Here is a 57,671-nt window from a genome sequence, read left to right as displayed (position 1 = left end):
AATTCACCATGATTCCTAAGCGCATCAGTGCACAAATGACGGATTTATGGAAGTTCCAATTCCGCTTAACTCATGTTAAAGCTCGTAAAAATCGTGGCGGCGTGAATAAAATTTTGCATCATCCTCGTTTTAAAGCGGCCTTTGATTTTCTATTGCTGCGTAAAGATGCTTTTGAGTCATCGGACATTGTGGATCATGCCGACTTTTGGCAAAAAGCATGGGACAGTCATCAGCCAGAATGACCGCGTTGTAAAATATGCAATTGATGATGCGTTGGGGCAAAGGCATGAAGCAATGCCTCAATGGCATCATTGAGTTGAATGCGCCCACACATAAAAATATCAATGGCGCAATAACCGGCTTCTGGCCATGTGTGAATGCTCATGTGAGATTCTGCCAGCAATAGTACGCCAGTGATGCCCATGCCTTCACCAAATGTGTGCATGTGGCACTGTAAAACAGTGGCATTGAGGATTTGCGCCGCATTGAGGAAGGCAGCCTCAATCATCACGGCATCCATTAAATCATCAGCGATGACGCCATATAAATCTAAAATGGCATGCTGCCCATGGGGAGAATGAGTGCTCATTATTTGTGCCAGCTGCCGGTGGAATAGGTGCTAAATCCGCCAGAGGAGTAGCTGCGGCTACTGCTGACGGTGCCATAGTTAATCAAGGTGGCCACAATGATGATGATCACGCCATACCAAAAATATAAAGTTTTCATAATGAATTAATCCTCATCTCGGTCAATGGCATTGAGTAAAATCATCACAATGAAGATCGAGATGAAAAATTGAAAAGGGCTGCTGAAAAATATGGGGAGGTTGAGCACCCCAAAGATTGCCAATAACGTATTGCGAATATTCTCTCGATTGCTGTGAGTGCCGGTATTTTTCGGTAATTTTAGCTTTTGTACGCCGCCGGAGGCTTTAAACCAGCTCTCTAATGTGGCATTCGATAGTTTGCGTGCGCTGCTAAAACTCATTTCATCGGGCGTCATCTCTAGTGAAAGTTTATTGTGCTCTGTGCCATAATCGGCATAAAAAGTGGTGTCTTGTGGGCTCACTTGATAATAAAACGCACCCACCGCATATTGTACCGCGCCGCCATAAGTGTAGAGTTTATCTAGCGTGCGACCTGATGGTGTTAAGGGTTGCAGGCGTGTGTTGAGTTTTGGCCATGTATTTTCTGTTTTGGCCATCGCCCAATCATCATCCGAGCTTTGCACCAACCACATGAATTGATCCGGGAAGGAGAAGAGCAGGTATTCATGCCATTCATCATGTGTGAAGGGAATGAACTCCTTTTTCATTTTATTTTGCACATAGAGCTCTGTGGCATCGCCATCGAGTTCTGTTTGGTTCATCATACCGATCACGGTCCATGTTTGCCCATTGATGTTCGCGGTTTGTCCAATTTGCAGCGCCATCCGTTTGGCTTGTAGATTGCGGATGTTGTGGGCTTTGATGATTTTGGCGATGTTGTCATCAATCGTCAGCTCAGAGCCACAATAACGACAGTTGATGTGTTCAGCCACGCCATTGAGCCATTGTACAGTGCCACCACAATTTGGGCATTTACTCTCTTCGGTGGAACCTTTGATTTTGCCGCTGCTCTCTTGCATCTCTCGCTCAGTGCGAAGATTCTGCCAATTGAGTTTGGTGAAATCCACCGCATGCCCCATAAAAAGCTCAATGTGATCAGTTTTGTAATCAAGGGTTAAAAATTGATGTGTGGTGCGTGCATCAACCACGCGAATCACTTCATTTTGTTTAGGAATGAAGGGCAATTCGCCTTGCACAGCACTTTTGAGGATGTGAGCGGTGCGAATGTCACACGCATAAAAAATGTCAGAAGCTTGCGTGACGCGTATCGCGGCGCCCACAGAGACATCCTCAAAATCTGGCAAACGATGATTGCTCGGAATCTCAACAGATTCTAAGTAAACATAATGGCCATTGCTGTCCGAGAGCCAGCCGGTTCTGCCATCGCTTAATTGAACGTACCATTCATTCCATGTGCCGCCTTGATATTGCACTTGTAAGCGGCCAATGACGGTAAAGGATTGATTTTTTATGGTGCCGCGCGCGCCAATCTGAATGGCGCTGAAGTCTTCTAAAATCGCCGAATGCACGCCTGATAACGTTAAGCCTTGATCCCCTAGGATCAAGTTCGATTGGCAATAAGGGCAGGCTGCCATCACTGCGGTTTTTGAGTGAATGGAAACTTGCCCGCCACAACTTGGGCATGCAGCAGAGAAGACAATGGCCATGAATGATTATCCGATCAGTTGTTTTAACACTTCCGCTTTGGCTTTTTCATAATCTTCAGCGGTGATTAAGCCTTGCTGCAACAATTCATTGAGCTGGCTGAGCTTAGCGGTGTGAGGATTGCTAGGTGCGGCGTTTGTTTGTGGTGCACTTTTCGGTGCGCTCATGGCTTCTGCCATCATTTGTCCCATGGAAAGCCCAGCGCCCATGCTCATGCCAACGCCAGCGGCGCCGCCTTCATTTTGCGCGGCCAATGGAATGCTTGAAGCCATTTGATATTGCGTATATTTAGAAAGATCGCCAATGATGCCCATGGAAATGCGTTCATCCAATGTTTTTTGTAGGGCAGGTGGCAATGTGATGCTTTCAATCAAAAAGCCTTCCAATTGTAGGCCAAGGGCAGCAAAGTGTGCTTGTAGCGCTTCTTCAATGAGTTTTGAGAGGGCAGAGAGATTCGCCGCCATGTCAATGAAGGGGATATTTTTATTGCCAAGGATCGAAGAGAGCGTAGTGACACACACATTGCGCAATTGATCATCGAGTTGATGGGCATAAAAAGCATCGGTGATGCCTGCAATCTCTGTGAAGAATTTTTTCACATCCACAATGCGATAACTATAAGTGCCAAAGCTTCGGATGGAGACTAAACCAAATTCATTGTCACGAATGGTGATCGGTTGTGCTGTACCCCAACCGCGCGCCATTTGTTGCTTGGTATTGAAAAAGTAAACATCTGACTTAAAGGGCGATTCAAAAAAGCGACTCCAATTTTGTAGATTCGTCAAAATTGGCAAGTTATTGGTGGTGAGCTGATAAGAGCCCGCAGGAAATGCATCGGCCAATCTGCCTTCATTGACAAAGAGCGCCACTTGCGACTCACGCACAATGAGGGAAGCGCCATTTTGAATCTCTTGATCATCCACTGGAAATTGCCACATCAATAGGGCAGGATCCGGCTCTGGCCACTGAATGACATCGATGAATTGCTTTCTAATAAAACGTCCTAAGCCCATGTAAACTCCTTAAATGATCGGTGAATTAACTCAATGCCGCCGCATTGATTAAGCCAATTGAGATGGAAAATGCGCCAAATAAAATCCCCACAGCAATGTTATTGTTCGCCAATTTGATGCTGGCATTTTTCACGATGCGCGTGGCCACAAAATAGACCAATAACTGAATGATGGTGGCGAGCAATGACCAAATCAAAAAGCCCACTAAGGTTAAAGTGGTGCTCATGCTTGAGGTGATGGTTAAACAAAATCCAATGAGCGCACCGCCAAAGGAGATGGCACACGCAATGTTGCCCTCTTTGATGAGCTTGATCTCTTTTAAGGGCGTCAGTTTGAGATAAATGAAGCCAAAAACGACGGTCATGACGATGGCAATGCCAATGTATTGTAAATATAAAACGTATTGAGTAACCAGTTCATTCATAAAAGAACCCTTCATCAGATTTGGTATAGTAATGGCAGAATGTTACACCATTTCATGCTAAGATCACAGGCTCTTTCACGATCATCTTAAAAATCATAATGTTTAATCGTACCCTGATCATTTCTGTTTTTGTGGTGGCCAGTTGTGGGCTTGCCTATGAACTCATCATTGCCGCGCTCGCCAGTTATTTACTGGGCGATTCTATTTTGCAGTTTTCCACCATCATTGGCGGCTATCTCTTTGCGATGGGCATTGGCGCCCATTTAACCCGTTACATTAAGGATGAAGATGCGTTGCATCGCTTCATTGAGATTGAATTATTGGTGGGGCTCATTGGCGGTGTGTGTGCATTGCTGCTCTTTATTTTGTTTGGCTTATCCTCATCGCCCTTTAGAGTGATTGTCTATTCGTTTGTGTTGGTCATTGGCATCATTGTCGGGATGGAAATTCCTTTAGTGATGCGTGTGATGAATCAATACAAAACGGATTTTAAGGAGCTTGTCAGTAAAGTTTTAACCTTTGATTATCTTGGAGCGCTTGCGGTGTCGCTCCTATTTCCTTTAGTGCTAGCGCCAAAGCTTGGCATGGCAAGAAGTGCTTTGCTCTTTGGTATTCTAAATGTGCTTGTGGCCATTTTAACCAGCCGTGTGTTTAGGGCAGAATTGCCCAATTATAAAAGCCTCAAATGGCGTGGCCATGGTGTTTTGCTGATTTTATTGACGGCATTTTTCTTTGCCAATGATTGGACAGAAAAGGCTGAGCAACACTATTTTGGTGACCCAATTGTTTATCAGTACAACTCACCTTATCAGCGCCTTGTGCTCACAAAATATAAAGATGATGTGCGCCTTTTTATTAATGGCAATTTGCAGTTTTCTTCACTCGATGAAGCCCGTTATCATGAGGCGCTTGTATTGCCAGTGATGGAAAATGTGCCAGAGGCTAAAAACATTCTCATTTTAGGTGGCGGCGATGGGTTGGCCACGCGCGATGTTTTAAAATACCCAAAGGTTGAGCGCATTACGTTGGTGGATTTAGACCCAAAGATGACGGAGCTCTTTCGAACGTCTGCGGAATTAACCCGCTTAAATGACAACGCGCTCAATCATCCAAATGTGACGATCATCAATCAAGATGCGGCAAAGTGGCTCGAGCAATCCACAGAATTATTTGATGTGATCATCATTGATCTCCCAGATCCCTCTAATTTTTCTTTAGGCAAACTCTATTCCGTGCCCATGTATCGTTTAGTGGCGCAGCATTTGTCCCCAAAAGGCATGATGGTGGTGCAATCCACCTCGCCATATTTTGCACCGAATGCCTATGGCAGCATCAATGCCACGTTGAAAGCGGCGAATTTATACACATTGCCATATCATGCTTATGTGCCATCGTTTGGGGAATGGGGTTATATTTTAGCGAGCCGTGAGGATGCGTTTCATGTGCCCACGTCCTTTCAAATCCCTACGCGCTATTTAGATGAGATCACCACCGCGCAAATGTTCAATTTCCCAAAGGATATGCCGCTGCGCACGAATGTTGAGCCGAATCACCTCAATACACAAATCCTCGTGAAATATTTTGAGGAAGATTGGCGCAAGGCGATCAGCCAATGAAGTGGAGCCGCCGAGAATTTATGGTCAATGGCGTTGGTTTAGCCTCTGCCATTGGCATTGGGGGTTACACTTATTTGAACGTGATGCCAAAAGCGCCCACCGTCCATGTGCAATATGCTGGCCTAGCAGTAGGGCATGCGGTGCGTGATGCCATGGATAGTAATGCCATTGAATTGCCCATGATGTTAGACACATTGATTGTGGGCAGTGGTGTTGCGGCGATTTCTGCAGCATGGCAATTAAAAAAAGGGCAGCGCAATTTCGTGATCCTCAATGGCCCAGAAACCAGTGGCAACAGCGCAAGCGGGCAATATGAAGGGATGACATTTCCCACCGGCGCCCATTATTTAGCAGAGCCCACCACAGAATCCATCCATGTTAAAGCTTTATTGAAGGATTTAGGCTTACTCAAAGATGGGCAATATGATGAAATGGCAACGGTGCATGCACCGGCTGAGCGCTTATGGCGGGATCACAAATGGCAGCCTGAATTATTGCCAACGTTAGATGAAGAGGGTCGCCGCTTTTTTGAGTACATTCAAGTCCTTAAAAATAGTTATGGCAACGATGGCAAGCGTGCTTTTGTGATTCCTGTGGCGCTCGCTTCAAATGATGAAGCTTTTACGATGCTCGATCAAATCACGTTTGCCACGTGGCTTGAGATGCAAAATTACCGTTCAGAGAGTTTATTGTGGTATCTCAATTATTGCTGTTTAGATGATTATGGGCAGGGCATTGAGGATGTCTCTGCATGGGCAGGTTTACAATATTTTGCAGCGCGCACGCACAGTGAAGATCACAATCAATTGCTCACTTGGGATGGTGGATTGGGCACATTGGTGGATAAAATGCGAGCATGGATTGACATTGCGACGGTGCCTCAATTGCCTACAGAGCTTCCTGATGAATACTGCTATGCCATGGCAGGGAGCGCTGTTGCGATTGAAGAACAGGATGATTGTGTCACGGTGGATTATGTGCAAGATGGGCAGCGTTATCGCATCAAAGCTCGTCATGTGATTTGTGCCGCGCCTTTGTATATGGCCTCTCGCATTGTTAAAAATATGGCAGCGTATGGCTTTGATGCTGCAAAACATTTGCCCATTTATGCACCATGGATCATTGGCAATTTTGTATTAAATGGCTTTCCTAAAGAGCATACGTCTGAGCGCTTAGCGTGGGACAATGTGGTTTATCAAGGCCCAACACTCGGTTATGTGAACAGCACGCATCAGCACATTTATGTGGCGATGCCAGAAAAAACCGTGTTCACAAGTTATCGCATTTTATCGGAAGCAACGCCGGATGTGATGCGCAAATGGCTCATCAATGCGCCTGAAGATGAGTTGATTGCATTGGCAGCAGAGGATTTATCAGAATTGTATGGCAAAGAGTTCAGCCATCGCATTGAACACATTGATCTCACTGTGCGCGGGCATGCCATGGCAAGCCCACGACCGGGATTTTTGCACAATCAAGGCTTATTAAATTTACGTGCCCATGATTCGCGTTTGCTCTTTGCCCACAGTGATTTATCGGGTTACTCCATTTTTGAAGAAGCCTGTTGGTGGGGCGTTGTGGCGGCACAGAAAATTATGGCGCATCCTTCTTAAGAATCGGCAGAAGCACCTCGTACAAGGCTTGCATCAATAACGGTTGCGCTTTGGCATTCGGATGGATGCCATCATTTTGCATCAGCTCAGGATTGCCGCCAGCCTCTGCCACAATCGAAGGGAGCAGGGCAATATTTTCCGCCGCGGCAATGTCAGGATAAATGGCTAAAAAGCGCTTGAGATACGCTTGCCCATAATTGGGCGGCAACTGAATGCCCACAAGCACCACATCGCTGCCAGCATCTTTGGCCATGCGCACCATTTGTGTGAGATTCTCGGCAATTTGCTTAGGCGGTGTTGCGCGTAAACCATCATTGCCGCCAAGTTCAATCACGGTGATGTCTGGTTGATGAGTGCTCAGTAAATGGGGCAAGCGCGAGAGACCATTGCTGGTGGTATCCCCTGAAATCGAAGCATTGATCACGGTATAATCGTAACCTTCTTCGGTCAAACGATTGTGTAACTGCGCCACATAACCTTCTTCTGGCTGCATGCCAAAAGCGGCACTGATGCTGTCGCCAACAATCAATAGAGTGCGGGCCTGAACAGGAATGAACAATAAAAGAATGAAACAGAGTCTTAGGATAGATTGCATGATAATCTCCGTCTAAATGTTATGATGGGGCAATATAACATGATCATGGACACCATATGACACCCATCATTTTAGATGTAGTAGACGTGAGCAAAACCGTACAAGCCACAGAGCCCCTCACCATTTTACAAAACATTACGTTTCGTGTGCAGCAAGGCGAGAGCTTGGCGATCGTGGGGAGCTCAGGCTCTGGTAAATCCACATTGCTTGGATTATTGGCAGGTTTAGACACAGTCAGCACAGGATCAATTACGCTCGCCGGTTTTGAGCTGCAAACCCTCAATGAAGATGAGCGCGCCGCCCTTCGTGCGCAGCATGTGGGCTTTGTGTTTCAATCTTTTCAGTTATTAGATTCGCTGACAGCGCTTGAAAATGTGATGCTGCCTTTAGAATTAAAAGGGCAAAAAGATGCACGGACAAAGGCAACACAGTTATTAGAGCGTGTGGGGCTTAAAGCGCGGCTCAACCATTATCCTAAGCAGCTTTCCGGCGGTGAACAGCAGCGCGTGGCGATTGCCAGAGCCTTTGCCGCTGAGCCCGCCATATTATTTGCCGATGAACCCACCGGCAATTTAGACACCAAAACAGGGGCATCCATCATTGAGTTGCTGTTTGCCCTGAATGATTCCCTTGGCACCACCTTGATTTTAGTGACTCATGAAGCGCGCTTAGCTGAGCGATGCGAACATCGGATACAGATCGAAGCTGGGCGCTTAGTCCACGAGGAATTTGATCATGCATAAAATGGGTTTGAGCGAATTGTGTCGCTTAGCTTGGCGTCAATTGTGGCGTGAATTTAAGGCAGGTGAACTGCGCATTTTATGGATCGCATTGATGCTGACTGTCACCATCAGTACGGCGATTGGTTACTTTGGGATGCGCTTACAAGGCTCAATGAATGCGCGTGCTGGGGAATTTTTAGCCGCCGACCTTGTGGTGCGTGGCTCAATGCCCTTAAATGCTGCACAAGTTGCCATGAATACAGAAGGTTTAACCCATGCGCACACGGTGAATTTTTCAACGGTGGTGTTCAATGATGATGACATGCAGCTCGTGAGCATTAAGGCTGCGGATTCACATTATCCACTTCGCGGCACATTGATGATTGAGTTGCCGGAGTCTTCAACGCCTGTTGCCATTGATCAAGGACCTGCCCGCGGGGAAATTTGGGTGGAAAATCGTTTACTCTATGCGCTCAATTTGACGCTTGGGCAAATGATCGAGATTGGTCAGTTGCCCCTACGGATCAGCAACATTTTAGTGGATACACCTGATCGTGCTGGTGGCTTTTACAGTTTGAATCCATTTGGTTTGATGAATATTGAGGATTTGGCCGCAACAGGTGCGGTACAGCCCGGTAGCCGCGTGACGCATCGTGATCTGTGGGCAGGTGATTCTGCGGCCATCGAGCGCCTTCAGCAGGCATTATTGCCAACCCTTGAGCCGCATCAAACCATCTTGACACCTAAAGATGGTAATGAGCAGATCAACGGTGCATTGTCGCGGGCACAAACGTACCTGAATTTGGCAAGTTTGGTGGGCATTTTGTTGTCGAGCGTTGCCATTGCTTTGGCAGCGAATCAGTTTGCGGCGCGCCGTTATGATGACAGCGCCTTATTGCGCGCACTTGGCATGCCAAAAAATGCCGTCATTGGCCTCTATGGTGTGATGCTCATTTATTTGGGTGTCATTGGCGCCATTGTGGGCGCTGCGCTTGGTTATGGCGTGCAATTGGGCTTATTGGCGTTACTGTCGAATGTGATTAAAGGTGATTTACCCGCAGGTGGTCTTTTACCTGCCTTTGCGGGCATGAGCACAGGTTTTATTGTGCTCCTTGGCTTTGCGTTGCCACCGATTGCAGCACTTGGGCGAACGCCGCCCTTACGCGTTTTGCGTGAAGATGCAGCGCCCGTGCCCTTTAAAAATTTTGTGGTGTATGGTGTAGCGATTGCTGCGCTCTTTCTCATCATGTGGCAATTGAGCTTGAATCTAACCTTGACGCTCTCTTTATTAGGCGGCGCTTTATTGATGGTGTTGGTGCTCGGTTTTATGTTGTACGGCGTGGTGCGTTTACTGAGAAAAAGCTTACAGTCGGCATCATTTATCTGGCGGATGGCGCTTGGCGAAACATTGCGTCATCCGATGCGCTCAATGGGGCAAATGGTGGCGTTTGGCATCATTTTGATGACGATGGCATTGGTGTTGATGCTCAGAAGTGAGTTGCTGCAAGATTGGCGAGAACAATTGCCAAAAGATGCCGCGAACCATTTTGCATTGAACATCTCCCCGATGCAAAAAGAGGATTTTGTCAACGCGTTACATAAAGAGGCCAGTAATGTTTCACCATTTTATCCTGTGGTGATGGGGCGCTTGACGGCTGTCAATGGGCAGAGTGTGAAGGCGCTTGAGTTGGTCAGTGATCGGGCAAAAAATGCGATTGATCGCGATCTAAACCTCACATGGAGCGAGCATTTGCCCAAAGGCAATGAAGTGGTGGCAGGGCAATGGTGGCAAGCCGCTTCTGAAGATCATGGCGTGTCGTTAGATGCAGATTTGGCTAAAGGTTTAGGCGTTGCGCTCAATGATACGTTGACTTTTGTGATTGCAGGGCAAGCGAAGGATTATACCGTGACGAGTTTGCGCTCGATTGATTGGCAAACCATTGAACCCAACTTTTTTGTGATCTTTGCGCCTGATTCTATGAAGGATGCACCGGTGACCTATTTAACCAGCTTTTATTGGCCAGAAGCACAGACACGCGCATTGATCGAGTTGATGAAAGATTTTCCTACGGTGACGCTGCTCGATTTACAAGCTTTGATCACGCAACTTAATGACATTTTGCAGCAAGTGACATTGGCGATCGAATACATTTTAGTTTTGGTGCTTGCAGCCGGCATTGTGGTGCTCCTTGCAGGGTTACAAACCACGTTGGCAGAGCGTCTAAAACAAGGGGCAATATTGCGAGTGCTTGGGGCGAATCGGCGCGTATTATTGAAAAGTCAAGGCATCGAGTTTGCATTGATGGGCGGATTGTCGGGTTTATTGGCAGTATTAGGGAGCGAGCTCATCAGTTATTTGCTCTATCACTATTTGCTCGATTTATCCTGGCAACCGCACATTCGATTGTGGCTATTGCCGTTAATGGGTGCTATGCTGATCACTGCAATGGGAATGTTGAGTGCCCGGTCAGTCACACAAGCCTCACCTTTAACCATTTTACGGGGTTAAATGCTAAAAACTTGACGAATATACATAATATTTGATTGCGTCAATTTTTTGGCCATGGCGAATGACAAAATAAGTGATCCTAAGCGATGGATTGTGATCTTTTGTCATTCGTTGATATTTTTATAAAAGTTTGCCCAAGATCATTTTATGTGCACATTTAGCATGCAAAAACATACCGTAGAGGTATGAAGTCGCCTGTGGCTCGGTTTTCTTTGCCATATAGACTTGATATCCTTAACCACTTGAGTTTTATACAGTGGTAGTGAGGAGGGCATATGAGACAGATTAAGAAGTTCGGGGCTTTGTCTCTTTTAGGGCTATTGCCTTTCATCGGTCATGCGGATGAAGGTGAAGCGGTTTATACAAAAGGCGGTGAAAAACCTCAAGCCTTGGCATGTACAACGTGTCATGGTGCGCAAGGTTTAGGCTTGCCAGCAGCAGGTTATCCTAATGTCACAGGGATGTCCGCTGAATATTTAGCAAAACAGTTGCGTGATTTTCAGGATGGCACACGCAGCCATCCCATCATGGATCCGATTGCACGCGCTTTGAGCGATGATGAAATCGATTCGGTGACAGAATACATGGAATCTTTCGATGTGAAAGAAGTGCCGATGATTACACGTGCAGCCACGCCAACTGATGAAGGCAGCTGGTTGGCACTTCGTGGAGATTGGAGCCGCAATGTTCCTGAATGTGTGGCTTGTCATGGTCCAAGCGGCGTGGGCGTTGGTGAATCTTTCCCACGTTTAGCAGATCAAAGCTCTGTGTACATCGTGAACCAATTAAAAGCTTGGCAAAATGGCACGCGCCACAATGACCAAGATGATTTAATGGGTCACATTGCACGCGCATTGACAGAAGATGAAATGAAGGCAGTGGCAGAGTATTTTGCCACCATTAACGATCAACAAGTGGAGAAATAATTATGAAAAAGCTATTAGTAGCATCTTTAGCGGCAGCATTCATCTCTCCTGTGGCACTTGCGGATAATCCCATTAAAATGGAAGATCAATCCCAGTTAAAACAAGCGCCAGCGATTGCGCATGGTGAAGAATATCACAAGCCGCCTTCAGAAAAAGATCTCCCAGACAACGCATTTGGCGATATGGTGAGAAAAGGGCATGCAATTTTCGTGGATACGAAAAATCAATTGCCTGAATATGTGGGCAATGGCATGAACTGTGTGAACTGTCACATGGATCAAGGTCGTTTAGCGAATGCAGCGCCAATGTGGGGGGCATATCCCATGTATCCTGCATACCGCAGCAAAAATAACAAAGTGAATACATTTGCAGAACGCATTCAAGGTTGTTTCCAATTCAGTATGGATGGTCAACCACCTGCGGCAGACAGCGATGCAATGACAGCGCTCATCACTTATTCTTACTGGTTAGCCACAGGTGCACCGACAGGTAAATCATTACCTGGTCGCGCGTATCCTGATGTGCCAAAACCAGAAGGTGGCTACAGCATCGAAAATGGTGCAAAAGTGTATGCAGAAAACTGTTCATTCTGTCACGGTGCCGATGGTATGGGTCAAAAAGTTGGGGATAACTACGTGTTCCCACCACTTTGGGGCAAAGATTCCTTTAACTGGGGCGCAGGGATGCACCGCATCAACACTGCAGCTACTTTCATTAAAGCGAACATGCCATTGGGTAAAGGCAACACATTGACCGATCAAGAAGCTTGGGATGTTGCAGCTTTCATGAATAGCCATGAGCGCCCACAAGATCCGCGTTTAGTGGAGGGTTCTGTTGAGAAAACCAAAGAGAAATATCATGCCAATGATGGTGTGAATCTTTATGGTGTTGAAGTGAATGGTAAAATCTTAGGTCAAGGGACTGAATAAGTCGCTGATCGATGGATATCATGCCCTGATGATGCAAATCATCGGGGTATTTTTTTACCTTTGAGATGAGCACTGTATAATCATTGCTCACGATGGGTGTTAGAAAAGGTTGATGAGTGATTAGAAAGATTTTTCAAAGTGCATGGATGATCGTATGTTTGCTCGCTGTGGCGTATGGCGATCACATTGAGAATTATCATGTCACTGTGCATTTGACGAATAAAGGCAACATTGATGTCAAAGAGACCATTACGATTGAAACGGATCATGAAGAGGTGCGCCGCGGCATCGTACGGGACATCCCTACAGGCTTTCAGCTGTTGCAAAAACCCGTTGAAACGCCTGTCAAAGTGCGCCATGTATTGCGTGATGGTCGCTCTGAACCTTATACCCTTGAACATTATGATGGTGGGCTCAGAATTTTAACAGGTGCAGCCATCGATGACCCTAGCCATTATTTGCCAAAGGGCAAGCACACCTTTGTGATTGAGTGGCGCAGTGATCATCATGTGCGTAGCCTCAAAGATTATGATGAACTGTATTTAAATGTCATCGGTCAGCAATGGACGCTGCCCATCACGCATGCGAGTGCCACTTTGTATTTGCCGCGGTCAGTGTCTGAAATTCAATCGGCAGCGTATTATGGCGGACTTGGTAGCCAAAATGCCGCGGATGTTGAGGTGATCTCGCCGCATGAAATCAATTTTTCTGTGCCCGTGCCTTTAAAACCGCATGAAGGATTGACGATTGCCACAGGCTTTACCGCAGGCATCATTCATGGTGTGGAGCCCGATTGGACAGATTTAATCATGGCGCGTGCCCTCCATTATCTGCCGAATTTTATGCAGCCTGTGAATGTGGTGTTTTTGATTTTATTGGTGCTCATGAGTGCTTGGTTTGTGGGTGGTCGTTTACTGTTAAAAATGTGGCATGGACAGCAAGATGACAACATGCGTTATGCACCGCCCGATGGCCTGACGTTAGAAGAGATGTTTTATTTAGGCAATGATCCCATTGATCCGCCCTTAGATCGTGCCGCGTTGGCATTGCTTGTGGATTTGCATCAAAAAGGTGCGTTAACCATGGATGGCTATGGCAACATTGAGCGTTTACCTGAGTCGAACATTCATGGGCGTTTAGAATCAGCAGAGCAGCAGTTGCTCCATGATTGGCACGATCAAGATGCCAAAGGTTTGCGTGGTGCCATTCAGAGTTTACGCGGTCATTTGATTCATGGGTTTGACTATTTTTATACGCCAAAAATGAAGTTTTATGTGGGCTTTGGGCTTGCCATCATTGCAGGCGTGATGGCATTGGCAACCTTATATTTGCAATTAGAAATCTTCATGAGTTTGATCTTCATGGCGATTGCGGCGGTTAAATTGATTCGTCCTGTGATCATGGATTTTTTAATGCGTGATCAAAAGGATGACGATGAACAAGCCTCATGGATTTTATGTGGCTTTGGGGCGATTTTTGGCGGTTTGCCGCTCTATGCAACGCAAGAAGATTGGCTGCCTAAGCCTTTAACGGATGCTGAGTTTATTTTGATGTATCTGTGTGTGTTGATTCCGGTTGTGCTCATCATGATGATGCTGTTATCCATTTATGAGCGCCGTTATGTATTGCGCCCACAATATGCGGAGGCCGCCCGCGCAGTGAAAGGATTTCAACGCTTTTTAGCAGAGCGCAATCCCACAGGTTTTAATTTAACGCCCGATCTGTTTGAGCACTATTTGCCGCATGCCATTTTATTGGGTGTGGACAATGATTGGTTGAACCTGTATCAAACAGCTTATCCACAAAATTATGCAGATAGTGATGTGGTGGGCAGTGGTGCTTTTTTTGCCGCAGCGAATCAAGCCAATTTATATCATGCACCTGCTCGCAATGTTGATAATGACAAGGGTTTTGGCGGTTCAAATAATAGTGGTGGTGGGGCTTCTGGCTCGGGCGGCGGTGGATCAGCCGGTGGTGGTTCAGGCGGCGGTGGCGGCAGCGGTCGTTAATGGTGAATACAATGAGAAAAGATAAGGGTTCTATGAAAAAGAAGGCGGATCAAAAACATCAAGGGGCGATTGAGAATCGCCTCAATATTTTACGCGCAGGCGTGCTCGGTGCGAATGATGGCATCATCTCAACGGCGGGGCTCGTGATTGGCGTGGCGAGTGCAACGAATAACATTATGACCATTTTGGTGGCAGGCATTGCAGGATTATTGGCAGGGTCTTTATCCATGGCGGGTGGTGAATATGCATCTGTGAGCACACAAAAAGACGTGGAGCAAGCGGAGGAGGCTAAAGAGCGCCTTCGTTTAGCGAATGATTTTAAAGGGGAATCGGCGGAACTTGTGCAATATTATGAGGATAAAGGTTTAAGTCATGCATTGGCAACACAAGTCGCCGCGGAATTGATGAAGGTGAATCCTTTGGGGGTTAAGTTAAAAACGGCATCTAACATCACGCTTGGGGATTATGTGAGCCCGTGGAATGCAGCAATTTCCTCGATGTTTTCTTTCACTTTAGGTGCGGTGATTCCGCTCATTTTTATTTTTCTGTTGCCTGTGCACATTAAGATTGTGGGAACCTTTGCCGTGGTCTCTGTCGCGCTTGCCTTAACAGGTTATGTGAGTGCTGCGTTAGGCGGCGCACCACGTTTAAAAGCATTGATTCGCAATGTGGTGGTGGGCATGCTGACGATGTTGGTCACTTATGGCTTAGGGCAGTTTGCGCACATTTAATCAAGTATTGGATGATGCAAAAAAATCCCTCAATGTGAGGGATTTTTCATGTGTGACTTAGTTGACGCCATGTTCACGGGTCGCCGTGAATTTAATGTCCGGATGGCGCTCTTGAGCAAGCGTTAAGTTCACACGCGTTGGCGCGATGTAAACATATTCCCCAGAATGGTCAATGGCTAAGTTGTCATAGCATTTATTGATGAAGTTCTCAAAGGTTTTGCCATCTTTACAAGAGACCCAGCGAGCGGTGGAAACATTCACCGCTTCAAAGATGCAGTCAACATTGTAGTCGGTTTTTAGGCGATGCATGACGACGTCAAATTGCAAAATACCCACCGCGCCAATGATCAAATCATTGCTGTTGAGCGGTTTAAAGAGCTGGGTTGCCCCTTCTTCACAGAGCTCTTCTAAGCCTTTTTGGAGCTGCTTCATTTTAAGCGGATCACGTAGGCGCGCACGGCGGAACAATTCAGGGGCAAAGTCCGGAATCCCTGTGAACACTAGATCCTCGCCTTCTGTAAAGGTGTCGCCAATGCGGATGGTGCCATGGTTATGAATACCAATGATGTCGCCAGCATAAGCTTCTGTTAAGTGTTCACGTTCTGAGGCCATGAAGGTTAAAGCATCTGGAATTTTGATGTTTTTGTTGATGCGTGCGTGGCGAGCGGACATGCCCGGTGAATATTTACCGGAGCAAATGCGCATAAATGCAATGCGGTCACGGTGTTTCGGGTCCATGTTCGCTTGGATTTTAAACACAAAGCCTGTGAATTTCTCTTCTGAAGGTTCCACAATGCGGGTTGTGGTGGCATGACCTTTTGGCGGCGGGGCGATTTTCACAAAGCCATCGAGCATCTCTTGCACACCAAAGTTGGTGACGGCAGAGCCAAAGTAGACAGGTGTTAATTGACCGGCTAAGTAATCCTCTAAATTAAATTCGTTACTTGCCCCGCGCACCAACTCTAATTCTTCACGGAACTCATTGGCTTTCTCGCCCAATACTTCGTCGAGCTCAGGATTGTCTAAACCTTGAATGATGCGGCTGTCATGTTTTTTACCATCTTTATGCACTTCATAGAGCGCCACATAATCATCAATTAAGTGGTACACGCCTTTGAGCTCTTTGCCCATGCCAATTGGCCACGTGATGGGCGCGCATTGGATTTTTAACACATCTTCCACTTCATCTAATAGATCAATCGGGTCTTTACCTTCGCGATCTAATTTGTTGATGAAAGTCATGATGGGCGTATCGCGCAGGCGGCAAACTTCCATGAGTTTAATGGTTCGCTCTTCAACACCTTTTGCACAGTCGATCACCATTAAGGCAGAATCCACCGCTGTGAGTGTGCGATACGTATCTTCAGAGAAGTCTTCATGCCCCGGTGTATCGAGCAAGTTGATCATTTTGTCTTTATACGGAAACTGCATCACAGATGAAGTGATGGAAATCCCGCGTTGTTTTTCGAGTTCCATCCAGTCTGACGTTGCGTGACGCGCCGCTTTACGACCTTTGACCGTACCGGCTAAGCTGATCGCACCCCCAAAGAGAAGGAGCTTTTCGGTCATTGTGGTTTTACCTGCGTCAGGGTGAGCAATAATCGCAAACGTGCGTCTGCGTTGCATCTCTTGAATCATTCCTGCCATAAATGTCTGTTGCCTAATTAAAAATTCGATAAACCAACCATTTTACATGATTTGTCGCCATTGATGGCAAATAAAAATATGGATTTATAGTAAACTGAGCGCACCGATCCATTAAACTAAAAAGGATGTGCCATGTCAGACTTTGATCGTAACTGGGCGATTTATTTAAACCATTATCGCCCGGATGTCCTCTTTCCCGAAATGCCTCAGCCTGTGAAAGCTGCGCGTCCGATTGCCTCGCTTTTAGAGATTGCAGATGAATTTGATGTCATGTTGCTCGATGGCTTTGGCGTATTGAATGTGGGACCTAATCCCATCGATGGCATGCCAGAGGTGATCAATGCCTTAATGGCAAGCGGCAAACAGGCGTTTGTGTTAACGAATGGCGCAACATTTCCTGTGGCCATTAATGCGGCGCGTTATCCTAAATGGGGTTATCCGATTCCATTGGCGCAAGTGATTTCATCGCGCATGGCGGCAGAGCATGCGATTGCTGCGCACCCATTAACAGCCCTTGATCAATTGTGGGGCGTGGTGGGTTCGCCTCATTATGATGCTTCGACCATTGATGCAAGAACGGTGTATTTAACAGAAGAGAACATTGATAAAGTCGATGGCATTCTCTTTTTAGGTACGATGGAATGGAGCCCTGAGAAACAAGCGTGGCTTGTTGAGCATTTAAAGAAACGTCCGCGCCCCATTTTGATTGGTAATCCCGATGTGTGCGCACCTTTAGCCACAGGCTTTACGGTGGAACCCGGGCAATATGCGTTAGACTTTAAAGCAATTGATGGTGTGGATGTGCAGTTTTTTGGCAAACCCTTTCAGCTTTGCTATTCATTGAGCTATGAGCGAATTCGTGAAGTGGTGGGAGATGTCGCCCTTGATCGTATTTTGATGGTGGGCGATACCTTGCATACGGATATTTTAGGGGGCAACACTTGCGGCATGAAAACGGCATTGATGGCCGATTATGGCTTTTTAAGGGGGCAGGATCCTTATCCATATATTGAAGCTTCCGGTATTACACCAGACTTTGTGGTGAGTCGCGCGCATCACAAATAAATGACCCACAAAAAAAGCTGGTTTTCACCAGCTTTTGTTTTATTCATCATCGTCTAACGTTGAGATTTCACAGTTGTTATTGGTATTGCCATGCAATACACATTGCTCTAAACGCTCAGCTTCGCTATAAGGAGAAGTACACGCGGTCAGGCAAGCAAGGGCAGCGATGAGAATCATGAATTTTTTATACATTGATGGATTCCAAATAGATCGATTAAACACAGTGAGAGTGTAGCAATCTTCAGATGGTAAATACAATGGGATTTGGAAATTTAGATATTGACTGAGTGAGCCAAAAAATGGCGGAGCGGACGGGACTCGAACCCGCGACCCCCTGCGTGACAGGCAGGTATTCTAACCAGCTGAACTACCGCTCCGTGAGATCAGAAGTGTGAAGATAATGGCGGAGCGGACGGGACTCGAACCCGCGACCCCCTGCGTGACAGGCAGGTATTCTAACCAGCTGAACTACCGCTCCGGAATCTCTTCAACTTCAGAGGAGTTGCATTATACATAAGAAAAACGCTTTGTCACATCTTTTTTGCGATTAGATCAATAATCAGTCAATTTGATGTGTCGGTATTGCCAATAAATCTATGAATTAGGATAAAAAAGAGTTTGAAAACAATATTTTCTATAAAAAAGGCGTAAACTATATTTTTTGTATGAAAAAGGTGAAATGGATGAATGAAACCATTTTATTGACGGGGGCTTCTGGTTTTTTAGGGCGCCGCATTGCGCGCTTTTTACAAAGAACCGATGCTTATTTGATCACCACGAGCCGACAACAAGAGAGTTATCCGAATCATTTGGTGCGTGATCTTGCCAATGTCACCGCGGAAATTGCCCAGAATGTGGATACGGTGATTCATTTGGCAGGTTTAAATGAAACGGCCAATGCATCAGATGCTGATTACCACACCGCAAATGTGGAGCACAGCGTGAAATTATTAGAATCTGCCATGGCAGCAGGTGTGCGGCGCTTTATTTTCATCAGCACCACAAAGGTGCATGGTGAAGCAGGCATGGACATTACAGAGAACAGTCCATTTGCGCCAGCAACTGCTTATGCGCGCTCAAAGCTTGCCGCTGAAATGGCATTGCAACAAACGGCAAAAGATCGCATTGATTTGGTGATTTTGCGTTTGCCACTGATTTATCACATCGATGCCATCAATGAATTTGGGCATTACATTGCCATGGTGAAAGAAGGGCGTTCGTTGCCGTTTGATAAAATGGACAATCAGCGCACAATGTTGGCGCTGTGTAATTTTGAATCTGCACTGAACGCGGTATTAATGCAACCAGAAAAGGGCAGTGACACTTTTATCATTGCCGATGGCTTTGCGTTAAGCACCACGGAGATCTTTAAAGGCATTGCGGTTTCTGCTGAAGTGCCCTTGCAACTCTTTTATCTGCCCAAAATCATGGCCAAAGCCAGCATGAAATTGACAGGGCGCGCGCGTAGCTTTGATGAATTATGGGGAAGTTATGTGGTGAATAGTCAATATGCACAAACCACGCTCAATTGGCAGCCTGCGCGTGATTATGTGGCCAATCTCTCCAACTAATTTTGGTTATCTGCTACTATTAATGGTCATGATCGAATCGATAAGGAAATCATTATGAAAACGAAAACCTTAGCTGTATCAGCATTGATGGCATCACTTTTGATGGCGCCAAGCTTTGCAGGACTCACATTAGATAACATTTCAACGGATCATTCAGTCACCGCAACTGTGGATATGGACAACAAAAGCTTTGCCATCACAGGCGGCTGCAACACGGTCATCGGCGGCATGGACATCAATCAATACGATACGTTCATCGCAGAGCGTAATTTAGCATCAACTTTAATGGCATGCAGTGAGCCCTTAGAATTGATGAGCTTACGCATTCAAAGCTTTTTAAACAATCAGCCTAAAGTGGTGCGTGAAGGCAATCAACTTTTTTTAGTGGGCACCATTGAAGGGGAGACCCGCAGCGTATATATGCCTTTAACGCTTGATCAAGGCAGCTTTAAGGATGTGAAAGCAGAAGCGTATGAGCGCATTTTCATCTATGTTTCAAATGAAAAGGTGCCTTGCCCAAATGATCCAAATGCCAAGTGTTTACAAATCCGTGAAAATAAAGAATCTGTGTGGCAGCCTTATGAAGGGACGATTGAAGGATTTTCCGCAGAGCCTGGCATTGCGTATCGCCTTCGTTTAAAAGCGTACAACAAAGGTACGAAAGAAGAACGCTGGGTGTACGATATGGCCGTGGAACAAGAAGTTGTTGAATAAATGAAAACACAAGACATTGAGGATTATCATTCTCTGATCCTCAATCGTGTGCCGATGATGGATGTGCGTGCACCGATTGAGTATGTCACTGGACATCTGCCCACCGCCATCAATTTGCCCATCATGAATGATGATGAACGAGCACAAGTGGGTACATGTTATAAAGAAAAAGGCAGCGCCGCAGCGGTTGCGCTTGGGCATCAATTGGTCAGTGGTGCGAATAAAGCCGATAAAATGGCCGCGTGGCAAGATTTTTATCATGCGCATCCTAATGCCGTGATTTATTGTGCCCGCGGTGGCATGCGCTCTCAAATCACGCAACATTGGCTCTCAGAGAGGGGCGTGGACATTCCCCGCGTGCATTTAGGTTATAAAGGGCTGCGCCGCTATTTATTATCAGTTTTAGACAATGCCCCTAATCATGCAATGCTCATGATCAGCGGCAATACAGGCACTGGTAAAACCGACTTACTCCATGAGTTTTCAGCATCGATTGATTTAGAAGGACTGGCGAATCATCATGGTTCTGCCTTTGGGAAAACGTTAACGGCGCAACCCTCACAAGCTCTGTTTGAAAATGAGTTGGCTGCATGTTGTGTGCTTAAAGAGAAAGAGCCGCTGTGGCTGATTGAAGATGAAAGCCGCAATATTGGTAAATTGTATCTGCCAGAATGCTTCCATCAATCCATGAAGCAAGCGCCTGTTGTGATCATTGATGAACCGCTTGATCATCGTTTAGCGCGCATCAGTCAGCTCTACTTTTCAGAGATGTCGGCACAATATCAGCAGCAATATGGTGAGGCAAAGGGTTGGCAGCAGTATGCGGCTTATTTACACCATGGTTTATTTGCCGTGCAAAAGCGCCTAGGGCTTGATCGATATCGTGATCTAGATGCTGCCCTCACACATGCCTTACAGGTGCAATGCAATACGGGCGACATCAGCGCGCATTTGAATTGGCTTGAACCCTTATTGACCACATATTATGATCCGATGTATGAATATCAATTATCACAAAAGCAAGATCGCGTTCTATTTCGTGGCAATTATGGGGCGATTCGTGACTTTGTCAGCCACCATTTATTGACACAAAATGAATTGCTTAACTAGAAAGTGGGAGCAAAATTGGAAAGTCAGGTGGTGAGCGCTATTTTTTGATAATATAGCACCATTTTATGTTCCCCTATTTGGATTGAAGGTTATTGGCATGTCAGAAAAGAAAGGCTCTTGGTTTTCCCGTCTTTTTAGATCAAAAAAAGAAGAACAAGTTGAAAAAGTTGACGAGGTGATTGAAGCACCGGTTGAGACGGTCGAACCTGTTGTTGCCGAGGAAAAAGCAACCTCTGAGGCATCTTTAGCGGCGGTTGAATCTGCCATTTCCGTCAATACCGCGGCTTTAAGTGAATCAGAAACGTTAGACATTGCACCAAATCAACCGCATCACCATGAAACCATTGCAGAGATCGAAGCCGAAGAAATCTTCGAAGCTGTGGCGGAAAATGTGGTGGCGCAATCGGTTGAAACTGGTGAAACTGTTTTAACATCAGCGCCAGAAGCGGCGCAAACCATTGCCGATACTGAAGAGAAAATTGCTGAAACGATTGAAACGGCACATGCACAAGAGATCGCGCATACCGTTGAAGAAACGATTAAAGCGCCTGAAGCTGTGTTGCAAGAAAAGCCAAAAACAGGATTCTTTAAACGTTTAAAAGAGCGCTTAGGTAAAACCCGTGATGGCATCACCGCAGGTTTAGCGGATCTTTTTATTGGTAAAAAATCCATTGATGATGACATTTTAGAAGAGTTAGAAACGCGTCTTTTGATGGCGGATGTCGGCGTTGAAGTGACGCAAAAATTGATCGCTAACATCACAGCTGAAGTGTCCCGTAAGAATTTATCAAATGTTGATGAGCTACTTGCTGCATTGAATAAAGAGATGGTGGAAATCCTCAAACCTGTTGAAAAACCGCTGGTGGTGGACAATACAGAACATTCGCCTTATGTGATTTTGATGGTGGGCGTCAATGGCGTGGGAAAAACCACCACCATTGGTAAATTGGCAAAAAAATTCCAATCTGAAGGTAAAAGCGTGATGCTTGCCGCTGGCGATACCTTCCGTGCTGCGGCCGTTGAGCAGTTGAAAGTATGGGGCGAGCGCAATAACATTCCTGTGGTGGCACAAAAAGAAGGGGCAGATCCTGCATCTGTGATGTTTGATGCGATGGAATCGGCTAAAGCCCGTAAAGTGGACATTTTAATTGCAGATACTGCAGGGCGTTTACACACGCAAGCAGGCTTAATGCAAGAGTTGGCGAAAATTCATCGTGTGATGGGGCGCGTTGATGAATCTGCACCACATGAAGTGATGCTTGTGGTGGATGCATCCACGGGGCAAAATGCCTTAAATCAAGCCACGCAATTTAATGAGATTGTCAAACTCTCCGGCATTACTTTTACCAAATTAGATGGCACGGCCAAGGGCGGGATCATCTTTGCCATTGCCGATAAGCTCAATGTGCCTGTGCGCTTTATTGGCGTCGGTGAAGCCATTGATGACTTGCGTCCCTTTGAAGCAGAAAGTTTTGTGTCTGCCATTGTGGGTCAAGCCTCAGATCACGCATAATTTTTAACGCACGAGAACTCTATGAAAACATTGATCACACGCATGACGCTTTTTGGCGTTATGGTGCTTGCCGGCTGTTCGACCAATCATTTCCCTGAACCTAAATCGATGGAACCGATGGTGGAATTTTGGGAGCGCGTTTATAGTGAATGGAATGAAAATCAAGCGGTTTATCATGACAATCGCTATTTAAGTGTGATCTATGATGTGGTGCCCGTGCCGAATCAAGATCGCCGTGACTTTTTGCGCGCGAATGAAAACATTCTGCGTGAAGAACTTGTGGACATGGTGGCGCGTTATCAAAATAAAGAAAAGCTCACGCGTAATCAGCGCCATTGGGTGAAATTGCTTAAAAAAGCCGGCGGCGAAGCGGCCATTTATGGTGCGCCAGAGCGCTTGCGTTATCAAACAGGTTTAAAAAATAATTTCCGTAAAGGTTTAGAGATCAGTGGGCGTTATTTACCTGAGTTCAAAGCCATCATGAAGCGTCACAATGTGCCTGAAGAGATTGCGTATTTACCACATGTGGAATCTTCATTTCAAGGGCGGGCGTATTCACACGTTGGGGCAGCAGGCATGTGGCAATTTATGCCAAGCACGGCGCGTGATTATATGCCCATGCAGCGCAATGTGATTGATGGTCGTTTAGATCCTTTTATGGCAGCAGAAGGTGCAGCGCGTTATTTAGGTGCCGCAAATCAACGCACGCAAGCTTGGCCATTGGCATTGACGGGATACAATCATGGCGTCGGCGGCATGGTGCGCGCGAAAAATCAATTGGGCACCGATGACATTGGCAAAATCGTTTGGCAATATCAAGGTGATCGTTTTGGTTTTGCCTCACGTAACTTTTATGCTGAATTCTTAGCCGCTAAACGCATTGCGGATAACAGTGACAGCTATTTTCCCGGGCTTCATCCCCAAAAGCCACGTAAAGTGGATGCCATCACTTTAAATGCACCGATTAAAGTACGCGATTTGGCCAATGCTTTGATGATTTCAGAGATTGATTTAATTGAGCTCAATCCTGCATGGCTAAAAAATATTCAAATCAACCAAGCGGCGATTCCTGCGAATATTCCGGTTTGGTTGCCTAAAGGCACTGCGAAAAGAATGTCCCAAGATATTGGCAGAGTCTACGATAAGCGCTAGGATAACACAGCATTGACTTTTTTGAGGTGGCCATGAATCCATTAGAGCAGTTGAATCAGTTAGGGCAAAGTGTATGGTATGACAATATTTCCTGCGAGATGTTAGCCGCAGGCGGTTTATTGTCCACTTTGATTAAAGAGGATGATTTAAGGGGTGTGACCTCTAATCCTGTGATCTATGATCAAGCGATTCGCTCTGGGCATTATGATCAGAGCATTCGTGATTTACAAAAAGCCTCAAAGTCCGCTGAGACGATCTTTTATGATTTGGCAATTGCCGACATTCAAAAAGCCTGTGATCTTATGCTGCCCGTCTATCAAAAAACCGAAGGGTTAGATGGATATGTGAGCTTAGAAGTGTCACCGAATTTGGCTTTTGATGTGATTGGCACCATCACAGAAGCCAAAGCCCTTTGGCGCCGCATTAATCGAAAAAATGCCATGATTAAGATTCCTGCAACGATTGCAGGGATTGAGGCAATGAGCCATTTGATCTCTGAGGGGATCAACATCAATATGACGTTGATTTTCTCCATCAAACGCTATTTACGAGTGATTGAGGGATATTTATCGGGCTTAGAAACGCGCGTTGCGGCAGGGCGACCGATTGCGAATGTGGCTTCTGTGGCAAGCTTTTTCATCTCCCGCATTGATGCGGCGATTGATCCAAAATTGGCAGACATTGCCCCAGAATTACAAGGCACGATTGCCATTAGCAATGCCAAAATGGCACATGCTGAGTTATTGAAACATTTTGGGCATGCACGCTTTGATTCATTGTCCCGTAAAGGTGGGCGCATTCAGCGTTTGCTGTGGGCATCAACGGGCACCAAAAATCCTACGTACGCAGACACATTATATGTGGATGCATTGATTGGCGCGCACACCATTAATACAATGCCGCCTGCGACGTATGTTGCGTATAAAGATCATGGCACGCCAAACGTGCGTTTAGAGGATGATTTAGCCACAGCAGAAGCGAATTTACGCGCATTGAGCGCACACAATATTGATCTAGAATCAGTCACACAAACCTTAGAAAAAAATGGCATCGAGCAATTTACAGCAGCGTTTAATGCTATGATGATGACCATTAACGAAAAGTTATCAACTGTTTAGAAAGAGAAAAGTTATGATTATTAAACCTAAAATTCGCGGATTCATTTGTACAACAGCACACCCGACAGGTTGTGATGCACATGTGAAAGCACAAATTGACTACATTCGCGCAAAAGGTCCACTCAAAGATGGTCCAAAACGCGTATTGGTGATTGGTGCATCCACAGGTTATGGTTTAGCCTCGCGCATTGAAGCGGCTTTTGGCAGTGATGCGGCAACAATTGGCGTGTTCTTTGAAAAACCTGGCACAGAAAAGAAAACAGGCACCGCCGGCTGGTACAATTCAGCGGCGTTTGATAAATATGCCAAAGCAGCGGGTTTATACGCAAAAAGCATCAATGGCGATGCCTTCTCAAACGAAGTGCGCGCAAAAGTGATTGAGCTCATTAAAGAAGATTTAGGCACAGTCGATTGCGTTGTGTATTCATTGGCATCACCTGTACGTAAATTGCCAGAGACTGGCGAAGTGGTGCGCTCTGCCTTAAAAACCATCGGTGAAACATACACAGCGCCATCGTTAGACACCAATAAAAATGAAGTGATTGAAGCCTCTGTTGAGCCTGCAACCGCTGAAGAAATCAGTGATACAGTCACAGTAATGGGCGGTCAAGATTGGGAGCTTTGGATGAAAGCCCTGGATGAAGCCGGCGTATTGGCTGAAAATGTGCAAACTGTGGCATATTCATACATTGGGACTGCGATCACATGGCCAATGTATTGGCATGGCACTTTAGGAAAAGCGAAAGAAGATGTTGAGCGCGCAGCACGTGAAATCAACGCAATGCTTGAAGAAAAATATCAAGGGCATGCTGCCGTTGCGGTTTTAAAATCTGTGGTGACACAAGCCTCTTCTGCCATTCCTGTGATGCCACTTTACATTTCTGCGGCGTTTCGTGTGATGAAAGAGTTGGATTTACACGAAGATTGTATTGAACAAATTCAACGCTTATTTGCCACATGCATGTACGGTGAAGGCGGCGAAGTGGATGAATCCGGCCGTTTTCGTTTAGATGATTGGGAATTGAAACCAGAAGTGCAAAGCGCTTGTGAGTTGATCCTCAAAGAAGTGAAAACAGACAGCATTGATAGCTTAACGGACTATAAAGGCTACAAAGAGAACTTTGAGCGTTTATTTGGCTTTGGTTTAGCGGGTGTGGATTATGAAGCAGACGTTTCCCCGATCGTTGAATTTGATGTGATTGAAATGGTGTAACCCATGAAAATTGAATTGAGTAAGCCGTTTTATGTGGATCGCGTCACCATTGTGGGCATTGGCCTGATTGGTGGATCTTTAGCGCGCGCCTTGAAGAAAAACAACGCTGTGGGCACAGTGGTGGCTTATGATGTCAATGTCGATGCGCTCGAAAAAGCAAAAGCATTGGGCGTTGCTGATGAAGTCACCACAGATTTAGCAGAAGCGGTGAAAGATTCAGACATCATCATCATGGCAACCCCCATCACGGTGATGGGGCGTTTGGTCAAAGAGATGTTGCCGCATTTAAAAGAGGATGCCATTGTCAGTGATGTGGGCTCGACGAAAGGTTCAGTGATTCGTACCATCACAGAAGCGGTGGGTTATTTGCCTAAACGCTTTGTGCCTGCGCATCCGATTGCAGGGACGGAAAAGCATGGCGTTGAGAACTCATTTGCCGAGCTCTTTGAAAAGCGCCGTACTTTGATCATCCCCCACATCAATAATAATCATAGCGCGGTGACCACATTGACAAAAATGTGGGAATCGGTGGGCTCGATTGTCGAAGAGATGGGCGTGGTGCATCATGATCAGGTGCTTGCGGCGACATCCCACATTCCACATTTATTGGCGTACAGCACTGTGGATACGTTGGCAAATTTGGATGATCGCGCGGAGATTTTCCGCTTTGCGGCAGGTGGCTTTCGTGACTTTACGCGCATTTCCACCTCAAATCCTGAAATGTGGACGGACATTTGTTTAGAGAACCGCGAAGCCGTGTTGCAAGTGTTGCGCGCATATTTGAAGAAAATTGCTTTGGTGGAAGAGGCGTTAGACAAAGAAGACCGCGAAACCATTTTAGAGATCTTCAGCCGTGCGAAACACGCAAGGGATAACTTTTATCACGAACCTTAACTACAAAAGAAGGAACGGATGTCTAGAGTCGTTGATGAAACAACATTAAGAGATTGGTTTGCACAATGCCAAGAGAGTTGGCCTCAGGCAGAGTATCAGCTCTTTCTTGAGCACCAAAATGACCCAAGTTTCAAGCGTGCCCTTGAAACCGCCTATTTATTGGGGCAAGTTTCTGGGATTCAGCTTCGCATCATTGCGATGCTCTTTGTGCTTGAAATTCCTCTTGAACAAGTGCCAGAAGGCTATCACAGCTTTTTGCGTCAATTGAATCTTTTAAAAGAGACGAGCAATCTATCCGGTGCGCAGGAGAAAACGAAGGAGATCCTTCGTAAAATGCTGCTCGCCATTGTGGAAGATGTGCAAACTCTGGTCATCATTCTAGCGAATCAAGTGGTGCGCATGCGCCACCTCAAACATGAGCCCGATGAGATTAAAATTCTGGTGGCAGAGCAAACGCGTGATGTGTTTGCACCATTGGCCAATCGATTAGGGCTCAGCCGTTTTAAATGGGAATTAGAAGATGAAGTGCTGCACTATTTAAAGCCGCAGGATTATAAACTCATCTCTAAAAATCTCAATGAAAAGCGCATTGACCGAGAAGTCTACATTCAATCCATCATTAAAGAAGTGGAGGATTTAATCGCCGCTGAAGGGATTGAAGGGGAAGTCTCTGGGCGCGTCAAACACATCTACAGCATCTGGAAAAAGATGACCACAAAAGGTAAATCTTTTGAAGAGTTGCTCGATGTGCGTGCGGTGCGCGTCATTGTGAAAAATTTATCCGATTGTTATCGCGTCCTTGGTATGGTGCATGAAAAATGGCCGCCATTGCCAAGAGAGTTTGATGATTACATCGCCAACCCTAAGCCCAATGGTTATCAATCCCTGCACACAGCTGTGCTTGGCCCACAAAATAAAGCCATTGAAGTGCAAATTCGTACCCGAAAAATGCATGAGCATGCAGAGCTTGGCGTTGCGGCTCATTGGCACTATAAAGAGTCGGATGCATCCCTCAGCCAGCAAGCAAAACTCAATCGCGTGCGTCAATTGCTCGATCAAGAGGCAAACAGTGAATCTTCTAAAGAGTTGTTAGATAAAGATCTCTTTGGTGAAAATGTTTATGTGTTAACGCCAAACCGCGAAGCCATTGAGCTTGTGGCAGGGGCAACGCCGCTCGATTTTGCTTATCAAATTCACACCAATTTAGGGCATCGCTGCCGCGGGGCAAAGGTGAATGGGCGCATTGTGCCATTGACATATGTGCTCAACAATGGTGATGAAGTGGAGATTTTAACGGGTAAAAATGCAGCGCCTAGCCGCGATTGGCTCTCGCCCCATTTAGCGTATGTGAAATCAAACCGCACGCGTGCTAAAATCCGTTCATGGTTCAAGCAGCAAGCGCAAGAGAAGAACATTGCCGCTGGTAAGCAGCTCCTTGATCGTGAATTTTCGCGCTTGAATTTAAACTTATCACCCGATGCGCTCCTTAAAATTGCCAAGCGTTTAAACTGTAATTCCATCAATGAATTGCATGCGCAATTAGGTGCGGGCGAAGTCACCATTAACCAGTTTTTGACGCGTTTGCCGAATGCATAACCTGCGGATGAACCCACCATTACGCCAGATTCGCTCATTCGTCCTCAAACGCAAACTAAAGGCAATGATGCCGGCGTGCGTGTGCAAGGTGTGGGCAATTTATTGGTGCAGATGGCCGCGTGCTGTAAACCTGCGCCCCCTGAATTGATCGGCGGCTTTGTGACGATCAATCGTGGCGTGGTGATCCACCGTAAAACGTGTTCAAACTTTATCAATATGATTGAGCAGTCGCCCGCCCGCGAAATTGATGTGGATTGGGGCTATGATGCAGAGCAGCGCGTCACATCTGATTTGATGATCAAAGCCCATTCCCATCAAGATTTATTGAAAGAGGTCAATAACCTCATCACCAATGAGCAACTGCGCATCATTGACATCAATATGAAAAGTGAAGGCAATGGCATTGCCCAGATTTTTGTAACGTTGGAATTGAACCATTTGAATCAATTGAGCCGTTTGATTGATCGCTTGAGTCAATTGCCATTTGTGATTGAAGCCCATAGAAAATAGAGGTTCGTATGAAAAAATTATTCCTTTCAGCCGCAGTTCTTCTTTTAACCGCAGGATGTTCACACACAATGACAGATCATGACGGCAAAATTGCCACCGCACAAGATTTAGAGCACCACAATTATGTATTGGTTGCCATTGATGGTAAAGCGTACAAAACCGCCGCCAATGAAATGGCACCGAACATTGAGTTTGGTGAGAAAATGCATCTATCGGGTGCGATGTGCAATAACTTCTTTGGGCAAGGCGCCATTAAAGAGGGTGTATTGACGGCTAAAGGCGTGGGCATGACACGTAAATTCTGTGCAGATGCCACGTTAAATCAATTAGATCAAACCATTGGGCAATTGCTTGAAAAAGGCGCAACTGCGACATTACACAATGATGGTCAGCGCTTAGTGTTATCTGAAGGCAAAACACAATTGACCTTTGAATTGAAAGATCATAAGTAACATTATAGTCTTAAAAAAGCGGTCAATAGACCGCTTTTTTGATGAGTGACTCATAACTTTTTACGATTGAGCAGCAATGAGTTGGTCAGCACACATACAGAGCTCATCGCCATGGCAGCGCCTGCAATGATGGGCGTGAGTAAACCAAACGCCGCAAATGGAATGCCGATGGTGTTATATAAAAATGCCCAAAAGAGGTTTTGACGGATTTTGTGCATGGTGGCTTGTGAGAGCTGCAAAGTGCGATCAATGTTCGTAAGATCCCCATTCATGATGGTGATGTCCGCGCTCTCCATCGCAATGTCTGTGCCTGTGCCCATGGCAATGCCAATGTCTGCTTGGGCAAGGGCAGGGGCATCGTTCATACCATCGCCAATCATCGCAACGGTGAGTCCTTGATCCTGCAATTTTTTCACATAATTGGCTTTATCTTCCGGCAAAACTTCTGCAAAAATGTGTGCGTCATCCAACTGAATTTTTGCGCCAATGTAACGCGCGGTGCTGGCATTATCCCCAGTCATCATATAGACGGCAATGCCGCGAGATTGTAAGCGGGCAATGGCATCGGGCGTTGTGGATTTTAACGCATCAGCCACTGCAATGATGGCTAGGAGCGTTGTTTCTGAGCTCAGCATCATTACTGTTTTGCCTTGATGCTCTAAGGCGGTAATGGCGTCAATGTGCTCGGAAACATCGATGCGCTGCTGCGTCATCAGGCGCTTTGCACCCACATAATAGCGCGTGCCATCAATGATGCCAGTCAAACCAAAGCCTGTTAAAGATTCAAATGCATTCACATTAATAGGATCAATGCCTTGCGCTTTGGCATAATTGACCATTGCGGTGGCTAAAGGATGCTCAGAGAGCGCCTCTAAAGCCGCCAGAATTTGTAAGGCAGAACCATCGCTTGTGAAATCTTTAAAACTTATCACCACAGGTTTGCCTTCGGTGAGCGTGCCTGTTTTATCGAGCACAACGGCATTGACGTGAGCAGCCGTTTCGAGGGCTTCGCCATTTTTGATTAAAATGCCGTGGCGCGCGCCGACGCCTGTGCCCACCATAATCGCGGTGGGCGTTGCTAAACCTAGTGCACATGGGCAAGCAATCACCAATACAGACACAGCATGAATGATGGCAGTGGAAATATCTTTCGTGATGAGCCAAGTGATGAGTAGTGCAATGAGTGCAATCGTCACCACAACGGGCACAAATATGGCAGAAATGCGATCAGCCAATTTTTGAATGGGTGCTCGGCTGCCTTGAGCCGCTTCCACTAAAGCAATGATGCGCGCTAAGGTGCTGTCTCCACTTGGTTTAGTGACTTGTGCGGTTAATGTGCCTGTGCGGTTGATGGTGCCGCTATAAAGCGGACTGCCAATGACTTTATCCACCGGTAAACTTTCGCCTGTGAGCATGCTCTCATCAATGGCTGATTGCCCAGCGATGACAACGCCATCAGCAGGGATGTTGCGCCCCGGTTGAATGAGGATTTGATCATTGACTTTAATGAGTTCAATGGGCACTTCTTTTGTCTGCCCATCAATGAGTAACAGCGCCGTTTTAGGCTGTAAATCCAGTAATTTTTTAAGGGCGGAGTTGGTTTTAGATTTGGCAATGTTCTCTAAATATTTGCCCATCAAAATGAGGGTGATGACTACGGCACTGGCCTCAAAATAGAGGTGATGGGCGTTGCCAAAAAATCCGTTATACACGCTCAGTAAATAGGCGCTGGTGGTACCAGTGGCGACCAAAACATCCATCGTGGCAGAGCCATTGACCAAGGATTCATAAGCGCCTTTATAAAAGCGTGCGCCAATGAAGAATTGAATGGGGGTCGTTAAAATGAGTTGCACCCAAGGATTATGCACAAAGCTCACCCACGGCGCATGATGATTGAACATCATCGCGATCATGCCGATCACCATTGGGGCAGACAATAGGGCACTGATGATGAGCTCACGTTTAAGTTGATTGAGGGACGCTTGATGCATTGCCTCAACTTCAGCATGATTCTCTTTAAGATCCACAATTGCCCCAAAGCCAGCATTTTCTATGAATGTGCCAATCTCTTTAGGGGAAATGAGGGTGGGATCAAATGCAACCATCGCCTTTTCACTGGCGAAATTGACATATGCGTGGTGGATGCCTGCTTTTTTATTGAGAATCTTTTCGATGCGTCCTGAGCAGTTTGTGCAGGTCATTCCTGTGATGGCAAATGTCACTTGGTGGATGGATTCATTTGCCGTCATGATTAGATCACCTTTGCTTCAAACCCAAGATCATCAAGGGCGTCAAGGATGTCATTGATGGAGAGGGTGGCATCATCAAAGGTGACCTGGGCGGTTTTTGTGGCAACGTCTGTGCTGATGGCATCAATGCCCGCGAGTTTTGATAAACCATTTTCAATGGATGAAGTGCAGTGGCCACAGCTAATGTCTGGCACTGACAATGTGATGTTTTGCATATCAACTCCTTAAAAAATTCTTAAGGCTACTTATTCGGGCAACAAGCATCAGAGCATTGGCATTGTCCTTTCACACAGTTACAAGGCACTTTGCATAAAGCAAATTTGCGTTTTTGTTGCACCGCCGCAGCGATTAATTCCACATCTTGGTGAGAGAGAGGATTCTCCTCAATCAGCGCCGCAATGTATTTGCCCATTTTTGTGGAGCAAATGTGGTGAGCGAGTTCCGCTCGAGTTCTCTGAAGGGACTCTTTTTCAGAGATGGTGGGATAATAGCGGTAACGATTGCCATCGGCATGTTTACCGACGTACCCTTTTTTCGCTAAACGAGAGATCAAAGTTTTAACCGTTGACGGTTTCCAGTCATGTTTTTCTGACAGCACTGAGATCACCTCATTGCTCAAGCACTCGCCTTGAGTCCAGAGCACGCGCATCACTTCCCATTCAGTTTTGGTAATTTTAATATGAGACATTGTCCACCATACAAAAACTATCGACTACAATTGTAGTCGATATTTGTCTAAAAGCGTAATTTATTTTTACAAATAATTCCTTGAACCACCCTCATGATTCTGCTCACTAGTATAATGTATGCGGCGTTATTATTAAATTCTATTGCGTTGATTTGTCGATAATTCTCAGGATCTAGCAGCGCTTTGGCTGAAAATGATGCTAACTTAATGATTTAATCATTAACTCAATTTTCAATGCTTAATCATTGTGCAGTCATTGCATTAAAAAACCTCGCATTTGCGAGGCTTTGAGTGCTTAACCTTGTAAGGTTTTTAAAACAGTTTGCACATGTTCAGGAACTTTGACTTTGCGCCATTCATGGAGAATGTTGCCTGTTTGATCGAGCACAAAGGTGCTGCGTTCAACGCCAAAGCCGATTTTGCCATACAGATTTTTCTCTTTGATCACATCAAAGGCATTGCAAATGATGCTCTCTTTATCAGAAATGAGTGTAAATGTGAGGTTCAATTTATCCACAAATTTTTGATGTGAGCCGACAGAATCGCGTGATACGCCAACAACTGCGGCATTGAGCGCTGTGAAAGCTGCTAAATTGGCCTCAAAGTCGCCCGCTTCTGTGGTGCAGCCCGGAGTATTATCTTTGGGATAAAAATAGAGCACGATTTTGTCATGGGTTGCTGCAATGTCAGACAGTGACACCTCGTCATGTTGTGTGGGAAATTTTTGTGACCAAAGGGTTTGAATATTTTCTTCAATGGACATACATTACCTCCTAAAGATGATGGATGTGAAATCATAACACGTCCAAAGCGTAATGAAAGAGGTCACCATGATGATTCACCCTTTAGCCATCACCATTGGCTTATTAACCTTGAGCAATGTTTTTATGACGTTTGCTTGGTATGGGCATTTAAAATTTATGCACTCGCGCGCATGGGTATTTGCGGCGTTTGTCAGTTGGGGGATTGCGCTTTTTGAGTATCTTCTACAAGTGCCTGCAAACCGCATTGGCTATGAAGTGGCGAGCGCCGGGCAACTTAAAATCATCCAAGAAGTGTTGAGTTTATCGGTCTTCATTCCGTTTTCGCTCTTTGTGCTCAAAGAGCCGTTTCGCTTAGATTACATTTGGGCGGGCTTATGTTTATTGGGCGCAGTCTTTTTTATGTTCCGCCAAGAGATTATGGGATGATGTGGCAGGTGCCACATCATTTAAATGACAGGATTAAATTTTTGCACCTGCACGTTTGAAAATATTCATGAGTTTAATTTTTTGTACGATGTCGATGGCAGCATCATTTAAAATCCCTTTAGTATCACCGCCGAATGCGCCCATGGATAATGTTGCTTCTGAATGAAGTGTGGCAAGTTCTTTATGATCTTTGCGATTAATGATTTTAACTTCTATCAAAGCACGTGCTTTGCCTGCGCCAAAACCCACAAAATAGCGAAGGGCTCGGCTGCCTTCATCCATATTGATATCATATTTAATGATGGTGTCATAGGTGACGCTTTGTTCATCGATGTGCGCATTTTTTAAGGCTGTTTTTAATGCTTCTTCAAAATATAAGTCATATTCTGTGCCACCGCTCGGCTCAACCATATAGCTCGTTTGTGTTGCATCTGTTTGTGTTGAATGTTTAACATGATTAGTATTCATGGTTGAACAGGCACAAAGAATGCCTGTGAGGCTTAAAGCAAGGATGAGTTTTGTCATAATAATCTCTAATTCTATTGTTTCGTTTAATCATTGTTGTTTATGGGCATCAACTGCCGGTCGCGATTATATAATGCTTTGTATTTTTCGTGTGCAGGGAAGTGTCAAGCTGTGTCATTAAGTGTTAATCGCCAGCGGTGTCATGAATTTGATGCGATTAAAATTTTGCTTTTGACCATTCTTTGTTTAGAGTAAAACTCTCTATTTTTTCTAAGTGGCTTCTCATGTCTGCCTTCATTACTGCCTTTTTTCAGCAAGTGTATGCATTGCTGCCGTTTTTCATTTTGATGGGAACGGGCTATTTTTTAGTGCGTGTGCGCAAATGGCCCAAAGAGTTCACGCGCGGTTTGACGCGTTTTTTATTCAATTTAGCGATTCCCATCATGCTCTTTGGGGTCATGAGCCGCTTTCATACGCAGCAAGAAGTCGATCCTAAGCTCATTTTGGCGTACTTTGGCGGATCATTCATTCTCTATTTCATTGCAATGATTGTGTCGCGCAAATTTCTCAAGCTCAATGCTAAAGAAGCATCCGTATTTGGCATTGGCGGCATTTTTTCTAACAATGTGATGGTGGGCATTCCCATCATTATGCTGTTTATGGGAGGCGATGCCATTGCCGTGTCTGCCCTCATCATTACTTTTAATGCTTTGCTCCTTTGGAGTTTGGTCTCTTTTTCCATTGAATGGGTGGAACATGGCTCATTTTCCTTAGGTGGCATCATTGCCACCACAAAAGGTGTGCTGCGTAATCCCGTGGTGATTGGCATCATGCTTGGCTTATTAGTGAGCTATTTTAGAGTACCCATGCCGGACTTTATGGGGCGCACCATCACGATGTTTTCTAACATGGTGGCGCCATTGTCTTTGCTATCAATTGGCATGGGGCTTGCGGAATATCGTTTGGGCGCAAAGCTTAAAATTGGCATTGGCATCACGATTTTTAAATTGATTTTGCATCCGCTCATCATATGGCTTTGCGCATTAGCCCTTGGTTTGCCTGCCTTTGAAACCAAAGCGATTGTATTGTTAGGTTCAATTGCCGTTGGCATGAATGTTTACTTAATGGCGATTAAATTTGAAGTGATTGAAGATGCCGTGGCTTCTAGCATCGTGTTAACAACGATTTTCTCCGCAATTACTACGCCAATAATTTTGCTTTTAATGGCGTGATTGTTTAGGATACCGAGTGATTTTTCCCGTGGTTCGCAATCCTCCCACACAAAAAAACTAAGGAGTTTTTATGTCTAATACAGAAGGTTTAACGTTACTTGGCAATCAAAAAACTGAGTATGTTGATCAATACAATCCAAAGGTGCTTGAGGCTTTTCCAAACTCGCATCCGGATCGCAATACGTTTGTGAAGTTCAATTGCCCAGAGTTCACAGCCCTTTGCCCAATGACAGGGCAGCCTGATTTTGCGACGATCTACATCAGTTACATTCCAGATACAAAAATGGTGGAAAGTAAATCTTTAAAATTGTATCTCTTTAGCTTTCGCAATACCGGCAGTTTTCATGAAGATTGCGTCAATAAAATGCTCAATGATTTGGTGGATTTATTAGATCCACGTTATATGGAAATCTGGGGTAAATTTACGCCACGCGGCGGCATCTCCATTGATCCTTATGTCAATTATGGCAAGCCTAATACCTCTTGGGCTGAGTTTGCCCAAACGCGCCTTGTGAATCATGATCTCTATCCAGAGAAAGTGGACAACCGTTAAGATATTGAGAATTTTTTTCATGGGATTGTTGTCATTTTGTCGCAGTTGTTTGCTACAATAAAAACTGCCCTGTGGCATTTATATAAGGATAAAACCGTGAAAAAACTATTATTATCAGTATGTTTAGGTTCATCATTAATGTTCTCTCCTGTTGTTTTCGCTCAAGACGCCTCTGTACAAAGCGTTAAACAATTGATCACAGATACAGGTGCTGCGGATATGGGCACAATGGTTTTAGAACAATTGATTGGCCAATTGAAACAAATGGGCGCAACGGATGCACAAATCGCTGAAGTGAAAAAAGAGTTCAATGTGGATCAATTGATTGATTTATTGGTACCTGTGTATCAAAAAGAGTTCACAGAAGCGGACGTGAAAGCATTCTTAGAGTTCTATCAATCGCCCGCAGGTAAGAAAATGATTGAAAAGCAACCTGTGATCATGCAAGAGTCAATGATGATTGGCCAACAATGGGGCATGGGTGTTGCACAAAAGATCCAAACCATTTTAGAAAAATAATCCTTTGGGATAATTTGAGAAAAGCCCACGTAAGTGGGTTTTTTTATGCGTGTAAAATGCTAGAATGAATGATTTTTAGGGTTTTAATTAACGATTTTATCGGGATATTATGGAAAAGACATATCAGCCAAGTGCAATTGAATCGAAGTGGTACGATTTTTGGGAATCCAATGGATTATTTAAAGCGTCAGGAGATACTGCAAAACCTGCTTACTGTATCGTGATCCCGCCGCCAAACGTCACGGGTACTTTGCACATGGGGCATGCTTTCCAAGATACGATCATGGATTTTTTGATCCGTTATCATCGCATGAAAGGCGATAATACCTTATGGCAACCGGGTACGGATCACGCAGGGATCGCCACACAAATGGTGGTTGAGCGCCAATTGAACCAACAAGGTTTGACACGTCATGATTTAGGCCGCAACAAGTTTGTGGAAAAAATCTGGGAATGGAAAGAACAATCCGGTGGCATGATCACCAAACAATTACGCCGCATGGGCGCAAGTGCAGACTGGTCACGCGAGCGCTTTACGATGGATGATGGTTTATCAGAAGCGGTGAAGAAAACGTTTGTAGATCTCTATGATCAAGGTTTGATTTATCGTGGTCAGCGCTTAGTGAATTGGGACCCTGTGTTAAAAACAGCAGTCTCTGACATTGAAGTAGAATCTGTCGAAGAGCAAGGTTCTTTATGGCATTTGCGTTACCCAATCGATGGCACGGATGAGGTGATGATTGTCGCCACAACGCGCCCTGAAACCATGCTTGGTGACAGCGCTGTTGCAGTCAATCCAAATGATGAGCGTTATACTCATTTAGTGGGCAAAATGATCAACTTGCCTTTGTGTGATCGTCAAATTCCAATCATTGCAGATGATTATGTGGATCAAGAATTCGGGACAGGTTGTGTGAAAATCACGCCAGCGCACGACTTTAATGACTATGAAATGGGTAAACGTCATGATTTACCGCTCATTAACATTTTAACGCCCGATGCGAAAATTAACGATGAAGCGCCAGAAGCGTATCGTGGTTTAGATCGCTTTGAGGCACGTAAAAAAGTGGTGGCAGATTTTGAAGCCGCGGGCTTATTAGAAAAAATTGAGCCGCATACCTTAAAAATTCCTCGTGGGGATCGTACCGGTCAAGTGATCGAACCGTACTTAACAGATCAATGGTATGTGGATGCGAAAACATTGGCAAAACCTGCCATTGAGGTGGTTAAATCCGGGAAAATTAAGTTTGTGCCAGAAAACTGGGATAAAACGTATTATGAATGGATGAACAACATTCAAGATTGGTGCATTTCTCGTCAATTGTGGTGGGGTCATCAGATTCCGGCTTGGTATGATGAAGAAGGTAATGTTTATGTTGGGCACGATGAAGCAGAAGTGCGCGCTAAATACAATTTAGGTGACATTGCACTTCGTCAAGATGAAGATGTGTTAGACACATGGTTCTCCTCTGCTTTGTGGCCATTTACCACATTGGGCTGGCCTGAAAATACTGAAGAGCTCAAAACTTTCTACCCAACATCTGTGTTAGTGACGGGTTTTGACATCATTTTCTTCTGGGTGGCACGCATGATCATGATGGGAATGCACTTTATGGAAGAGATTCCATTTAAAGAGATTTACATCCACGGTTTAGTGCGTGACCAAGATGGTCAAAAAATGAGTAAATCTAAAGGCAATGTGCTCGATCCAATTGATTTGATCGATGGTATTGATTTAGAAACATTGGTGAAAAAACGCACCACCGGTTTAATGCAGCCACAAATGGCAGAGCGCATTGAAAAATCCACACGCAAAAACTTCCCAGATGGCATTAAAGCTTACGGGACAGATGCCCTTCGTTTCACATTCACAGCACTTGCCACGAATGGCCGCGATGTGATTTTTGATGTCGGTCGCGTTGAAGGTTATTCAAACTTCTGTAATAAAATCTGGAATGCGGCGCGCTTTGTGTTCATGAACACTGAAGGTCAAGCGATTGCGGATCAACCAGAAGCACGTTCACACATTGATGATTGGATTTTATCGCGCATCACTCATGTGAATGAAGAAGTTGAGCGCCATGTGGCTCAGTACCGTTTTGACTTAGCGACACAAGCATTGTACGACTTCATCTGGAATGAGTTCTGTGATTGGTATTTAGAGCTCACAAAACCTGTGTTAAACGGTGATTTCAGTGATGAGCAAAAAGCTGCAACCCGTTATACATTGTTGTCCGTGTTAGATGGCATCCTCAAAATGTTGCACCCATTCATGCCATACATCACTGAAGAGATTTGGCAAAAATTGGTGACCATCGCGCCAGTCTTTAAAGATTCTGACAGCATCATGACGGCAAGCTTCCCAAGCTTTAATGCCCGCAATGAAGCGCTTGAGGCGGACATTGAGTGGTTGCAAAATGTGTTGCTTGAAGTGCGCCGCATTCGTGCAGAAATGAACATTGCACCGGGTAAACCATTGCCAGTCTTGTACGAAAATGCTACAGAAGAAGATGTGCGCCGTTTGGCACAAAATGAGTTGTTTGCCCTTAAAATTGGTCGCTTAGAATCATTGACAGCCTGTGAAGGCAATGCGCCGGAATCAGCTGTGGCGGTTGTGGGTAAAATGCGCTTGTTGATTCCTTTGGCAGGTTTAATTGATAAAGAGCAAGAGTTGGCACGTTTAACGCGCGAAATTGGTAAGCTTGAGCCAAGCATCAAACAATTGGCGGGTAAATTGTCAAATGAAGGCTTTACTGCGAAAGCGCCCGCGGCTGTGGTGGCTAAAGAGCGTGAGAAATTGGCAGATATGGAAAACACATTGACGGAACTCAATCAACAATTAGTGAAGATTAAAGCACTATAATGCATTGATCATTCAGACAAAAGCGATCTTCGGATCGCTTTTTTTATACCATTTTATTTAAATCAATCATTAAATAATTCTATTGTTAATATTTTAATCAATTATGTTTAATTATATGTAGGTTTTATTTTTAATTTATCTAGATCAGCATCCGATTGAATGGTGCTAGGGAGTTTGGATATGAAAGAGAAAATAGAAAACTATACAGGCGCAGCCGGCGGTTGGGGTGCATTAAAAGCGGTGGTTAAAGCGCTTGAAGGGCAAATGGAGATCCGTGAGGATGCCAAAGCAATGTTTGAGATGAATAAACCGCAAGGCTTTGATTGCCCAGGATGTGCTTGGCCTGATCCTAAAAAATCCCCAATTTTTAATATTTGTGAAAATGGCGCTAAGGCCGTTTCTTGGGAGGCAACCTCTAAACGCGCCACGCTCGATTTTTTTAAAGCGCACACAATTACAGAATTATTAACGTGGTCAGACTATCAATTAGAAGATGCGGGCCGCTTGGTGCATCCGATGAAATATGATGCCCAAACCGATACTTATCAAGCCATAGAATGGCAAACAGCATTTGAAGAGATTGGTGCCATCATGCGTGGTTATGATGATCCAAATGTGGTGGAGTTTTACACCTCAGGGCGCACATCAAATGAAGCCGCATTTTTATTTCAATTGTATGCCCGTGAATATGGCACCAATAATTTTCCTGATTGTTCTAACATGTGCCATGAACCCACAAGTGTTGGCGTTGCAGCATCGATTGGCGTAGGTAAAGGCACAGTGCTGTTAGAAGATTTTGAACAAGCAGATTTAGTGATGTGCATCGGGCACAATCCCGGTACGAATCACCCAAGAATGCTCAATACATTGCGCAAAGTGTCAGAACGCGGTGCCACCATTGTTGCGATCAATCCCATGCGTGAACGTGGGCTTGAAAAATTCATCTATCCACAAAATCCTGTCGAAATGCTGACAGATCATGCGGTGCCTTTAGCCACGCCGCCCCATTATTATCAAGTGCGCGTCGGTGGGGATACTGCATTGATGAAAGGCATCATGCGCCTTGTGATTGAAAAACATGATGCAGCGATGGCAAAAGGTGAGCCTGCTATTTTAGACCTCGATTTTATTGCGGAACACACAATGGGTTATGATGCGGTCAAAGCCGATGTTTTAAACAGTGATTGGGCGGATTTAGAGCGGATCGCAGGTTTGTCAAAAGCAGTGATGAATGAGATTGCAGAACTCTACATACAATCTGAGCGCACCATCATTTGTTATGGTATGGGCATTACGCAGCATCAGCATGGTACCCATAACATTCAGCAGCTCATTAATCTATTGTTATTGAAAGGTAATATAGGCAAACCCGGTGCAGGATTGTGTCCGCTTCGTGGGCATTCAAATGTGCAAGGTGATCGCACTGTGGGCATTACGGAAAAACCGAGTGCGGAGTTTTTAGCGAACATTGAGAAACGCTTTGGTTTTAAACCCCCTAAAGATTGGGGGCATGCCGTTGTGGCGAGTATGCAAGCCATTTATGAAGGTCGATCTAGAGCGTTAATCAGCATGGGCGGCAATTTAGCTGTGGCAATGGCAGATCATGATAAAACGTATGCAGGTATGAAAGGTTTAGATCTTGCAGTGCATGTAGCAACGAAACTCAATCGCTCGCACTTATTGACGGCAAAACATACGTATCTTTTCCCTGTGCTTGGCCGTACGGAAGTGGATGTACAAGCCACTGGGGCACAAGCGGTGACGGTGGAGGATTCAATGTCCATGGTGCATGCATCGCGTGGTGTGTTAAAACCAGTCAGTGACGATGTGATGAGTGAATGTGCTGTGGTGGCAGGCATGGCGAAGGCAACCTTGCCAAACACAAAAGTCGAATGGGATGAATTTGTGGCAGATTACAGCAAAATTCGCGATGCAATGGGTGCAGTGTTCCCCAATCTATTCACGGATTATAATGAAAAGATCAAAGTGCCTGGTGGTTTTCATTTAGACAATGCTGCAGCGCGTCGCGTGTGGCACACCAAAAGTGGTAAAGCGAACTTTATTCCCACCGAAGGCATCATTGAAGATCCAAAATCTGCCTTTAACAGTGAGTTGGTGCTGGCAACAGTGCGTAGCCATGATCAATACAATACAACGATTTATAGTTACAATGATCGTTATCGTGGTGTTTTTGGTACGCGGGATGTACTGTTTTTAAGTGCCCATGAAGCGGAAGTTCAGGGGCTAAAAGCAGGGGATCGCGTCAATGTGATTGCGTTAGATGTCAATGGTCAGGCGACCGATCGCAGGTTAGATCATTTAGAAGTGGTGATTCATGCCATTTCTGATCGTTGTGCCGCGACCTATTTTCCTGAGGCCAATAATTTATTACCGATTGAAAGCATTGATGAGCAATCTGGCATTCCTGCTTATAAAAACATTCCGATACGTCTAGAAAAAGTTGCATAAATCACGAGCCCCAATCATTGATTGGGGTTTTTTATTCCCACTCAATCTTAATGCCAGCCTCTTTGAGCCAATCGCGCTCAAGCTGTAAATCTTGCTGAATGAGCGGATGCTCATCTAACCAATGGGGTGGGAAGGTAAGGGTGATTTTCTTTTTAGCATATTGAAAATCAAACTCTGGCATCGGTTGCGGTTCGCGGCTGCGGTGCAAAAGGACAGAGATGCGCAAAATCAGCGTCAATGGAATAGTGAAATCTGGCAGATACTCAAAATCATCTGGATTAAAGCGGCGCTTGTGATTGTATAAAATGGCCGCCAAAATCTTTTGATCTGTGCGGCTAAAGCCATCTAAATCAGCATGTTCCACCAAATAGGCACTGTGTTTATAATGGCGATGGTAAGAGATCGCGAGCCCAATTTCATGCAGTAACGATGCCCAGCCTAAATAACGGCGCGGACTGGTTAAATAGGGCGCGCTCAGCTCAATTTTATCCACCATATAAAGGGACGTGGCTTCAACGCGTTTAGCCTGCTCGATGTTCGCGCCAAAGCGGTGCACTAAGCTTTCGATGGTCAAATCCCGCATGTCCTCTTTATGAATGCGCCCCAGTAAATCGAGCACCATGCCTTCACGAAGGGCAGTATCCACAGGTTGAACCACTTCTAAATTGAATTTTTCCATCACGGCTTTGAGGATCAACAAGCCAGAACAAATGACGCGGGCACGCTCTGTGGTCAGATCAAAGCGGCGTTCGATCGCGCGCACTGTGCCAAGGGATAAGAGGATTTTAAGCAGCTTTTTGAGCGCTGTGGCTGTGATCTCCTCTTCACCTAAATTTTCTTGCTCGATCATTTCGCGCAGTGTGCGAATGGTGCCAGAGGCCCCAAAATATTGGCAAGGATCAGAGGTTAAATGAGGATGCAGCGGTTGCAACTCCGTTTCGAGATACAAAGCGGCAGCATGCACCTGCTTTTTTGAGATTTTATCATCAAAAAAGAACTGCTTAGCCAGACGAACACAGCCCACTTCTAAGCTTGAAGAGCGCAATAATTTATCTTTATCACCAAGCACAAGCTCCGTACTGCCGCCGCCAATGTCAATGACAAGGGCGAGCTGATCATGTAGATCCACATATTGAATCACGCCAAGATAGATGAGGCGCGCCTCTTCTTTACCAGAGATGATCTCAATCGGTACGCCAAGGGCGGCTTCCGCCTCGCGCATGAATGAAGGATCTTTGAGTTGGCGCAAGGTATTTGTGCCAACTACACGAATATTTTTGCGATCAATTTCCGCCAAACGCTCACCAAATTGAGCAAGACAAGTGAGGGCTTTTTCACGCGTATTTGGATGAATCAATTTCTCGGGTGTTAAACCATAAGCCAGTTGCACCATGCTTTTCATGCGGTCGATCACCACTAAGCGGCCGTTATCTTCCTGCACGATGGCTAAATGAAAACTGTTTGAGCCTAAATCCACAACCCCCAAAATTTTTTCATCCATATTCGATCCTTTAATAGATTATGACTGCGATTGTTTATGAAAGAGATGGTTAGAGAGTGTTGCAAAATCTGCCACAGAGAGTTTCTCAGCGCGTAAAGAGGCATCAATGCCACACGCTTCGATCTCTTCTTGGGTAAAGAGCGGCTTTAAAGTATTGCGAAGGGTTTTTCGCTTCATGGTGAAGGCGCATTTGACCACATCATAAAAACATTCATCCGACTCAATGCCATAAGGATCTTTTTCATGCGGCACTAAGCGCACAAATTGACTCATCACTTTTGGGGCAGGGTTAAATGCCGTTGGTGGAATGGTCAAAAGTGGAATCACTTGACAATAACGCTGCACCATCACAGAAAGACGGCCATATTCACTGTCATCTGGCGTGGCGGCCATGCGATCGATCACCTCTTTTTGTAGCATAAAATGCATGTCTTGAATGACATCAGCAACCGCTAAGAGATGGAAAATGATGGGCGTTGAGATATTGTAAGGCAAGTTCCCCACAATTCTGAGTTTACGCTCATCGGTTTTGAGGGTGCGAAAATCCACCGTCAATACATCTTGATGGATGATGTTGAGTTGATCTAACTCTGACAAAATGGGGATCAAATTGCGGTCAAGTTCGATGACGGTGAGTTCATTGAGCACGGTCAATAAAGGGCGCGTTAAGGCGCCTAAACCTGGGCCAATCTCGATGAGATGGTCATTAGGTTCTGCGCGGATGCTTTGAAACAATTGGATGATTAAAGGATAGTCAATTAAAAAGTTTTGACCAAAACGTTTGCGCGCCTGATGATGACGCACAAGTTGTAGATATTCATTTGTCACGGTTAGAAGCGTCTCTCTATGTATACGTCGGATAGCATTTTGTCTTGCCATAGGCTGTATTGCTGACCGGCTTTTTTGCGGTAGTAATAATCTCTGGCAATGTTTTTGATTTGCGATTCATCCGGTAAACCCACTTTTTTGTCCTCAACGCGAATGATGTGATAACCAAACGGCGTGCGCACAGGTTTACTGGTTTCGCCCACTTTCAGGGCAAGCATCGTTTTTTCAAATTCTGGCACCAATTGACCGGGCGCAACCCAACCAATTTCACCACCTTTAGCCGCAGACACAGGATCTTGGGATTGCGCTTTAGCAATCTCTTCAAAACCTTCGCCTGCCGCTAAACGTTCATGTAAGCGATCAATGCGCAATTTGGCCTCTTTTTCAGTGGTGTCATTATCGACACGCACTAAAATGTGGCGCACTTTGACGTTGGGCGTTTTGCTGTTTGCGAGCTGCTTTTGTAATTGTTTAAATTCATCAGAGCGCATGTAAATCTCCACTTCATCATCTGTCACGCGAATGGAGCGCATCATTTGATTGCGAAGCTCAGCAGACATGATTTGTTTGCGGATGTTTTCTCTAAATTGATTAAAAGGAATGCCTTGATATTGTAAATACGCCTTGAGATCTGAAACCGTTGCGCCATTTCGAGAGGCAATGTCGCGGATGGCATCATCCACCATCACGTCTGAAATTTCGATCCCTGCGTTGTTTGCAATGCTTTCCATGATCTTATTGATGGCAAGGGTTTTGACCACTTCATCTTTAATGGCTTGCTCACTCAACCCCATGCCGCGGAACTCTGCGCGTGCTTGTGCTAATGCTGAATTGAACTCTTTGCGGGTGATGGCTTGGTTATCAACCACTAATGCAATTTGATCTGTGTATTGTGTATTTGATTTTTGTGCATGTGACATCGTTGCAAAGGAAGAGAAGCATAATAGCGACAAGGGCAATAAGACCGACAGCTTTTTACGTGCCATACAAAATCCTTCTAATTATGGTTTGAAATAAGATAAATACGAATAATTATACTAAGGAATTATGGAATAGTAATGCAATTATTTCATAGATACTATAAAATGGCGGGGCATGGGCGTGACGACGCCTTTTTTAATCTACTTTTTACTATATTTAACAATCGTTTAATGTCATGACAGAAGAAAAACAAAACTTAATGGATACAACTGAAGCTGTAGAATTGCCAACAGAGGCAGTTGATAATCAAGCGCAATTAAAGCGTGAAAAACTCAAACAAAAGCAACAAGCTGTGAATGAGTTGTTAGCGCGTTTGTCCGCAGAATATCCAGCCATTTTCCCGAAAGCTGGGCAAGGTCGAGCGGTGCCTTTAGCCATTGGTATGCATAAAGTGTTGCAACCGATTGTGGCTGAATGGGGCTTTAACTCCATGACCTTGCGCGCAGCGATGTTCAACTACACGCGTCAATTGCGTTATCAAAACGCCTTGGTGTTTGCATCTCATCGTTTGAACTTAGATGGCACACAAGCCGAAGAGATCACCGAAGAGCAAAAAGAAGCGGCGCGTGCAGAAATTGCAAAAATCGAAGCTTGGTTAGCGAAAAATAAGCCTGAGAAGGCCAAACGCTTGTCTGAAAAGAAAGCGCAAATCGCTGAGAAAAAGCAAGCGAATACGCAAAAACCAAGACACAGAGCAAAACCTCAAGGCGCTGCTAAACCTTTTGTGAAAAAAGAGTTTAAAGCCCCTAAAGCTCAAGAAGAGAGTAAGGCTGCACCGCAAAATCTCGATGAGAAGATGCAAAGCCTTTTATCTAAATTCAATCAGCATTAATTAAGAACCAATGAAAACTATCATAGAATCCGCGTTACACAGTGCTGTAGAGACATTAAACAGCACTGAAAATCTCAACATTCCTTCTGAAAAGATTGCTTTAAGCATCGAGCGCACACGTGATGTGGCGCATGGTGACTTTGCCAGTAACTTAGCCATGATGCTCGCTCGTGACCTTAAAAAGTCACCACGACAAATCGCGGATATGTTAATTGCCGCATTGCCAAGCAATCCGATGATTGAAAACGTAGCGGTCGCTGGCGCAGGCTTTATGAACTTTACATTGGCAAAACAAGCTTACTTCAATGAATTGAACGAGGTCCATGCTAAGACAGATCGCTATGGCCACAACACCATTGGGCAAGGGGATAAAGTACAAGTGGAGTTTGTCTCTGCAAATCCCACCGGTCCTTTGCATGTTGGGCACGGTCGTGGTGCCGCTGTGGGTGACTCCTTAGCGCGCATTATGGCGGCCAATGGTTATGAGGTGACCAAAGAGTTTTACTACAATGATGCCGGTGCACAAATTGATAACTTAACGTTGTCTGTAAAAGCACGCATCGATGGTCAAACGCCTGAAGATGAATCCTGGCCAGCCGATGGTTATCGCGGTGATTACATCATGGACATTGCCAACGATTTTCTTGCGAAAAAAACTGTGCAAGCAGATGATCGCAGCATCGTGGCAACTGGTGATAAAGAAGATTTAGCAAACATCCGTGAATTTGCAGTGGCGTATTTGCGTCATGAGCAAGATTTGGATTTAAAAGCCTTTGATGTGAATTTTGATGTCTTTTTCTTAGAATCCTCTTTGTATAAAGATGGTTCTGTTGAAAAAACAGTGACAGAATTGACAAATAACGGCTTTACCTATGAGCAAGATGGCGCATTGTGGTTAAGAACCACAGACTTTGGGGATGATAAAGACCGAGTCATGCGTAAAAAAGAGGGTGGATACACCTATTTTGTGCCAGACGTGGCATACCATCGCAATAAATGGGAACGCGGCTTTAAACGTGTGGTCAATGAACAAGGCGCGGACCATCACGGTACGATTGCTCGCGTTCGCGCAGGTTTACAAGCCTTAGAAATCGGTGTGCCAAAAGGTTGGCCAGATTACGTGTTGCACCAAATGGTGCTTGTGATGCGTGATGGTCAAGAGGTGAAAATCTCTAAACGTGCCGGCAGCTATGTGACACTTCGTGATTTGATCGATGAAGTGGGCAAGGATGCCACCCGTTACTTCTTAGTGGCGCGTAAACCCGATTCACAATTGCAGTTTGACATTGATTTAGCCCGCAGCCAATCTTCGGAAAACCCTGTGTACTACATTCAATATGCTCACGCTCGCATCTGTTCATTGTTAGATGAGCGTTCTAAACAACAAGCGTTTGATGCCAACAGTGCCAAAGCGCATGTTGATCGTTTAGACACTGAATTAGATTATGAATTGATGCGCGTGATTTCTCGTTTCCCTGAAATGGTGATCTCTGCAAACAATAACAACGCACCGCATTTAATTGCTGCTTATTTACAAGAATTGGCAGGTGCTGTGCACAGTTATTACAATGCAAAAGATGAAGAGGGCAAAGCGATCCGTATTTTAACGGATGATCAAGCATTGCAAGATGCGAAGCTTTACCTTTTATCCTCGGCAAAACAAGTGATTGCCAATGGTTTACACCTATTAGGATTAACAGCGCCTCATAAAATGTAGTTTTGCGGTGTTCAATGTGAAAAAACAAGCTGAAAAACTGAGTCACAATCCGCTTTCGTCCGGGGAGAAAAGTCCACGGGCGCAGGCGAATCGACGCTTGATTATTGTCACAGTGATCCTTGCCGCGATGACGTTAGGTCCGGGGGGATTTTCAGCTTGGCAGGCGCATCGTGCTGAGAAAAAACAGGCCAAAGAAGCGGCGGCTCAATTGCTTAAAGAGCAAAAAGCCGCCAAGAAAAAGGTGATCAAGCCTTTATCGGATGAAGATTTTGAAGGCGCAAAAGAGTATAACTTTTATACGCAGCTTGAAGAGCGTTCCCTGAATTTGCGGGCGGAAGATAAGTTTGGCGGCATCATGATTGATAATGTCAATAAACCACCGCAGTTGCAGTTAGAGAGTGTGGTGCAGCCCACAAAAACAGATACGAAAGTGGCGCTCAAGCCAGAGTCACCTAAAAATAATCTGCCTGTTAAAATGGCGCCTTTGGTGCTAGAGAGCACACAAAAAGTGAGTGTGCGTCAAGAAAAACCCACCCCACAGCAAACGGCAAAGAAAACGCGCATTTTGCAAATTGGTAGTTTCATCTCTCAAAAAGAGGCGGAAAAACAGCAAGCAAAATTGTCGCAGTATGGCTTTGCCCCTCGCATCATTCAAGGCAAAAACAATGCCCAAAAAACCGTTTATCGTGTGCATTTAGGTCCCTTTTCAGATAAGGAATTGAATGCGATTAAAGAGCGTTTAGGGTCATTAAAGATCAGTTACTTTGAAGTAAAATAAATCAAAGCAACGTGAGATTTAGCACAAAATCAAGTATAGTAGTCAATTAGTTTTCAGAGTGAAGGAAAGATTATGGCGCGCGGAATTAATAAGGTCATTTTGTTAGGTCATTTAGGTCGTGATCCTGAAGTAAAATATATGCCAAACGGCAATGCAGTTGCGAACATGACAATTGCAACATCTGAGAGCTGGAAAGATCGCAACTCAGGTCAGCCACAAGAACGCACTGAATGGCACCGTGTGGTGATCTTCGGTAAATTGGCAGACATTGCAGGACAATATTTGCGTAAAGGCTCTTTGGTCTACATTGAAGGCCAATTGCAAACCCGTAAATGGACGGATCAGTCTGGTCAAGATCGTTACACCACAGAAATCGTTGTAAACATGTCAGGCACCATGCAGATGCTGGATCGTAAGGGCGCAATGGATGGTGCTCAAGGCGATTATGGCGCACAAAATGACTATGGTCAGCAAAATCATCAAGGTGGTGGTTATGGTGGTCAAGCACAACAGCCAATGCAACAGCAAAATTATCAAAATGCAGCACCACAGCAGCAACCTGCGGCACCAAAGCCATCCGTACAGCCAGCATTTGATAATGATACATTTGAGGATGACATTCCATTCTAAGTGATCTTAAATCACGAACATGCAGAAAAACCCAGTTAAAATACTGGGTTTTTTTATGAAAATAAAAAAAATTCATCAAATCATTCAAATTTTGCAAAAAAACTTTTGTACAATGAATTGCGTGGTATATAATCGCGCAAAATACGTACAAGGGGAACATGACATGATCAAAAAAGAAGAACAAGTCATTGAAAATCAAGGCACGCGTCACAAAGAGTACGCTGTACTTTTAGCCGTCGCGGTGATTATTTTTGATGTTATTTTTAAAAACACCACATCTACGCCATTTTTGGTGGTGATTAACCTAATTTCTTTAGGTGCCATTTTATACAGTGCATTCAGTGTGGTGCGCCATGCGGACATCTTTGCACACCGTTTAGGTGAGCCTTATGGTTCATTGATTTTAAGCTTGTCGGTGGTGATTTTAGAGGTGAGTTTAATCACCGCAGTGATGACCTCTGGCAGCTCAGCTGCGGAAAATGGTGGCGTCAGTCCATATGCCACATTGATGCGTGATACGCTTTATTCACTCATTATGTTGGTCACGAGCGGCTTTGTTGGGGTTTCCTTATTGTTAGGTGGACGCAAATTTAGAACGCAACATGTGAACTTAGCAGGCGTCACACAATATTTAACAGGCATCATTCCATTGGTATTTGTGGTGCTCATTTTGCCAAGTGTATTGCCATCGGGCACTTATAGCAATGGTCAATTGTTGGTGGTGGCATTTTTATCTGCCGTTTTGTATGCAGTGTTTTTGATCATTCAAACCAAAACCCATCAAAACTTGTTCATTTATGAGCATGAAGATCAGGATGCGGATCATGAAGGGGTACCCTCGCCCCATTCAAACATTTGGCATGGCGTATGGTTGGTGGTGCATTTGATCTCTGTGGTGGCCATCACAAAGGTGGATTCAACGCCGCTTGAAACATTGCTTGGTAATTTAGAGGCACCGAAAGCATTAACCGGTTTAATTGTGGCGATCTTAATTTTTGCACCGGAAGGCTTAGGCGCGATTCGTGCTGTACTCGCCAATGATTTACAGCGCGCCATTAATATGTATTTTGGTTCCGTGTTGGCGACCATCTCATTGACGGTGCCTGCGGTGGTCATCATTTCGCTGTTGACAGGCAACAATATTGTGTTAGGCCTTGATATGGTGGATGCGATGCTGTTGATCGGGATTTTTATTCTTTGTCAGGCAACGTTTGCCAGTGGGCGCACCAATCAGGTCGATGGCGTTGCGCACCTTGTGATTTTTGGTGCGTATTTGATGATGATTCTAAGTTAGGCGGATTGATTTTGAAGCAACAAAAAAGCGATCTTTTAGATCGCTTTTTTTATCATCTTGCGTTAAGCATTATGCATCTTTAGAAGCACGAGCAAAACGTTTACGATCATTTTCCGTTAAGTATTTTTTACGTAAACGGATGGATTTTGGTGTCACTTCAACCAACTCATCATCATCAATGAATTCGATGGCTTGTTCTAACGTCATGCGGATCGGTGGCGTTAATGTCAATGCTTCATCTGTCCCTGAGGCGCGCATGTTTGTTAACTGTTTTGCCTTCAATGGGTTTACAGTTAAGTCATTGTCGCGTGAATGGATACCGATCAATTGACCTTCATACACTTCTTCAGCATGGCCAATGAATAAGCGACCACGATCTTGTAAGTTGAACAATGAGTACGCAGAGGCTTTACCTGTACCGATGGAGATCAATACGCCGTTCAAACGTTGACCCACTTCACCTTTTTTGTAAGGACCGTAATGATCAAAGTTATGGAACATTAAGCCTGTACCACTTGTTAATGTCATGAATTCAGTTTGGAAACCGATCAAACCACGAGATGGGATCATGTATTCTAAACGAATGCGGCCTTTGCCATCTGGAACCATGTTGGTCAATTCACCAAAGCGAATGCCCATTTGTTCCATGATTTTACCTTGGTGATCTTCTTCGATGTCAAAGGTCAAAGTTTCATAAGGTTCAACTTTAACGCCATTTTCTTCTCTAAAGATAACTTCAGGGCGACCCACAGCCATTTCAAAGCCTTCACGACGCATGGTTTCGATCAAGATAGACAAATGAAGCTCGCCACGGCCAGAGATCTTGAAGCGATCAGGATCTTCAGTGTCTTCAACGCGCAATGCAACGTTGTGTAACAACTCTTTTTCTAAACGCTCTTTGATTTGGCGAGATGTGACAAACTTACCTTCTTTACCCGCAAATGGAGACGTATTCACTTGTACAGACATCGAAACGGTCGGTTCATCCACTGTCAATGGTGGCAACGCTTCAGGATGCGCAGGATCACACAATGTATCAGAGATGAATAAAGGATCGATCCCTGTGAAACAGATGATGTCACCTGCTTGTGCAGATTCAAACTCAACACGATCTAAGCCATGGAAGCCCAAGATTTTTTGAATTTTACCGTTACGTTTTTTGCCTTCACGGTCAATGATTGTCACTTGTGAGTTTGTTTTGATTTGACCACGTTGAATACGGCCCACACCAATTAAGCCCACATAAGAGTTGTAATCTAATGAAGAAACTTGTAATTGGAATGGTGCATCCACTTCAACTTTAGGTGCATCAACGTGTTTAACGATCGCTTCAAATAAAGCTGTCATGTCGCCATCACGCACATCCGGTGTATTGCCAGCAAAGCCGCTTAAGCCAGATGCATAGATCACAGGGAAGTCTAATTGCTCTTCCGTTGCACCTAATTTGTCAAACAAGTCAAACGTTTGATCTAATACCCAATCAGGACGAGCGCCAGGGCGGTCAATTTTGTTGATCACAACGATAGGCTTAAAGCCCATTGCAAATGCTTTTTGTGTCACAAAGCGTGTTTGAGGCATCGGGCCTTCAACCGCATCCACTAATAATAAAACAGAGTCAACCATGGACAATACACGTTCAACTTCGCCGCCGAAGTCAGCATGTCCTGGAGTATCTACGATGTTGATGCGATAATCATTCCAATTGATCGCTGTGTTTTTTGCCAAAATAGTGATGCCGCGTTCTTTCTCGATTTGTCCTGAGTCCATCACACGATCGGCCACTTGCATGCGTGGGTCGAATGTGCCGGATTGTTTAAGGAGTTGGTTAACGAGAGTGGTTTTGCCATGGTCAACATGGGCAATAATCGCAATATTGCGTAATTTTTCGATCACTTGAGTAAGCCCTTATCAGTGAATGGTTGTGAAAAAATGAGATCAAACATTTTAGCATACTAAATGCTCACGCTGTCAATTTTATGAATTTTATGGTAGTTGGCAGCTTTTAATGAAATTAAAGCGTATATTAGAGAAAAGGAGAGATCACGATGACAGTCTATTTAATGCAAATTGATTTCCATACAGAAGGCCCATTTGGTGCAGAAATGAGCGAAGCGTACAAGCCATTGGCGCAAGACATTGCCGGCACAAACGGACTCATTTGGAAAATTTGGACAGAAAATGCAGCAACTTCGCGCGCAGGCGGTTGGTATGCGTTTAGTGATTATGAATCATTAGAAGCCTATAAAGAGATGCATTGTGCGCGTTTAACGAGTTTTGGCATTACGGACATTGAGACAAAAATCTTTACCCCAAATGTTGATTTGTCTGTGATTGACCATTTTCCTGCGGCGTTAATTTCATAAGGAGCATGATCATGGATGAAGAGTAACGTAAATCAGTTGAAATGAATTGAATCCATAAAATGGAAAAAGCCTCAGAAATCTGAGGCTTTTTTTGAAACGTTCTAATGCAATAAGATTGTATTAGTATAAGCGTTTACGATGAATTGAATCACGCATGATACGCTTATAATGGCGTTTCTGAGCAGCGGCAGCCTTGCGCTTACGCTCTGCGGTTGGTTTTTCAAAGAATTCACGTGCACGTACGTCCGCGATAACGCCAGCTTTTTCACAAGCACGTTTAAAACGACGCAGAGCTACGTCAAAAGGTTCATTGTCACGAATCTTGACGGAAGGCATTAAACATCACCCCAATTAGTAATTAATTAAATAAAAACGTTTTTTGAAAGATCAAAAAACACCAAGCTCAAAATTATATAGGAAATTGATTTTAATGTAAAAGAAAAAGCGCATTTTCTTTTGTGTCAATGAACGATTGCCAGCATTTTGATTTACGAGAAATTTACTTTTCATGACGAATGTTTGCAAAAATAAACCTATACTGCACTCATCACGATTGTATAAAAATTTCCATAAGGAGGCACATTGATGAAAAAACCTTGGATGGCGCGCGTGTATGTGGGTGTGATGGGCTCATTGTTACTGATGAGTGTCGCGGTCTCACAAACGCTGCCCGATTGGAGTACATTGTTTGAAAATAATAAATCCTCGATTGTGAGCATCACAGTCAAAGGCAAAGAAGAGGTGCCAACGATGCCAGGCTTTCCCTTTTTCTTTGATGAACGCGATCCGTTTTCATTCTTTTTTGGTGAACCAAGACAGCGATCACAAAAGCCGCGTGAACGCATTGTGCAAGCCGGTGGCTCAGGATTCATTGTGGATCAAAATGGCTTAATTGTCACCAATGCCCATGTGGTGGGTAAAGCCGATGAGATTTTGGTGCAGTTGTCTGATCGCCGTGAATTGCCAGCAAAACTCGTGGGCAAAGATGATCGCTCAGATGTGGCGGTGCTGCAAATTGATGCGAAAAACTTGCCAGCCGTGAAAATTGCCGATGTCAAAGATCTAAAAGTGGGACAATGGGTAATGGCTGTGGGCTCGCCATTTGGGCTTGATTATACGGCAACGCAAGGCATCATCAGTTCTCTTGGCCGTAATTTACCGAGTGACAGTTATACGCCATTCATTCAAACCGATGCTGCGATTAACCCAGGCAACTCAGGTGGTCCACTCTTTAATACAAAAGGCGAGGTGATCGGCATTAACTCACAAATTTACACCAGTACAGGCAGTTATGCAGGCGTGAGTTTTGCCATTCCGATTGATTTGGCGATGGATGTGGTGCAGCAATTGCAATCAAACGGTAAAGTGGTGCGCGGTTGGCTTGGCGTGCAAATTCAAGATGTGAATGCTGATTTAGCCAAAACCTTTAACTTGGATAAACCCCAAGGGGCGATTGTGTCGAGCATTGTGCCCAATGGTCCTGCGGCAAAATCTGATCTTCAAGTGGGCGATGTGATTTTATCTTTCAATGGTCAAACCATTCATACATCAAGTGAATTGCCAGTATTGGTGAGCCGTGCGAAAGTGGATCAACCGGCAACATTAGAGATTTTACGCCATGGCAAAAAACAGAACTTAACCGTGGAGATTAAAGCGGTAGATGGTGATCAATTGGCGGTGACGGCACAAAATGGTGCACACAATCTATTGGGCATCACCGTGGAAGCATTGCCACAAAACAGTGTGCAGCAAGGCGTGGTGATCAGCGGCGTGACAGAAGGCGCGGCAGCTGATGTGGGCATTCGTGATGGCGACATCATCAGCCAGATCAATGGGCAGAACATCTTGACGGTGGCAGATTTTAATCAAGCCCTTACATCTGTGAAAAAAGGTGATGTGGTGCGTTTATTGGTGCACAGAGGCTCAAATGCTTACTTTGTGGCGGTGCCCATTAAAGAAAAATCCTAATGTGGATGAAACATTGAACAACAAAGCCCCGCAAAGGGGCTTTTTTCTTGGGTATACTAATGGCTTTCAATTAAAAGGTGACATCATGGCGAAGTCAAAAGTGGATAAAACCAATGCAATGCGCGCATTAGATCAATTGAAAATCAATTATGAAGCGTTAAGTTATCCGTGTGAGGGTGATGAAGTCAAAGGCGGATTAGAAGTGGCACAATTGCTCGGTGAATCGCCGAATGTGGTGTATAAAACACTGGTCACCCACAGTGATCATGATTATGTGGTGGCGGTGATCCCAAGTGCGGAGCATCTTTCATTAAAACGCTTAGCTAAAGCGAGTGGGCATAAAAAATTAGAGATGATTGCGGTGGCAAAATTAGAGCCATTAACAGGTTATGTGCGTGGCGGTTGTTCGCCCATTAAGATGAAGAAAACATTTCCAACCTTCATTGCAAGTGCCGCAGAGTCTTTGCCTTATATCATCATTTCAGCGGGGAAGCGCGGCACGCAAATTAAAATTGCCCCACAAGATTTATTAAAAGCCGTGCGATGTCAATTTGCAGACATTTCCGACCTTGAAGCGGAGTGATTTGTGATATGATCGCTTCTTTTTATTTTAGGGTTTTGAGCAAAAATGGCAAAGCGTAGACACAGACAAAAATTTTCCCAAGAACCATTTGAAGTGGCCATCACGGACATTACACACGATGGCCGCGGCGTTGCCCATGTGGAGGGTAAGGTGGTGTTTGTCAATGGCGCATTGCCGGATGAAGTGGTGATGGCGCAATACGTCAAAAGCCGCAAAGATTACGATGAAGCGAAAACCATTGAAGTATTAAAAGCATCGCCAGATCGTGTGGCGCCCATTTGTGATGTGTTTGGCACCTGCGGCGGTTGTTCATTGCAGCATTTAGATCCTGAAAAACAGATCTATTTTAAAGCCAAACAATTGGCATCGAACTTGAAAAAACAGGCAAAACTCGACTTTGATGTGGCCGAGCAAATGCCGCCATTGAGATCACCCAGTGAACATTATCGCTACAAAGCGCGTTTAGGCGTGAAATATGTGGCGAAAAAAGAGAAAGTGTTGGTGGGTTTTCGTGAGAAATTTGCACCATTCATTGTGGATATGGACAGCTGCCCTGTGCTTGAAGACAAAGTGGCGAACTTGTTGCCGGCATTGTCTACCTTAATTGGTGATTTAACGCTGTTAGATAAAATCCCACAAATTGAAGTGGCCATTGGTTCAGATCAAGTGGCATTGAGTTTTCGCGTATTAGAAACGCCCACTGAAGAAGATGAAGCCAAACTTAAAGCATTTGGCATTGAGCACAACATTCTCATCTATTTACAGCCTAAAAATGAAGCCTCGACTTATTTATTAAGTGATGTGGAAGATCGCGATGATTTGTTGAATTATCAATTACTTGATCGTTTAACGATGGCATTTAAGCCGTATCACTTTACGCAAGTGAACCCAATGATCAACCAACAAATGGTCAAACAAGCGCTAGACTTATTAAAGCTGCAAAAAGATGAAACGGTGCTTGACCTCTTTTGTGGTTTAGGCAACTTCACTTTGCCTTTAGCGTTAGAAGCTGGCAAGGTCATTGGCGTGGAAGGGGATCAAAGCTTAACTGAGTGGGCTGCGAAAAATGCGGCGCGCAATGGTTTAGAGAATGTTGATTTTTACTGTACAGATTTGACACAAAATCAAGATGATGCCGATTGGATGCAGCTTAAATATGACGCGATCTTGGTGGATCCGCCGCGTTCAGGCGCATTAGAAATGATGCCGTATTTAGGCAAATTGGCCCCAAAACGCATTTTATATGTGTCTTGTCATCCTGCAACATTGGCGCGTGACTTAGCTGAGTTGGTGCAATATGGCTATGAAGTGACCGATGCAGGTGTGATGGACATGTTCCCGCACACAGCCCATGTGGAATCAATGGCGCTGCTCGTTAAAAAATAAGGAGTCACAATGGCAATTGAGGCAATTGGTTTTGATTTAGATGGTACGTTGGTGGACAGCGCTCAAGGCTTAGGAAATACAGTCGATGGCATGTGTGAGCGTTTAGGTTTGCCGCAGCCCGGCAAAGCGCTCGTCACCACATGGATTGGCAATGGCATTGAAATGTTATTGACGCGCGCTTTAGCTTGGGCGGGTGCACCGAGTGATGATGAATACCGCGCGCGTGCCATGGCCATATTGTCCGATTGCTATCAGGATGAGTTATTGAGCGGCAGTCCACTGTTCCCTGAGGTGACAGTGACTTTAGAAGCCTTAAAAGCACAAGGGTATGATTTGGTGCTCATTACCAATAAGCCATCAAAGTTTGTGCCAGAATTGATGCATTACTTAGGCATTGATCATCTATTTACCGAAATGCTTGGTGCGAATGATGTGGCGAGAATCAAGCCGCATCCTGCGCCCATTTTTAAGATTTTGGGGCAGCTTGGCTTAACGCAACGTGAGTTTGTGTTTGTGGGTGATTCGCGTAATGACATTTTGGCAGCGAAAAATGCTGGCGTGCGCTCGATTGCCTTAACGTACGGTTATAACTATGGGGAATCGATCGCCCATGCATCCCCAGATGCTGTGGTGGATGATTTTGCGGCGATCTTACCTGTGATTGAAAC

At 44.9% G+C, this 57,671-nt stretch carries 55 protein-coding genes, 2 tRNA genes and 1 riboswitch (2 of these 58 cut by a window edge); of the genes, 37 read left to right on the top strand and 20 right to left on the bottom strand.

Annotated features, from left to right (window positions below; all coding sequences use genetic code 11):
- Positions 1–242 carry the final stretch of a polynucleotide adenylyltransferase PcnB gene (gene pcnB / locus B9T10_RS05065; RefSeq protein ID WP_008316399.1) on the top strand. It extends 985 nt beyond the left edge of the window, so 242 of the gene's 1,227 nt are visible here — the last part of the coding sequence; the start codon falls outside the window, past its left edge; it ends in the stop codon at positions 240–242.
- Here pcnB and speD read toward each other — a convergent pair.
- From speD to B9T10_RS05045, 5 genes are read right to left on the bottom strand one after another with little or no spacing between them, the layout of a single operon-like run.
- Entirely contained in the window at positions 230–589 is a 360-nt protein-coding gene (gene speD / locus B9T10_RS05060) for an adenosylmethionine decarboxylase (RefSeq protein WP_094538007.1), read from the bottom strand. The genes pcnB and speD overlap by 13 nt on opposite strands.
- Positions 589–726 carry a hypothetical protein gene (locus tag B9T10_RS10190; RefSeq protein ID WP_018121677.1) on the bottom strand — a complete coding sequence of 46 codons (138 nt, stop codon included), beginning with the start codon at positions 724–726 and terminating at the stop codon, positions 589–591. Before B9T10_RS10190 ends, speD begins: the two co-directional genes overlap by 1 nt.
- Before the next feature lie 6 nt (positions 727–732).
- The gene (locus tag B9T10_RS05055; protein WP_094538006.1) at positions 733–2,274 is read right to left on the bottom strand and encodes a DUF4178 domain-containing protein; all 1,542 of its coding nucleotides are present in this window, start codon (positions 2,272–2,274) and stop codon (positions 733–735) included.
- 6 nt (positions 2,275–2,280) lie between these two features.
- The gene (locus B9T10_RS05050) at positions 2,281–3,285 is read right to left on the bottom strand and encodes an SPFH domain-containing protein (RefSeq protein ID WP_063455218.1); all 1,005 of its coding nucleotides are present in this window, start codon (positions 3,283–3,285) and stop codon (positions 2,281–2,283) included.
- 25 nt (positions 3,286–3,310) lie between these two features.
- The gene (locus B9T10_RS05045; protein WP_063455217.1) at positions 3,311–3,709 is read right to left on the bottom strand and encodes a DUF350 domain-containing protein; all 399 of its coding nucleotides are present in this window, start codon (positions 3,707–3,709) and stop codon (positions 3,311–3,313) included.
- A 98-nt stretch (positions 3,710–3,807) separates the two neighbouring features.
- On the opposite strand from B9T10_RS05045, the gene B9T10_RS05040 reads away from it, so the two are divergent.
- Both B9T10_RS05040 and B9T10_RS05035 read left to right on the top strand, forming a co-directional pair.
- Entirely contained in the window at positions 3,808–5,325 is a 1,518-nt protein-coding gene (locus B9T10_RS05040; RefSeq protein WP_008316405.1) for a polyamine aminopropyltransferase, read from the top strand.
- Entirely contained in the window at positions 5,322–6,938 is a 1,617-nt protein-coding gene (locus B9T10_RS05035) for an NAD(P)-binding protein (RefSeq protein WP_246782154.1), read from the top strand. The genes B9T10_RS05040 and B9T10_RS05035 overlap by 4 nt, the downstream gene beginning before the upstream one ends.
- Here the strand turns inward: B9T10_RS05035 and B9T10_RS05030 are convergent.
- Positions 6,919–7,533 carry an arylesterase gene (locus tag B9T10_RS05030; protein WP_094538005.1) on the bottom strand — a complete coding sequence of 205 codons (615 nt, stop codon included), beginning with the start codon at positions 7,531–7,533 and terminating at the stop codon, positions 6,919–6,921. The two genes, B9T10_RS05035 and B9T10_RS05030, sit on opposite strands and share 20 nt — an antisense overlap.
- 56 nt (positions 7,534–7,589) lie before the next feature.
- Here B9T10_RS05030 and B9T10_RS05025 point away from each other — a divergent pair, with 56 nt between their 5' ends.
- From B9T10_RS05025 to B9T10_RS05000, 6 genes are all read left to right on the top strand, one after another.
- Positions 7,590–8,276, top strand: coding sequence for an ABC transporter ATP-binding protein (locus B9T10_RS05025; protein ID WP_094538004.1), 687 nt, complete (start codon positions 7,590–7,592; stop codon positions 8,274–8,276).
- Entirely contained in the window at positions 8,269–10,764 is a 2,496-nt protein-coding gene (locus B9T10_RS05020; protein WP_094538003.1) for an ABC transporter permease, read from the top strand. Before B9T10_RS05025 ends, B9T10_RS05020 begins: the two co-directional genes overlap by 8 nt.
- Positions 10,765–11,039: 275 nt before the next feature.
- Positions 11,040–11,690, top strand: coding sequence for a c-type cytochrome (locus B9T10_RS05015; RefSeq protein ID WP_008316414.1), 651 nt, complete (start codon positions 11,040–11,042; stop codon positions 11,688–11,690).
- A 2-nt stretch (positions 11,691–11,692) separates the two neighbouring features.
- Positions 11,693–12,619: a c-type cytochrome gene (locus B9T10_RS05010; RefSeq protein ID WP_008316415.1), complete on the top strand. Its 927-nt coding sequence runs from the start codon at positions 11,693–11,695 to the stop codon at positions 12,617–12,619.
- A 116-nt stretch (positions 12,620–12,735) separates the two neighbouring features.
- A complete protein-coding gene (locus B9T10_RS05005; protein ID WP_246782153.1) occupies positions 12,736–14,628 on the top strand; it encodes a DUF2207 domain-containing protein in 1,893 nt (630 codons plus the stop codon).
- 32 nt (positions 14,629–14,660) lie between these two features.
- Positions 14,661–15,359, top strand: coding sequence for a VIT1/CCC1 transporter family protein (locus tag B9T10_RS05000; protein ID WP_094538001.1), 699 nt, complete (start codon positions 14,661–14,663; stop codon positions 15,357–15,359).
- 57 nt (positions 15,360–15,416) lie between these two features.
- Here B9T10_RS05000 and B9T10_RS04995 read toward each other — a convergent pair whose 3' ends face one another.
- Positions 15,417–17,006 (bottom strand): peptide chain release factor 3, encoded by a 1,590-nt coding sequence (locus B9T10_RS04995; RefSeq protein WP_008316418.1) that lies wholly within the window; start codon positions 17,004–17,006, stop codon positions 15,417–15,419.
- Positions 17,007–17,138: 132 nt separating this feature from the next.
- Here B9T10_RS04995 and B9T10_RS04990 point away from each other — a divergent pair, with 132 nt between their 5' ends.
- The gene (locus tag B9T10_RS04990; protein WP_094538000.1) at positions 17,139–18,071 is read left to right on the top strand and encodes an HAD-IIA family hydrolase; all 933 of its coding nucleotides are present in this window, start codon (positions 17,139–17,141) and stop codon (positions 18,069–18,071) included.
- Positions 18,072–18,110: 39 nt separating this feature from the next.
- Here B9T10_RS04990 and B9T10_RS10185 read toward each other — a convergent pair whose 3' ends face one another.
- The 3 genes from B9T10_RS10185 to B9T10_RS04980 form a co-directional block, all read right to left on the bottom strand.
- Entirely contained in the window at positions 18,111–18,263 is a 153-nt protein-coding gene (locus B9T10_RS10185; RefSeq protein WP_008316420.1) for a hypothetical protein, read from the bottom strand.
- A 108-nt stretch (positions 18,264–18,371) separates the two neighbouring features.
- Positions 18,372–18,448: transfer RNA gene (locus B9T10_RS04985), tRNA-Asp, on the bottom strand.
- A gap of 24 nt (positions 18,449–18,472) precedes the next feature.
- Positions 18,473–18,549, bottom strand: a tRNA-Asp gene (locus tag B9T10_RS04980).
- Between the two features lie 205 nt (positions 18,550–18,754).
- Here B9T10_RS04980 and B9T10_RS04975 point away from each other — a divergent pair.
- From B9T10_RS04975 to B9T10_RS04930, 11 genes are all read left to right on the top strand, one after another.
- Positions 18,755–19,642 (top strand): NAD-dependent epimerase/dehydratase family protein, encoded by an 888-nt coding sequence (locus B9T10_RS04975; RefSeq protein WP_094537999.1) that lies wholly within the window; start codon positions 18,755–18,757, stop codon positions 19,640–19,642.
- Between the two features lie 54 nt (positions 19,643–19,696).
- The gene (locus B9T10_RS04970; RefSeq protein WP_094537998.1) at positions 19,697–20,356 is read left to right on the top strand and encodes a DUF4377 domain-containing protein; all 660 of its coding nucleotides are present in this window, start codon (positions 19,697–19,699) and stop codon (positions 20,354–20,356) included.
- Positions 20,357–21,466 (top strand): tRNA 2-selenouridine(34) synthase MnmH, encoded by a 1,110-nt coding sequence (gene mnmH / locus B9T10_RS04965; RefSeq protein ID WP_094537997.1) that lies wholly within the window; start codon positions 20,357–20,359, stop codon positions 21,464–21,466. It begins immediately after the preceding gene.
- A gap of 97 nt (positions 21,467–21,563) precedes the next feature.
- Complete coding sequence (ftsY, locus tag B9T10_RS04960) at positions 21,564–22,979, top strand: signal recognition particle-docking protein FtsY (protein WP_094537996.1); 1,416 nt, start codon at positions 21,564–21,566, stop codon at positions 22,977–22,979.
- Between the two features lie 21 nt (positions 22,980–23,000).
- Positions 23,001–24,131, top strand: a complete 1,131-nt coding sequence (locus B9T10_RS04955; protein ID WP_094537995.1) for a lytic transglycosylase domain-containing protein — start codon at positions 23,001–23,003, stop codon at positions 24,129–24,131.
- Between the two features lie 32 nt (positions 24,132–24,163).
- Positions 24,164–25,249 (top strand): transaldolase, encoded by a 1,086-nt coding sequence (tal, locus tag B9T10_RS04950; protein WP_094537994.1) that lies wholly within the window; start codon positions 24,164–24,166, stop codon positions 25,247–25,249.
- Positions 25,250–25,262: 13 nt separating this feature from the next.
- Entirely contained in the window at positions 25,263–26,462 is a 1,200-nt protein-coding gene (gene fabV / locus B9T10_RS04945; protein ID WP_094488217.1) for an enoyl-ACP reductase FabV, read from the top strand.
- Between the two features lie 3 nt (positions 26,463–26,465).
- Positions 26,466–27,356 carry a prephenate dehydrogenase gene (locus B9T10_RS04940; RefSeq protein ID WP_008316433.1) on the top strand — a complete coding sequence of 297 codons (891 nt, stop codon included), beginning with the start codon at positions 26,466–26,468 and terminating at the stop codon, positions 27,354–27,356.
- Positions 27,357–27,374: 18 nt separating this feature from the next.
- Positions 27,375–28,952: a RelA/SpoT family protein gene (locus tag B9T10_RS04935; protein WP_246782152.1), complete on the top strand. Its 1,578-nt coding sequence runs from the start codon at positions 27,375–27,377 to the stop codon at positions 28,950–28,952.
- A gap of 75 nt (positions 28,953–29,027) precedes the next feature.
- On the top strand, positions 29,028–29,462 hold the full coding sequence (locus B9T10_RS10285; RefSeq protein ID WP_246782151.1) for an ACT domain-containing protein: 435 nt from the start codon (positions 29,028–29,030) through the stop codon (positions 29,460–29,462).
- An 8-nt stretch (positions 29,463–29,470) separates the two neighbouring features.
- Positions 29,471–29,914, top strand: a complete 444-nt coding sequence (locus B9T10_RS04930) for an META domain-containing protein (RefSeq protein ID WP_063503813.1) — start codon at positions 29,471–29,473, stop codon at positions 29,912–29,914.
- Positions 29,915–29,964: 50 nt separating this feature from the next.
- On the opposite strand, the gene B9T10_RS04925 is transcribed toward B9T10_RS04930, so the two are convergent.
- The 4 genes from B9T10_RS04925 to B9T10_RS04910 form a co-directional block, all read right to left on the bottom strand.
- Complete coding sequence (locus B9T10_RS04925; protein ID WP_094537993.1) at positions 29,965–32,163, bottom strand: heavy metal translocating P-type ATPase; 2,199 nt, start codon at positions 32,161–32,163, stop codon at positions 29,965–29,967.
- A gap of 2 nt (positions 32,164–32,165) precedes the next feature.
- Positions 32,166–32,378, bottom strand: coding sequence for a heavy-metal-associated domain-containing protein (locus tag B9T10_RS04920; RefSeq protein ID WP_094537992.1), 213 nt, complete (start codon positions 32,376–32,378; stop codon positions 32,166–32,168).
- 26 nt (positions 32,379–32,404) lie between these two features.
- Positions 32,405–32,851: a CopY/TcrY family copper transport repressor gene (locus B9T10_RS04915; RefSeq protein WP_008316438.1), complete on the bottom strand. Its 447-nt coding sequence runs from the start codon at positions 32,849–32,851 to the stop codon at positions 32,405–32,407.
- A 295-nt stretch (positions 32,852–33,146) separates the two neighbouring features.
- Positions 33,147–33,614 carry a peroxiredoxin gene (locus B9T10_RS04910; protein WP_094537991.1) on the bottom strand — a complete coding sequence of 156 codons (468 nt, stop codon included), beginning with the start codon at positions 33,612–33,614 and terminating at the stop codon, positions 33,147–33,149.
- 73 nt (positions 33,615–33,687) lie between these two features.
- On the opposite strand from B9T10_RS04910, the gene B9T10_RS04905 reads away from it, so the two are divergent.
- Positions 33,688–34,041, top strand: coding sequence for a DMT family protein (locus tag B9T10_RS04905; protein ID WP_026165636.1), 354 nt, complete (start codon positions 33,688–33,690; stop codon positions 34,039–34,041).
- A 33-nt stretch (positions 34,042–34,074) separates the two neighbouring features.
- On the opposite strand, the gene B9T10_RS04900 is transcribed toward B9T10_RS04905, so the two are convergent.
- Positions 34,075–34,566: a DUF4410 domain-containing protein gene (locus B9T10_RS04900; protein ID WP_094537990.1), complete on the bottom strand. Its 492-nt coding sequence runs from the start codon at positions 34,564–34,566 to the stop codon at positions 34,075–34,077.
- Between the two features lie 224 nt (positions 34,567–34,790).
- Between B9T10_RS04900 and B9T10_RS04895 the strand changes: the two genes are divergently transcribed.
- The 5 genes from B9T10_RS04895 (at position 34,791) to B9T10_RS04875 (ending at position 42,142) form a co-directional block, all read left to right on the top strand.
- Positions 34,791–35,738 (top strand): AEC family transporter, encoded by a 948-nt coding sequence (locus B9T10_RS04895; RefSeq protein WP_063455201.1) that lies wholly within the window; start codon positions 34,791–34,793, stop codon positions 35,736–35,738.
- 22 nt (positions 35,739–35,760) lie between these two features.
- A riboswitch (PreQ1 riboswitch) is annotated at positions 35,761–35,805 on the top strand.
- 3 nt (positions 35,806–35,808) lie between these two features.
- On the top strand, positions 35,809–36,291 hold the full coding sequence (gene queF, locus B9T10_RS04890) for a preQ(1) synthase (RefSeq protein ID WP_094537989.1): 483 nt from the start codon (positions 35,809–35,811) through the stop codon (positions 36,289–36,291).
- Positions 36,292–36,387: 96 nt separating this feature from the next.
- Positions 36,388–36,810 (top strand): DUF2059 domain-containing protein, encoded by a 423-nt coding sequence (locus tag B9T10_RS04885; RefSeq protein WP_008316447.1) that lies wholly within the window; start codon positions 36,388–36,390, stop codon positions 36,808–36,810.
- A 109-nt stretch (positions 36,811–36,919) separates the two neighbouring features.
- The gene (locus B9T10_RS04880) at positions 36,920–39,673 is read left to right on the top strand and encodes a valine--tRNA ligase (RefSeq protein WP_094537988.1); all 2,754 of its coding nucleotides are present in this window, start codon (positions 36,920–36,922) and stop codon (positions 39,671–39,673) included.
- 180 nt (positions 39,674–39,853) lie between these two features.
- Entirely contained in the window at positions 39,854–42,142 is a 2,289-nt protein-coding gene (locus B9T10_RS04875; RefSeq protein ID WP_063455198.1) for an FdhF/YdeP family oxidoreductase, read from the top strand.
- 31 nt (positions 42,143–42,173) lie between these two features.
- On the opposite strand, the gene B9T10_RS04870 is transcribed toward B9T10_RS04875, so the two are convergent.
- The 3 genes from B9T10_RS04870 to B9T10_RS04860 are packed head-to-tail and all read right to left on the bottom strand — an operon-like array spanning position 42,174 to position 45,457.
- On the bottom strand, positions 42,174–43,643 hold the full coding sequence (locus B9T10_RS04870) for a Ppx/GppA phosphatase family protein (RefSeq protein WP_008316450.1): 1,470 nt from the start codon (positions 43,641–43,643) through the stop codon (positions 42,174–42,176).
- A gap of 18 nt (positions 43,644–43,661) precedes the next feature.
- Positions 43,662–44,471 carry a 16S rRNA (adenine(1518)-N(6)/adenine(1519)-N(6))-dimethyltransferase RsmA gene (rsmA, locus tag B9T10_RS04865; RefSeq protein WP_094491423.1) on the bottom strand — a complete coding sequence of 270 codons (810 nt, stop codon included), beginning with the start codon at positions 44,469–44,471 and terminating at the stop codon, positions 43,662–43,664.
- 2 nt (positions 44,472–44,473) lie between these two features.
- Positions 44,474–45,457, bottom strand: a complete 984-nt coding sequence (locus tag B9T10_RS04860) for a peptidylprolyl isomerase (RefSeq protein ID WP_094537987.1) — start codon at positions 45,455–45,457, stop codon at positions 44,474–44,476.
- 170 nt (positions 45,458–45,627) lie between these two features.
- On the opposite strand from B9T10_RS04860, the gene B9T10_RS04855 reads away from it, so the two are divergent.
- The 5 genes from B9T10_RS04855 to B9T10_RS04835 all read left to right on the top strand — a co-directional run bounded on the left by B9T10_RS04855 (position 45,628) and on the right by B9T10_RS04835 (position 50,703).
- On the top strand, positions 45,628–46,284 hold the full coding sequence (locus B9T10_RS04855; RefSeq protein WP_008316455.1) for a ProQ/FinO family protein: 657 nt from the start codon (positions 45,628–45,630) through the stop codon (positions 46,282–46,284).
- Between the two features lie 10 nt (positions 46,285–46,294).
- Positions 46,295–48,001: an arginine--tRNA ligase gene (gene argS, locus B9T10_RS04850; protein WP_008316458.1), complete on the top strand. Its 1,707-nt coding sequence runs from the start codon at positions 46,295–46,297 to the stop codon at positions 47,999–48,001.
- A gap of 16 nt (positions 48,002–48,017) precedes the next feature.
- Positions 48,018–48,779 (top strand): SPOR domain-containing protein, encoded by a 762-nt coding sequence (locus B9T10_RS04845; RefSeq protein WP_246782150.1) that lies wholly within the window; start codon positions 48,018–48,020, stop codon positions 48,777–48,779.
- Between the two features lie 69 nt (positions 48,780–48,848).
- Positions 48,849–49,409 carry a single-stranded DNA-binding protein gene (ssb, locus tag B9T10_RS04840; protein WP_026165637.1) on the top strand — a complete coding sequence of 187 codons (561 nt, stop codon included), beginning with the start codon at positions 48,849–48,851 and terminating at the stop codon, positions 49,407–49,409.
- Between the two features lie 163 nt (positions 49,410–49,572).
- Positions 49,573–50,703 (top strand): calcium:proton antiporter, encoded by a 1,131-nt coding sequence (locus B9T10_RS04835; RefSeq protein WP_051028024.1) that lies wholly within the window; start codon positions 49,573–49,575, stop codon positions 50,701–50,703.
- Between the two features lie 69 nt (positions 50,704–50,772).
- On the opposite strand, the gene typA is transcribed toward B9T10_RS04835, so the two are convergent.
- A complete protein-coding gene (gene typA / locus B9T10_RS04830; RefSeq protein WP_008316462.1) occupies positions 50,773–52,596 on the bottom strand; it encodes a translational GTPase TypA in 1,824 nt (607 codons plus the stop codon).
- A 152-nt stretch (positions 52,597–52,748) separates the two neighbouring features.
- Between typA and B9T10_RS04825 the strand changes: the two genes are divergently transcribed.
- Positions 52,749–53,066 (top strand): monooxygenase, encoded by a 318-nt coding sequence (locus B9T10_RS04825; RefSeq protein ID WP_008316463.1) that lies wholly within the window; start codon positions 52,749–52,751, stop codon positions 53,064–53,066.
- Between the two features lie 120 nt (positions 53,067–53,186).
- On the opposite strand, the gene rpsU is transcribed toward B9T10_RS04825, so the two are convergent.
- Positions 53,187–53,402 (bottom strand): 30S ribosomal protein S21, encoded by a 216-nt coding sequence (rpsU, locus tag B9T10_RS04820; RefSeq protein ID WP_008316464.1) that lies wholly within the window; start codon positions 53,400–53,402, stop codon positions 53,187–53,189.
- Positions 53,403–53,651: 249 nt separating this feature from the next.
- Between rpsU and B9T10_RS04815 the strand changes: the two genes are divergently transcribed.
- From B9T10_RS04815 to B9T10_RS04800, 4 genes are all read left to right on the top strand, one after another.
- A complete protein-coding gene (locus B9T10_RS04815) occupies positions 53,652–55,034 on the top strand; it encodes a DegQ family serine endoprotease (RefSeq protein WP_094537985.1) in 1,383 nt (460 codons plus the stop codon).
- Positions 55,035–55,119: 85 nt separating this feature from the next.
- Positions 55,120–55,617: a Cys-tRNA(Pro) deacylase gene (gene ybaK, locus B9T10_RS04810; RefSeq protein ID WP_063455818.1), complete on the top strand. Its 498-nt coding sequence runs from the start codon at positions 55,120–55,122 to the stop codon at positions 55,615–55,617.
- A 45-nt stretch (positions 55,618–55,662) separates the two neighbouring features.
- Positions 55,663–57,003 carry a 23S rRNA (uracil(1939)-C(5))-methyltransferase RlmD gene (gene rlmD, locus B9T10_RS04805; RefSeq protein WP_094537983.1) on the top strand — a complete coding sequence of 447 codons (1,341 nt, stop codon included), beginning with the start codon at positions 55,663–55,665 and terminating at the stop codon, positions 57,001–57,003.
- Between the two features lie 9 nt (positions 57,004–57,012).
- Positions 57,013–57,671: the 5' portion of a phosphoglycolate phosphatase gene (locus tag B9T10_RS04800; protein WP_094493944.1), read on the top strand. 16 nt of this gene lie beyond the right edge of the window; 659 of the gene's 675 nt are visible here — the first part of the coding sequence; it begins with the start codon at positions 57,013–57,015; its stop codon lies beyond the right edge, outside the window.

Origin of the sequence: Wohlfahrtiimonas chitiniclastica (assembly GCF_002252325.1) — a bacterium.
Lineage (GTDB): Bacteria > Pseudomonadota > Gammaproteobacteria > Cardiobacteriales > Wohlfahrtiimonadaceae > Wohlfahrtiimonas > Wohlfahrtiimonas chitiniclastica.
The sequence above is the reverse complement of the archived record's forward strand: the minus strand, read 5'-3'. Positions and strand labels throughout refer to the sequence as shown.

Coding starts and splice junctions, on each gene's coding strand:
- B9T10_RS04895 (WP_063455201.1), top strand. CDS start 34,791: ATGTCTGCCTTCATTACTGCCTTTTTTCAGCAAGTGTATGCATTGCTG.
- B9T10_RS05030 (WP_094538005.1), bottom strand. CDS start 7,533: ATGCAATCTATCCTAAGACTCTGTTTCATTCTTTTATTGTTCATTCCT.
- B9T10_RS04835 (WP_051028024.1), top strand. CDS start 49,573: ATGATCAAAAAAGAAGAACAAGTCATTGAAAATCAAGGCACGCGTCAC.
- B9T10_RS04955 (WP_094537995.1), top strand. CDS start 23,001: ATGAAAACATTGATCACACGCATGACGCTTTTTGGCGTTATGGTGCTT.
- B9T10_RS05035 (WP_246782154.1), top strand. CDS start 5,322: ATGAAGTGGAGCCGCCGAGAATTTATGGTCAATGGCGTTGGTTTAGCC.
- B9T10_RS05050 (WP_063455218.1), bottom strand. CDS start 3,285: ATGGGCTTAGGACGTTTTATTAGAAAGCAATTCATCGATGTCATTCAG.
- B9T10_RS04815 (WP_094537985.1), top strand. CDS start 53,652: ATGAAAAAACCTTGGATGGCGCGCGTGTATGTGGGTGTGATGGGCTCA.
- ybaK (WP_063455818.1), top strand. CDS start 55,120: ATGGCGAAGTCAAAAGTGGATAAAACCAATGCAATGCGCGCATTAGAT.
- B9T10_RS04910 (WP_094537991.1), bottom strand. CDS start 33,614: ATGTCCATTGAAGAAAATATTCAAACCCTTTGGTCACAAAAATTTCCC.
- mnmH (WP_094537997.1), top strand. CDS start 20,357: ATGAAAACACAAGACATTGAGGATTATCATTCTCTGATCCTCAATCGT.
- B9T10_RS05015 (WP_008316414.1), top strand. CDS start 11,040: ATGAGACAGATTAAGAAGTTCGGGGCTTTGTCTCTTTTAGGGCTATTG.
- B9T10_RS04990 (WP_094538000.1), top strand. CDS start 17,139: ATGTCAGACTTTGATCGTAACTGGGCGATTTATTTAAACCATTATCGC.
- rlmD (WP_094537983.1), top strand. CDS start 55,663: ATGGCAAAGCGTAGACACAGACAAAAATTTTCCCAAGAACCATTTGAA.
- queF (WP_094537989.1), top strand. CDS start 35,809: ATGTCTAATACAGAAGGTTTAACGTTACTTGGCAATCAAAAAACTGAG.
- B9T10_RS04975 (WP_094537999.1), top strand. CDS start 18,755: ATGAATGAAACCATTTTATTGACGGGGGCTTCTGGTTTTTTAGGGCGC.
- B9T10_RS04940 (WP_008316433.1), top strand. CDS start 26,466: ATGAAAATTGAATTGAGTAAGCCGTTTTATGTGGATCGCGTCACCATT.
- B9T10_RS04930 (WP_063503813.1), top strand. CDS start 29,471: ATGAAAAAATTATTCCTTTCAGCCGCAGTTCTTCTTTTAACCGCAGGA.
- B9T10_RS04825 (WP_008316463.1), top strand. CDS start 52,749: ATGACAGTCTATTTAATGCAAATTGATTTCCATACAGAAGGCCCATTT.
- fabV (WP_094488217.1), top strand. CDS start 25,263: ATGATTATTAAACCTAAAATTCGCGGATTCATTTGTACAACAGCACAC.
- B9T10_RS04915 (WP_008316438.1), bottom strand. CDS start 32,851: ATGTCTCATATTAAAATTACCAAAACTGAATGGGAAGTGATGCGCGTG.
- B9T10_RS10185 (WP_008316420.1), bottom strand. CDS start 18,263: ATGTATAAAAAATTCATGATTCTCATCGCTGCCCTTGCTTGCCTGACC.
- tal (WP_094537994.1), top strand. CDS start 24,164: ATGAATCCATTAGAGCAGTTGAATCAGTTAGGGCAAAGTGTATGGTAT.
- B9T10_RS05025 (WP_094538004.1), top strand. CDS start 7,590: ATGACACCCATCATTTTAGATGTAGTAGACGTGAGCAAAACCGTACAA.
- B9T10_RS04880 (WP_094537988.1), top strand. CDS start 36,920: ATGGAAAAGACATATCAGCCAAGTGCAATTGAATCGAAGTGGTACGAT.
- argS (WP_008316458.1), top strand. CDS start 46,295: ATGAAAACTATCATAGAATCCGCGTTACACAGTGCTGTAGAGACATTA.
- B9T10_RS04900 (WP_094537990.1), bottom strand. CDS start 34,566: ATGACAAAACTCATCCTTGCTTTAAGCCTCACAGGCATTCTTTGTGCC.
- speD (WP_094538007.1), bottom strand. CDS start 589: ATGAGCACTCATTCTCCCCATGGGCAGCATGCCATTTTAGATTTATAT.
- B9T10_RS04995 (WP_008316418.1), bottom strand. CDS start 17,006: ATGGCAGGAATGATTCAAGAGATGCAACGCAGACGCACGTTTGCGATT.
- rpsU (WP_008316464.1), bottom strand. CDS start 53,402: ATGCCTTCCGTCAAGATTCGTGACAATGAACCTTTTGACGTAGCTCTG.
- B9T10_RS04925 (WP_094537993.1), bottom strand. CDS start 32,163: ATGACGGCAAATGAATCCATCCACCAAGTGACATTTGCCATCACAGGA.
- B9T10_RS05010 (WP_008316415.1), top strand. CDS start 11,693: ATGAAAAAGCTATTAGTAGCATCTTTAGCGGCAGCATTCATCTCTCCT.
- B9T10_RS04970 (WP_094537998.1), top strand. CDS start 19,697: ATGAAAACGAAAACCTTAGCTGTATCAGCATTGATGGCATCACTTTTG.
- B9T10_RS05020 (WP_094538003.1), top strand. CDS start 8,269: ATGCATAAAATGGGTTTGAGCGAATTGTGTCGCTTAGCTTGGCGTCAA.
- B9T10_RS05040 (WP_008316405.1), top strand. CDS start 3,808: ATGTTTAATCGTACCCTGATCATTTCTGTTTTTGTGGTGGCCAGTTGT.
- B9T10_RS04875 (WP_063455198.1), top strand. CDS start 39,854: ATGAAAGAGAAAATAGAAAACTATACAGGCGCAGCCGGCGGTTGGGGT.
- B9T10_RS10190 (WP_018121677.1), bottom strand. CDS start 726: ATGAAAACTTTATATTTTTGGTATGGCGTGATCATCATCATTGTGGCC.
- B9T10_RS04860 (WP_094537987.1), bottom strand. CDS start 45,457: ATGGCACGTAAAAAGCTGTCGGTCTTATTGCCCTTGTCGCTATTATGC.
- ftsY (WP_094537996.1), top strand. CDS start 21,564: ATGTCAGAAAAGAAAGGCTCTTGGTTTTCCCGTCTTTTTAGATCAAAA.
- B9T10_RS05055 (WP_094538006.1), bottom strand. CDS start 2,274: ATGGCCATTGTCTTCTCTGCTGCATGCCCAAGTTGTGGCGGGCAAGTT.
- B9T10_RS04855 (WP_008316455.1), top strand. CDS start 45,628: ATGACAGAAGAAAAACAAAACTTAATGGATACAACTGAAGCTGTAGAA.
- B9T10_RS04920 (WP_094537992.1), bottom strand. CDS start 32,378: ATGCAAAACATCACATTGTCAGTGCCAGACATTAGCTGTGGCCACTGC.
- B9T10_RS05000 (WP_094538001.1), top strand. CDS start 14,661: ATGAAAAAGAAGGCGGATCAAAAACATCAAGGGGCGATTGAGAATCGC.
- B9T10_RS04935 (WP_246782152.1), top strand. CDS start 27,375: ATGTCTAGAGTCGTTGATGAAACAACATTAAGAGATTGGTTTGCACAA.
- B9T10_RS04870 (WP_008316450.1), bottom strand. CDS start 43,643: ATGGATGAAAAAATTTTGGGGGTTGTGGATTTAGGCTCAAACAGTTTT.
- B9T10_RS05045 (WP_063455217.1), bottom strand. CDS start 3,709: ATGAATGAACTGGTTACTCAATACGTTTTATATTTACAATACATTGGC.